The sequence below is a fragment of the Mesorhizobium marinum genome, from assembly GCF_040813675.1.
GTDB lineage: Bacteria > Pseudomonadota > Alphaproteobacteria > Rhizobiales > Rhizobiaceae > Mesorhizobium_K > Mesorhizobium_K marinum.
In genome coordinates, this window is the sequence record NZ_JBFOCI010000002.1 from 581,884 (window position 1) to 638,411 (window position 56,528).

Annotated in this window: 53 protein-coding genes and 1 pseudogene (2 of these 54 only partly in view); 30 read left to right on the forward strand and 24 right to left on the reverse strand. The window is 65.7% G+C overall.

Going from position 1 to position 56,528, the window contains the following annotated elements; translation table 11 throughout:
* On the forward strand, positions 1–523 hold the 3' portion of the coding sequence (phaR, locus tag ABUE31_RS08385; protein ID WP_367723074.1) for a polyhydroxyalkanoate synthesis repressor PhaR. Its footprint begins 83 nt before the window's first position; only the last 523 of its 606 coding nucleotides appear in the window; its start codon lies off the left edge, out of view; it ends in the stop codon at positions 521–523.
* A gap of 87 nt (positions 524–610) precedes the next feature.
* Here phaR and ABUE31_RS08390 read toward each other — a convergent pair whose 3' ends face one another.
* Positions 611–1,018: a hypothetical protein gene (locus tag ABUE31_RS08390; protein WP_367723075.1), complete on the reverse strand. Its 408-nt coding sequence runs from the start codon at positions 1,016–1,018 to the stop codon at positions 611–613.
* 235 nt (positions 1,019–1,253) lie between these two features.
* Here ABUE31_RS08390 and glmM point away from each other — a divergent pair, with 235 nt between their 5' ends.
* Entirely contained in the window at positions 1,254–2,606 is a 1,353-nt protein-coding gene (glmM, locus tag ABUE31_RS08395) for a phosphoglucosamine mutase (protein ID WP_367723076.1), read from the forward strand.
* A 78-nt stretch (positions 2,607–2,684) separates the two neighbouring features.
* A complete protein-coding gene (gene msrB, locus ABUE31_RS08400) occupies positions 2,685–3,086 on the forward strand; it encodes a peptide-methionine (R)-S-oxide reductase MsrB (RefSeq protein WP_367723077.1) in 402 nt (133 codons plus the stop codon).
* Positions 3,087–3,113: 27 nt separating this feature from the next.
* On the opposite strand, the gene ABUE31_RS08405 is transcribed toward msrB, so the two are convergent.
* A complete protein-coding gene (locus tag ABUE31_RS08405) occupies positions 3,114–4,133 on the reverse strand; it encodes a Gfo/Idh/MocA family protein (protein ID WP_367723078.1) in 1,020 nt (339 codons plus the stop codon).
* Between the two features lie 130 nt (positions 4,134–4,263).
* Between ABUE31_RS08405 and uxaC the strand changes: the two genes are divergently transcribed.
* The 10 genes from uxaC to uxuA all read left to right on the forward strand — a co-directional run bounded on the left by uxaC (position 4,264) and on the right by uxuA (position 14,052).
* Entirely contained in the window at positions 4,264–5,673 is a 1,410-nt protein-coding gene (gene uxaC / locus ABUE31_RS08410) for a glucuronate isomerase (protein ID WP_367723079.1), read from the forward strand.
* A 37-nt stretch (positions 5,674–5,710) separates the two neighbouring features.
* On the forward strand, positions 5,711–6,688 hold the full coding sequence (locus ABUE31_RS08415; protein ID WP_367723080.1) for a TRAP transporter substrate-binding protein: 978 nt from the start codon (positions 5,711–5,713) through the stop codon (positions 6,686–6,688).
* Positions 6,689–6,819: 131 nt separating this feature from the next.
* Positions 6,820–7,344, forward strand: coding sequence for a TRAP transporter small permease (locus tag ABUE31_RS08420; protein ID WP_367723598.1), 525 nt, complete (start codon positions 6,820–6,822; stop codon positions 7,342–7,344).
* Between the two features lie 3 nt (positions 7,345–7,347).
* Entirely contained in the window at positions 7,348–8,628 is a 1,281-nt protein-coding gene (locus ABUE31_RS08425) for a TRAP transporter large permease (protein ID WP_367723081.1), read from the forward strand.
* Between the two features lie 8 nt (positions 8,629–8,636).
* Positions 8,637–9,410: a FadR/GntR family transcriptional regulator gene (locus ABUE31_RS08430; protein ID WP_367723082.1), complete on the forward strand. Its 774-nt coding sequence runs from the start codon at positions 8,637–8,639 to the stop codon at positions 9,408–9,410.
* A gap of 26 nt (positions 9,411–9,436) precedes the next feature.
* Positions 9,437–10,282, forward strand: a complete 846-nt coding sequence (kduI, locus tag ABUE31_RS08435; protein WP_367723084.1) for a 5-dehydro-4-deoxy-D-glucuronate isomerase — start codon at positions 9,437–9,439, stop codon at positions 10,280–10,282.
* A complete protein-coding gene (gene kduD / locus ABUE31_RS08440) occupies positions 10,279–11,043 on the forward strand; it encodes a 2-dehydro-3-deoxy-D-gluconate 5-dehydrogenase KduD (RefSeq protein ID WP_367723085.1) in 765 nt (254 codons plus the stop codon). Before kduI ends, kduD begins: the two co-directional genes overlap by 4 nt.
* Positions 11,044–11,051: 8 nt before the next feature.
* Positions 11,052–11,387, forward strand: a complete 336-nt coding sequence (locus ABUE31_RS08445) for a cupin domain-containing protein (RefSeq protein ID WP_367723086.1) — start codon at positions 11,052–11,054, stop codon at positions 11,385–11,387.
* Between the two features lie 11 nt (positions 11,388–11,398).
* Positions 11,399–12,877 (forward strand): mannitol dehydrogenase family protein, encoded by a 1,479-nt coding sequence (locus ABUE31_RS08450; protein WP_367723087.1) that lies wholly within the window; start codon positions 11,399–11,401, stop codon positions 12,875–12,877.
* A complete protein-coding gene (gene uxuA / locus ABUE31_RS08455) occupies positions 12,874–14,052 on the forward strand; it encodes a mannonate dehydratase (protein ID WP_367723088.1) in 1,179 nt (392 codons plus the stop codon). The genes ABUE31_RS08450 and uxuA overlap by 4 nt, the downstream gene beginning before the upstream one ends.
* 47 nt (positions 14,053–14,099) lie before the next feature.
* Here uxuA and ABUE31_RS08460 read toward each other — a convergent pair whose 3' ends face one another.
* The 8 genes from ABUE31_RS08460 to ABUE31_RS08495 all read right to left on the reverse strand — a co-directional run bounded on the left by ABUE31_RS08460 (position 14,100) and on the right by ABUE31_RS08495 (position 24,341).
* A complete protein-coding gene (locus ABUE31_RS08460; protein WP_367723089.1) occupies positions 14,100–15,032 on the reverse strand; it encodes an ABC transporter permease in 933 nt (310 codons plus the stop codon).
* Positions 15,033–15,041: 9 nt separating this feature from the next.
* The gene (locus ABUE31_RS08465) at positions 15,042–16,136 is read right to left on the reverse strand and encodes an ABC transporter permease (protein ID WP_367723090.1); all 1,095 of its coding nucleotides are present in this window, start codon (positions 16,134–16,136) and stop codon (positions 15,042–15,044) included.
* The gene (locus ABUE31_RS08470; protein WP_367723091.1) at positions 16,129–17,688 is read right to left on the reverse strand and encodes an ABC transporter ATP-binding protein; all 1,560 of its coding nucleotides are present in this window, start codon (positions 17,686–17,688) and stop codon (positions 16,129–16,131) included. The genes ABUE31_RS08465 and ABUE31_RS08470 overlap by 8 nt, the downstream gene beginning before the upstream one ends.
* Positions 17,685–18,761 (reverse strand): BMP family ABC transporter substrate-binding protein, encoded by a 1,077-nt coding sequence (locus ABUE31_RS08475; RefSeq protein WP_367723092.1) that lies wholly within the window; start codon positions 18,759–18,761, stop codon positions 17,685–17,687. Before ABUE31_RS08475 ends, ABUE31_RS08470 begins: the two co-directional genes overlap by 4 nt.
* A 97-nt stretch (positions 18,762–18,858) precedes the next feature.
* Positions 18,859–21,246: an aerobic carbon-monoxide dehydrogenase large subunit gene (cutA, locus tag ABUE31_RS08480; protein ID WP_367723093.1), complete on the reverse strand. Its 2,388-nt coding sequence runs from the start codon at positions 21,244–21,246 to the stop codon at positions 18,859–18,861.
* Positions 21,247–21,257: 11 nt separating this feature from the next.
* On the reverse strand, positions 21,258–21,791 hold the full coding sequence (locus ABUE31_RS08485; RefSeq protein ID WP_367723094.1) for a (2Fe-2S)-binding protein: 534 nt from the start codon (positions 21,789–21,791) through the stop codon (positions 21,258–21,260).
* Between the two features lie 5 nt (positions 21,792–21,796).
* Positions 21,797–22,666 carry an FAD binding domain-containing protein gene (locus ABUE31_RS08490; RefSeq protein ID WP_367723095.1) on the reverse strand — a complete coding sequence of 290 codons (870 nt, stop codon included), beginning with the start codon at positions 22,664–22,666 and terminating at the stop codon, positions 21,797–21,799.
* Positions 22,667–22,922: 256 nt separating this feature from the next.
* A complete protein-coding gene (locus tag ABUE31_RS08495; RefSeq protein ID WP_367723096.1) occupies positions 22,923–24,341 on the reverse strand; it encodes an amidase in 1,419 nt (472 codons plus the stop codon).
* Between the two features lie 155 nt (positions 24,342–24,496).
* Between ABUE31_RS08495 and ABUE31_RS08500 the strand changes: the two genes are divergently transcribed.
* Positions 24,497–25,291: an IclR family transcriptional regulator gene (locus ABUE31_RS08500; RefSeq protein ID WP_367723097.1), complete on the forward strand. Its 795-nt coding sequence runs from the start codon at positions 24,497–24,499 to the stop codon at positions 25,289–25,291.
* Between the two features lie 5 nt (positions 25,292–25,296).
* On the opposite strand, the gene ABUE31_RS08505 is transcribed toward ABUE31_RS08500, so the two are convergent.
* The 6 genes from ABUE31_RS08505 to ABUE31_RS08530 form a co-directional block, all read right to left on the reverse strand.
* A complete protein-coding gene (locus ABUE31_RS08505) occupies positions 25,297–26,079 on the reverse strand; it encodes a creatininase family protein (protein ID WP_367723098.1) in 783 nt (260 codons plus the stop codon).
* A 41-nt stretch (positions 26,080–26,120) separates the two neighbouring features.
* Complete coding sequence (locus ABUE31_RS08510) at positions 26,121–26,666, reverse strand: SRPBCC family protein (protein WP_367723099.1); 546 nt, start codon at positions 26,664–26,666, stop codon at positions 26,121–26,123.
* Between the two features lie 26 nt (positions 26,667–26,692).
* Positions 26,693–28,609, reverse strand: a complete 1,917-nt coding sequence (locus ABUE31_RS08515; protein ID WP_367723100.1) for a hydantoinase B/oxoprolinase family protein — start codon at positions 28,607–28,609, stop codon at positions 26,693–26,695.
* The gene (locus tag ABUE31_RS08520; RefSeq protein ID WP_367723101.1) at positions 28,606–30,666 is read right to left on the reverse strand and encodes a hydantoinase/oxoprolinase family protein; all 2,061 of its coding nucleotides are present in this window, start codon (positions 30,664–30,666) and stop codon (positions 28,606–28,608) included. Before ABUE31_RS08520 ends, ABUE31_RS08515 begins: the two co-directional genes overlap by 4 nt.
* A 279-nt stretch (positions 30,667–30,945) precedes the next feature.
* Positions 30,946–32,460, reverse strand: a complete 1,515-nt coding sequence (locus ABUE31_RS08525; protein ID WP_367723102.1) for a malonate--CoA ligase — start codon at positions 32,458–32,460, stop codon at positions 30,946–30,948.
* Positions 32,457–33,794, reverse strand: coding sequence for a malonyl-CoA decarboxylase (locus ABUE31_RS08530; RefSeq protein WP_367723103.1), 1,338 nt, complete (start codon positions 33,792–33,794; stop codon positions 32,457–32,459). Before ABUE31_RS08530 ends, ABUE31_RS08525 begins: the two co-directional genes overlap by 4 nt.
* Before the next feature lie 176 nt (positions 33,795–33,970).
* Here ABUE31_RS08530 and ABUE31_RS08535 point away from each other — a divergent pair, with 176 nt between their 5' ends.
* A complete protein-coding gene (locus tag ABUE31_RS08535) occupies positions 33,971–34,873 on the forward strand; it encodes a DMT family transporter (protein WP_367723104.1) in 903 nt (300 codons plus the stop codon).
* Positions 34,874–34,982: 109 nt separating this feature from the next.
* Here ABUE31_RS08535 and ABUE31_RS08540 read toward each other — a convergent pair whose 3' ends face one another.
* Positions 34,983–35,573, reverse strand: a complete 591-nt coding sequence (locus ABUE31_RS08540) for a L,D-transpeptidase (RefSeq protein WP_367723105.1) — start codon at positions 35,571–35,573, stop codon at positions 34,983–34,985.
* A gap of 233 nt (positions 35,574–35,806) precedes the next feature.
* Here ABUE31_RS08540 and ABUE31_RS08545 point away from each other — a divergent pair, with 233 nt between their 5' ends.
* Both ABUE31_RS08545 and ABUE31_RS08550 read left to right on the forward strand, forming a co-directional pair.
* Positions 35,807–36,193 (forward strand): hypothetical protein, encoded by a 387-nt coding sequence (locus tag ABUE31_RS08545; protein ID WP_367723106.1) that lies wholly within the window; start codon positions 35,807–35,809, stop codon positions 36,191–36,193.
* Positions 36,194–36,399: 206 nt separating this feature from the next.
* Positions 36,400–36,555: pseudogene (locus ABUE31_RS08550) on the forward strand (IS481 family transposase); the annotation flags it as partial.
* Position 36,556: 1 nt separating this feature from the next.
* Here the strand turns inward: ABUE31_RS08550 and gnd are convergent.
* Positions 36,557–37,555, reverse strand: a complete 999-nt coding sequence (gene gnd / locus ABUE31_RS08555; protein WP_367723107.1) for a phosphogluconate dehydrogenase (NAD(+)-dependent, decarboxylating) — start codon at positions 37,553–37,555, stop codon at positions 36,557–36,559.
* Between the two features lie 159 nt (positions 37,556–37,714).
* Between gnd and ABUE31_RS08560 the strand changes: the two genes are divergently transcribed.
* The gene (locus tag ABUE31_RS08560; protein ID WP_367723108.1) at positions 37,715–38,092 is read left to right on the forward strand and encodes an ArsR/SmtB family transcription factor; all 378 of its coding nucleotides are present in this window, start codon (positions 37,715–37,717) and stop codon (positions 38,090–38,092) included.
* Positions 38,093–38,167: 75 nt separating this feature from the next.
* Here the strand turns inward: ABUE31_RS08560 and ABUE31_RS08565 are convergent, their stop codons facing one another.
* The 3 genes from ABUE31_RS08565 to ABUE31_RS08575 form a co-directional block, all read right to left on the reverse strand.
* Positions 38,168–39,244, reverse strand: coding sequence for an extracellular solute-binding protein (locus ABUE31_RS08565; RefSeq protein ID WP_367723109.1), 1,077 nt, complete (start codon positions 39,242–39,244; stop codon positions 38,168–38,170).
* 40 nt (positions 39,245–39,284) lie between these two features.
* A complete protein-coding gene (gene betI / locus ABUE31_RS08570; RefSeq protein ID WP_367723110.1) occupies positions 39,285–39,962 on the reverse strand; it encodes a transcriptional regulator BetI in 678 nt (225 codons plus the stop codon).
* A gap of 91 nt (positions 39,963–40,053) precedes the next feature.
* The gene (locus ABUE31_RS08575) at positions 40,054–40,854 is read right to left on the reverse strand and encodes a methyltransferase domain-containing protein (RefSeq protein WP_367723111.1); all 801 of its coding nucleotides are present in this window, start codon (positions 40,852–40,854) and stop codon (positions 40,054–40,056) included.
* A 164-nt stretch (positions 40,855–41,018) separates the two neighbouring features.
* Between ABUE31_RS08575 and ABUE31_RS08580 the strand changes: the two genes are divergently transcribed.
* The 4 genes from ABUE31_RS08580 to ABUE31_RS08595 are packed head-to-tail and all read left to right on the forward strand — an operon-like array spanning position 41,019 to position 45,685.
* Positions 41,019–42,638, forward strand: coding sequence for a phytoene desaturase family protein (locus ABUE31_RS08580; protein ID WP_367723599.1), 1,620 nt, complete (start codon positions 41,019–41,021; stop codon positions 42,636–42,638).
* Positions 42,625–44,193 carry a phytoene desaturase family protein gene (locus ABUE31_RS08585; protein ID WP_367723112.1) on the forward strand — a complete coding sequence of 523 codons (1,569 nt, stop codon included), beginning with the start codon at positions 42,625–42,627 and terminating at the stop codon, positions 44,191–44,193. Before ABUE31_RS08580 ends, ABUE31_RS08585 begins: the two co-directional genes overlap by 14 nt.
* Positions 44,194–44,196: 3 nt before the next feature.
* Positions 44,197–45,438, forward strand: coding sequence for an aminomethyl transferase family protein (locus ABUE31_RS08590; protein ID WP_367723113.1), 1,242 nt, complete (start codon positions 44,197–44,199; stop codon positions 45,436–45,438).
* A gap of 1 nt (position 45,439) precedes the next feature.
* The gene (locus ABUE31_RS08595; RefSeq protein ID WP_367723114.1) at positions 45,440–45,685 is read left to right on the forward strand and encodes a hypothetical protein; all 246 of its coding nucleotides are present in this window, start codon (positions 45,440–45,442) and stop codon (positions 45,683–45,685) included.
* Positions 45,686–45,691: 6 nt separating this feature from the next.
* On the opposite strand, the gene ABUE31_RS08600 is transcribed toward ABUE31_RS08595, so the two are convergent.
* Positions 45,692–47,494, reverse strand: coding sequence for an ABC transporter transmembrane domain-containing protein (locus ABUE31_RS08600; RefSeq protein ID WP_367723115.1), 1,803 nt, complete (start codon positions 47,492–47,494; stop codon positions 45,692–45,694).
* A gap of 184 nt (positions 47,495–47,678) precedes the next feature.
* Between ABUE31_RS08600 and rpmE the strand changes: the two genes are divergently transcribed.
* The gene (gene rpmE / locus ABUE31_RS08605; RefSeq protein WP_367723116.1) at positions 47,679–47,900 is read left to right on the forward strand and encodes a 50S ribosomal protein L31; all 222 of its coding nucleotides are present in this window, start codon (positions 47,679–47,681) and stop codon (positions 47,898–47,900) included.
* A gap of 114 nt (positions 47,901–48,014) precedes the next feature.
* Here the strand turns inward: rpmE and ABUE31_RS08610 are convergent, their stop codons facing one another.
* The gene (locus ABUE31_RS08610) at positions 48,015–49,376 is read right to left on the reverse strand and encodes a chloride channel protein (protein ID WP_367723117.1); all 1,362 of its coding nucleotides are present in this window, start codon (positions 49,374–49,376) and stop codon (positions 48,015–48,017) included.
* A gap of 119 nt (positions 49,377–49,495) precedes the next feature.
* On the opposite strand from ABUE31_RS08610, the gene rlmN reads away from it, so the two are divergent.
* Entirely contained in the window at positions 49,496–50,728 is a 1,233-nt protein-coding gene (rlmN, locus tag ABUE31_RS08615) for a dual-specificity RNA methyltransferase RlmN (RefSeq protein WP_367723118.1), read from the forward strand.
* A gap of 40 nt (positions 50,729–50,768) precedes the next feature.
* Positions 50,769–51,242, forward strand: coding sequence for a hypothetical protein (locus tag ABUE31_RS08620; RefSeq protein ID WP_367723119.1), 474 nt, complete (start codon positions 50,769–50,771; stop codon positions 51,240–51,242).
* Here the strand turns inward: ABUE31_RS08620 and ABUE31_RS08625 are convergent.
* Positions 51,223–51,864 (reverse strand): LysE family translocator, encoded by a 642-nt coding sequence (locus ABUE31_RS08625; RefSeq protein WP_367723120.1) that lies wholly within the window; start codon positions 51,862–51,864, stop codon positions 51,223–51,225. The two genes, ABUE31_RS08620 and ABUE31_RS08625, sit on opposite strands and share 20 nt — an antisense overlap.
* 367 nt (positions 51,865–52,231) lie before the next feature.
* On the opposite strand from ABUE31_RS08625, the gene ABUE31_RS08630 reads away from it, so the two are divergent.
* The 5 genes from ABUE31_RS08630 to ABUE31_RS08650 form a co-directional block, all read left to right on the forward strand.
* Positions 52,232–53,353, forward strand: a complete 1,122-nt coding sequence (locus ABUE31_RS08630; RefSeq protein ID WP_367723121.1) for a TRAP transporter substrate-binding protein — start codon at positions 52,232–52,234, stop codon at positions 53,351–53,353.
* Between the two features lie 77 nt (positions 53,354–53,430).
* Positions 53,431–54,048, forward strand: a complete 618-nt coding sequence (locus tag ABUE31_RS08635; protein WP_367723122.1) for a TRAP transporter small permease subunit — start codon at positions 53,431–53,433, stop codon at positions 54,046–54,048.
* Complete coding sequence (locus ABUE31_RS08640) at positions 54,045–55,397, forward strand: TRAP transporter large permease (protein ID WP_367723123.1); 1,353 nt, start codon at positions 54,045–54,047, stop codon at positions 55,395–55,397. Before ABUE31_RS08635 ends, ABUE31_RS08640 begins: the two co-directional genes overlap by 4 nt.
* 12 nt (positions 55,398–55,409) lie before the next feature.
* Entirely contained in the window at positions 55,410–55,580 is a 171-nt protein-coding gene (locus tag ABUE31_RS08645; protein WP_367723124.1) for a hypothetical protein, read from the forward strand.
* Between the two features lie 139 nt (positions 55,581–55,719).
* On the forward strand, positions 55,720–56,528 hold the 5' portion of the coding sequence (locus ABUE31_RS08650; protein ID WP_367723125.1) for an argininosuccinate synthase. The gene runs 418 nt beyond the window's last position; the window shows 809 of its 1,227 coding nt (coding positions 1–809); its start codon is at positions 55,720–55,722; its stop codon lies off the right edge, out of view.

Genomic DNA, 56,528 nt, shown 5'->3' on the forward strand with positions numbered 1-56,528 from the left:
GCTCGAGGATCTCGCCGAGATGGTGAAGAAGGGCGAGGATTTCACGGTGCAGGACGCAAAGTCCGGCGAAGACATAACCCACCCCGTGCTTACGCAGATCATCTTCGAGCTGGAGCACAAGGACGGGCAGAACATGCTGCCGATCCCGTTCCTGCGCCAGCTGATATCGTTCTACGGCGACCAGATGCAGATGGTTGTGCCGAGCTTCCTGGAGCAGTCGATGATCGCCTTCGCCAAGGAGCAGGAACGCTTCCGCGAACAGATGAATTCCGCCATGGGCAAGGGTCCGATGGAGATGATGAAGATGGCCACTCCGATGAAGGCCATCGAGGAGCAGACGCGCCGCAACATCGAACTCTTCCAGAATGCGATGCGCCTGTTCGCGCCGTTCCCGCCGGGCGCCTCGGGCGACAGACCGGGAGAGCGCGCCGAGGCGGACCCCGCCGAAGGCGACGACCTCAAGGAGTTGCGCGACCAGATCGCGGCGATGCAGCGCAAGCTCGATACGATGGGCCGGCAGTAGGCGCAGCCTCGTCCCAAGAACCGTTGACCCGAACACGCGCGGGTCGAGGGGCCGGCCCGAGAGCCGGCCTTTCCTGTTTCAGTAGCGTCAGTTCAGGCTGATGTCGCGCCCCGCCGCCCGCAGCGAGACGGAGAAACCGGCGAGCACGTCGATCAGCGCGATCATCATCAGCACGAAGAAGACGGGGTGGGCCGCGCCACGCACCAGCAGGAACTCGACCAGGAACGCGACGAAGACGAAAGTCGACAGCAGATGGTCGATCACCGACGCGTTGGACGTGCGCGTGGCCTTCACAATCTCGACGAAGAAGAGCAGCAGCGCAATCACGATCATCAGGATGCCTGACGTCATCGAGAAGTCGCCGCCCGACATCATCCGGAACGAGAACAGTTCGATCTGCCAGGGATCGCCGTTGGGGCCTGTGCCGAACAGGCCGGCCAGCCCGAGATTGTACAGGATGAAGGAAACGACAAGCAGCGGCACGCTGGACAACATGGCTTTCTCCCCGGGGAACTTCCTGCCGACCTGTAGAAAGGGCGATTGCGACCACGTCAAGGTGGCATGCGAGGCGGCGCCGATCCTGGGTGTTCGGCGAGGTTCCGGTCGACAATCATTTTGAAGGTTTCGTAATATAAGCTCACCAAATGTGATCGGGGGCGGGCCCGGTTCTGTGGCAGAAATCGCCGCCGCAGCCGCAGGCAGGCGCAAGAGCTTTCGAGGGCGAACAAAGATGGCCGGCAAATATTTCGGCACGGACGGCATCCGTGGCAAGGCGAACACGTTTCCGATGACCGCGGAAGTGGCGATGAAGGTCGGCATGGCCGCCGGGCTTTCCTTCCAGCGCGGCAGCCACCGTCATCGCGTCGTGCTCGGCAAGGATACGCGGCTTTCCGGCTACATGATCGAAAATGCCATGGTGGCGGGGCTTACTGCTGCCGGCATGGACGTGTTCCTGCTCGGGCCGATCCCGACACCGGCCGTGGCGATGCTCGCCCGCTCGCTGCGCGCCGACATGGGCGTGATGATCTCGGCTTCGCACAATCCCTATTTCGACAACGGCATCAAGCTGTTCGGGCCGGACGGCTACAAGCTCTCCGACGCCATCGAAGGCAACATCGAGGCGATGCTGGAGGAAAGCGTCGAGATGACGCTTGCCGAGTCCGATGCGCTCGGGCGCGCCAAGCGCATCGACGGCGTGCACGACCGCTATATCGAGTTCGCCAAGCGCACCCTGCCGAAGTCGATGTCGCTCTCCGGGCTGAGGGTGGTCGTCGATTGCGCCAACGGCGCGGCATACAAGGTGGCGCCGGAAGCACTCTGGGAACTGGGCGCCGAAGTGTTCCCGATCAACGTCGAGCCCAACGGCTTCAACATCAACCAGGAGTGCGGCTCAACCCACCCGGCCGGCCTGTCGAAGAAGGTGCACGAGGTGCGCGCCGACATCGGCATCGCGCTCGACGGCGACGCGGACCGCGTCGTCATCGTGGACGAGAACGGCGAGGTCATCGATGGCGACCAGATCATGGCGCTGGTGGCGGAATCCTGGCTCCAGTCCGGGCGGCTTGCGGGCGGCGGCGTCGTAGCCACCGTGATGTCGAACCTCGGCCTCGAGCGCTTCCTGTCGGGCCTCGACCTCGAGCTTCACCGCACCAAGGTCGGTGACCGCTACGTCGTCGAGCACATGCGGGCGCATGGGCTGAACGTCGGCGGCGAGCAGTCGGGCCACATCGTGCTTTCGGACTTTTCCACGACCGGCGACGGGCTGGTCTCGGCTTTGCAGGTGCTGGCCTGCGTGAAGCGGCAGGGCAAGCCGGTGAGCGAGGTGGCGAAGAAGTTCGAGCCGGTGCCGCAGTTGCTGAAGAACGTCCGCTTCTCCGGCGGCAAGCCGCTCGACCAGGCGCCCGTCAAGGCCGCCATCGAGGAAGCGCGCGATCGCCTGGGCAAGTCGGGCCGGCTGGTGATCCGTCCGTCAGGCACCGAACCTCTGATCCGGGTCATGGCCGAGGGCGACGACCCGGGCCTCGTCAGGCAGGTGGTCGACGACCTCGTCGACGTGATTTCCGAAGCGCGCAGCGCGGCCTGACGGCGCGCTGACTTTGCGCCGGGCGGGCAGCCGCCCTACATTGGGAACGGGCCCAACGCAGATCGCAAGGAAGCCGCCATGGATGCCAAGACCTATCCCGTGACCCGCACCGACGCCGAGTGGCGCGAGAAGCTCACCCCCGAGCAGTATCAGGTTATGCGCAACCATGGCACCGAACGGCCGGGGAGTTGCGCCCTGCTTCATGAAAAGCGGGCCGGGACCTTCAGTTGCGCCGGCTGCGACCAGCCGCTGTTCGCCTCCGGGCTCAAGTTCGAGAGCGGGACCGGCTGGCCGAGTTTCAACGACCCGGTCCCCGGGGCCGTCGAGACGACGGTCGACCGCGGATACGGCATGGTTCGCACCGAGGTCCACTGCTCGCGCTGCGGCAGCCATCTCGGACACGTCTTCGAGGACGGCCCGCCGCCGACCTATCTGCGCTATTGCATCAATGGCGTCGCCCTGAATTTCCAGCCTGGCTGAGCCGAGCGCCGGCTTTTCCGGCGAGGTTCAGACGGCCGCCCGCTCGCCGGTTTCCGCCGATCGCAGGATCGCGTCGATCAGGCGGTGAACCTTCAGCGCTTCGCTGCCGCTGACGGCCGGCGCGCGCGCCTCGTCGATCGCCTCGATGAAATCTTCAATGACAGCGCGATGGTGATGGTGGGGAAAGGCCATCGGGTCCGCGCCGGCGCCGCCACCGATGGCGCCGTCGTCGATGGTTTCCTCACTGCCGTCGTGGAAATGCGCGATCATCCTGGAGCCTTCGATACGCGCCATGCCGTTGGTGCCGATGATGTCGACCGCATCGGGAATGCCTGGATAGGCCGAGGTGGTTGCGCTGATCGTCCCGATCGCGCCATTGGCGAATTTTGCGGCCGCCATGGCCATGTCCTCGGTCTCCATCCGGTGCACGGGGGTGGTCGCGGCATAGGCTGCGACTTCTTCCGGCAAGCCGGCCAGCGAGATCATCAGGTCCAGTGTGTGGATCGCCTGCGTGAGCAACACCCCGCCACCATCGCGCGCGCGGGTGCCGCGGCCTGGCTGGTCGTAGTAGCTTTGCGGCCGCCAGTTGTAGAGCCGCGCCGATGCGCTGACGATGGCGCCAAGCCGACCCTCGCGGATCAACTTGCGCAGCGCGATGCTGACCGGCCGGAACCGGTGCTGCAGGACAATGCCGAGCCGGATATTTGCCCGCTCCGCCACGTCGACGAGTTCAACGGCCCGCTCGAAGCTCACCTCCAGCGGCTTTTCGAGCAGCACATGCTTGCCGGTAGCGGCGGCCCGGCGGACGAGGTCGAGATGCGTGCTGGGGGGCGTCAGTAGCAGGACGGCGGTGATCGCCGGATCGTCGAACACGGCGTCCAGGCTGTCGACGACTGGAAATCCGTAGGTCGCGGCGAATGCCTGCCGGCGCTCGATGCTCGGGCTGAATGCGGCTGCGACCTCGACCGTGCCATCCAGATCCCGGAGGCTTTTCGCATGCGGACCGGCTGCCATGCCGAGGCCGACGATCCCGATCCTGGTTGTCATTCTGGTCCTCCCATGAACTCAGGATAGCGAGCCACAAGTCATCATACAACATCACGATTTTTGTATGTTGACATCGGGGCAGGCCGCCTCCTACGGTTGTGCATCCGGGCGAGGGAGGAAGGCTGGAAGCATGGGTGCGCTGATCGCGGAGGACCTTTTGTTCCCTGCCGATGCTGGCACGCGCGCCATTGCGCGCGACCTCCATGCTGCCGTCAGGGACCTGCCGATCGTCAGCCCGCATGGCCACACCGATCCGCGCTGGTATGCGCTGGACGAGCCCTTTCCCGATCCGGCCGGGCTCCTGATCGTGCCGGACCACTACATCTTTCGCATGCTGTTCAGCCAGGGCGTCCGACTGGAGGATCTCGGCGTGCCCACGCTCGACGGTTCGCCTGTCGAGACCGACGGCCGCGCCATCTGGCGGCGCTTTGCCGAGCGCTATTTCCTTTTTCGCGGCACACCGACGCGACTGTGGTTCGACTATACGCTGCAGAACCTGTTCGGACTGCACGAGCCTCTCTCGGCGGCGACCGCGGACGCGCACTACGACGCCATCGCGGCCATGCTTGCTACGGACGCCTTTCGGCCGCGCGCTCTGTTCAAGCGCTTCAACATCGAGGTGATCGCCACCACGGAGGGAGCGCTTGACGACCTGAAGTGGCACGAGGCGATCCGCCAGAGCGGCTGGGACGGACGCGTCGTCACCGCCTACCGGCCGGATGCGGTGATCGACCCGGACTTCGAGGGGTTCGACGCCAACCTCGACACGCTCGGCGAAATTACCGGTTGCGACACGGGACAGTGGGCGGGGTATCTCGATGCGCATCGCAAGCGGCGCGCCTATTTCAGGTCGTTCGGCGCCACTTCAAGCGATCACGGACACCCGACGGCGGAGACGGCGAACCTGGCGAACGGCGAGGCGGCGACGCTTTTCGACCGCATCCGGCGCGGCGCCGGGGACCCCGGCGACCATCGCCTGTTCCGCGCGCAGATGCTGACGGAAATGGCCAGGATGAGCCTCGACGACGGGCTGGTCCTGCAGGTTCATCCGGGCTCTTGGCGCAATCATTCGCCGGCCGTGATGCAGCGTTTCGGACGCGACAAGGGTTTCGACATACCGACGCGGACGGACTATGTGGCGGCGCTGAAGCCGCTGCTCGACGCGGTCGGCGTCGAGCCATCGCTTTCCGTCATCGTCTTCACGCTGGACGAGACCAGCTACGCGCGCGAACTGGCCCCGCTCGCCGGCGTCTATCCGGCGCTGAAGCTCGGCCCGGCCTGGTGGTTCCACGACAGCCCGGAAGGCATGCGGCGCTTCCGCGAGATGACGACCGAAACCGCCGGCTTCTACAACACCGTCGGGTTCAACGACGACACACGTGCCTTTCCATCCATACCGGCTCGCCACGACGTGGCGCGCCGGGTCGATTGCGCATTTCTCGCAGGCCTCGTCGCCCAGCACCGATTGCGGGAGGACGAGGCGCACGAGCTTGCGCATGAACTGGCCTATACGCTGGCGAAGAAGGCGTACCGGCTCTAGTGGGCGATAGCGCCCGACATGCAAACGGGAGGTGATCATGCTGCATTTCAAGAAACTGGCGGGGGCAACGCTCGCCGTCGCGGCGTTGCTGGTCGGGACGGCGCACGCCCAGACGGTGTTGCGTTCATCCGACACGCATCCCGACGGTTATCCGACCGTCGAGGCCGTGAAGTACTTCGGCGACCTGGTGAAGGAGCGCACCAACGGCCGCTATGAGGTCGAGGTCTATTTCGGCGCCCAGCTTGGCCAGGAGGCTGACACGGTGGAGCAGGTCCGCGCCGGCGTGATCGACCTAAACCGCACCTCGCTCGGCCCCTGGAACGGCCTGATTCCGGAAACCAAGGTACCGTCGCTGCCCTACATCTTCCGCTCGGTCGACCATGCCCGCAAGGTCATGAACGGGCCGATCGGCGACGAGATCCTGGCCGCGTTCGAGCCGTTCGGCGTGGTCGGCCTCGCCTTCTACGACGGCGGTGCGCGGTCCTTCTACAATTCCAAGAAGGAGATCAACTCGAAGGACGATCTCAGCGGCATGAAGTTCCGCGTCATGCAGTCGGACATCTTCGTCGACATGGTGGCCGCCCTCGGCGCGAGCGCAACGCCGATGCCCTACGGCGAAGTCTATTCCGGCATCGAAACGGGCGTCATCGACGGCGCCGAGAACAACTTCCCGAGCTACGACACGGCCAAGCATGCCGAGGTGGCAAAGAACTACGTGATGGACGAGCACCTGATCGTTCCGGAAGTCTTCGTGATGTCCAAGGTTGCCTGGGACAAGCTGACGCCCGAGGACCAGGCGATCTTCAGGCAGGCCGCCAAGGACAGCGTCGCCAAGCAGTACGAACTGTGGGACGCCAAGGTGCAGGAATCCCGCGACAAGGTCGTCGCGTCGGGATCGAAGATCACCGAGGTCGACAAGCAGCCCTTCATCGACGCGATGAAGCCCGTCTACGAGAAGCATGTGACGGACGCCAAGCTGCAGGACCTGGTGAAGCGTATTCAGGAAACGCAGTGACCACTGGCGGACCGGGGCCACGCCGGCCCCGGTCCGCGACGACCGATCTTCGAAAACGGACCTGAACCGATATGGCCGAGCCCGACACAACCGGCAATGCACGCGACGCGGCCGCCCCGCCGCGTGGACCGATGGTACGGTTCCTGACCCTGCTCTGCGACTGGGCGCTCTACATCGCCGGCGCGGGCCTCGTGGTGATGACCGTCATCGTCTTCTGGCAGGTCTTCGTCCGGTACATCCTCAACTGGACCAACACCTGGACCGAAGTCACGGCGGTCATGCTGATGAGCTGGTTCATCTTTCTCGGAGCCGCGGTCGGCGTGCGCGAGAACTATCACCTCGGGTTCGACGTCCTGCTCTATGCGTTGCCGAAGGGTGGCAAGAAGTATCTGCGATCCGTTTCCGACATCGTCGTCCTCGGCTTCTCGATCGGCATGATCTACTACGGAACGCAGCTCGTCAGGCTGTCATGGGCGGCGACCATGCCGGCGCTCGGCATCCCCGAGGGCCTGCGCTACGTGCCGCTCGTCTGCGGCGGCTTCCTCGTCGCGCTTTTCTCGCTGGAACGTCTGGCCCTGCGCTTTGCGGGCCACGATGTCGACGTCGATCCGCATCTCGACGAGGCGCTCGACCTCGACCAGCCGAAGGAGGTCTGAGCCGTGGCCGCCCTCGTCCTCTTCGGCGTGTTCACCCTGCTGATGCTGATCGGCACGCCGATCGCGTTCTGTCTCGGGGCCGCCAGCTTCGCAACGATCCTCTACATGGGGCTGCCGCCGCTGGTCATCTTCCAGCAGATGAACTCCGGCATGAGCGTGTTCACGCTGCTCGCCATCCCGTTCTTCATCTATGCCGGCGACCTGATGGTGCGCGGCGGCATCGCCCAGCGGATCGTCGCCTTCGCGGGCTCGCTGGTCGGCCACCTGCGCGGCGGCCTGGGCCAGGTCAACATCGCGGCATCGACGCTGTTCGGGGGCATTTCCGGCTCGGCGGTCGCGGAGGCGGCCGCGGTCGGCGGGCTGATGATCCCGCAGATGAAGATGCGCGGCTACGGCGCCGACTATGCGGTCAACGTCACCTCGATGGCCGCTCTGATCGCGCTTCTGCTGCCGCCGTCGCACAACATGATTATCTACTCCATTTCGGCTGGCGGAAAGATCTCCATCGCCGACCTCTTCACGGCCGGCATCATACCCGGTCTGCTGCTCGCGGCCTCGCTGATGGTGGCTGCCTACTTCGTCGCGCGGAGCCGCGGCTATCCGACCGAGGCGTTTCCGGGTTTCGCGACGGTAGGCAGTTATCTTCTGATCTCGCTGCCCGGCCTGCTGCTGATCGGCATCATTTTCGGCGGGGTGCGTTCCGGCGTCTTCACGGCCACCGAAAGCTCGTGCATCGCGGTGTTCTACGCGATCCTCGTCACCCTGTTCGTCTACCGGTCGCTCGGATGGCGCAACTTCGTCCGCGCCACGCTTGGCGCGGTGCGCACGACGGCGATGGTCCTTCTGATCATCGGCACGGCGGCCTCCTTCGCCTGGCTGATGGCCTACCTGCGCATACCGGCGCAGCTCATCGCCTGGATGGGCGCCGTCTCGGAGAACCCGATCGTCATCCTCCTCCTCATCAACGTGATCCTGCTGTTGCTCGGCACCTTCATGGACATGGGGCCGACGATCATCATCGCGACGCCGATCTTCCTCCCTGTCGCCATGCACTATGGCGTCGATCCCGTGCATTTCGGCGTGATCCTGATCCTCAATCTGGGTATAGGCCTCAACACGCCGCCGGTCGGCGCGGTGCAGTTCGTCGCCTGCGCCGTCGGCAGGATAACCGTCTGGGAAGCGATGCGGTCGATCTGGCCCTTCTACGGGGCCGGCCTCGCTGTGCTGGGACTTGTCACCTATGTCCCCGCGCTGTCGCTCTGGCTCCCGGAACTGTTCAGGTAGGAATGGATATGTCCGGACCAATCGCGGATCCCCGCACCGAACGCCGGCCGAAGCTCTCCGAACGCGTCGTGGCGGCGCTCAGGAGCCAGGTTCTGTCCGGCGAGATCGCGCCCGGCCGCAAGCTTCCGACCGAGAACCAGCTGACCGAGACATTCGGCGTCAGCCGCACGGTCATCCGCGAGGCCATGGCGACCCTCGCCGCCGACGGCCTCGTCGAGCCGCGGCAGGGTGCAGGCGTGTTCGTGCGCGATCACCCGACGCTGGCTTTCGGATCGATCAGCCTCGAAGTCGGCAACAAGCTGTCGCAGGCGATCAACGTTCTCGAGGTCCGCATGGGCATCGAGATCGAAAGCGCCGGGCTTGCCGCGCTCAGGCGCAACAGCGCCCAGGAAGCGGAGATCCAGGAGGCGTTCTTCGATTTCGAGCGGCTGCTGGCGCTCGAGGAGGCAACCGGAAAGACCGACTTCGCGTTCCATCGGGCGATCGCCGCAGCGACCAACAACCCCTTCTATGTCGAGGTGCTCGACGCCTTGGGCGCGCGCACCATCCCCTGCGACATCACATCGCCATGGGGCACCGACAGCGTGCTGACCCGCGACTATCAGGAAGGGCTGCAGCGCGAACACCTCGTCATCCTCAACGCCATCTCGGCCAGCGACCCCGAGGCCGCGCGCGACGCGATGCGGGCGCATCTCTCCGCCAGCCAGGAGCGCTATCGCCGCCGCCTGCGCGGACAGCAGGCCGACTACCTGGCCAGTGCCGGCAAGACGCGCGCCGGCTGAACGCTCGAAGGACGGAACGCCACACCATGAGCCATCTCGACTATACGTCACGCTACGCCATCGACCCACAGGCCGCCGCAGCCATGGCCACCGACGAGCTGCGCAGCCACTTCCACATCGGCGGCCTGTTCCAGCCGGGACGGATCAGCCTGACCTACACGCATTATGACCGAATGATCGTGGGCGGCGCGATGCCGGTTGGCGACAGGCTGGACCTTGCCGCGATAAAGCCGACGGGCACGGCAAACTTCCTCGACCGCCGCGAACTGGTCGCCGTCAACATCGGCGGGCCCGGAACGGTGCGCGTCGACGGCGCCGACCATGCGCTGGGCACGCGCGACATGATCTATGTCGGGATGGGAACGGAAACGGTCGGCTTCTCCTCGGCCGTCCCTGATTCCCCGGCCAGGTTCTACCTGCTCAGCGCTCCCGCGCATCACGCGCACCCGACCGGGGTCATCCGCATCGGCGATGCGAAGCGGCTCGAGCTCGGCGACAGGAAGACATCCAACGAACGCTCGATCTTCCAGTTCATCCACCCGGAGGGCGTCAAGACCTGCCAGCTGGTCGTCGGCATGACGCAGCTTGCCGAGGGGTCGGTGTGGAACACCATGCCGTGCCACGTGCACGACAGGCGCATGGAGGCCTACCTCTATTTCGACCTGCCCGAAACCGCGCGTGTCTTCCACTTTCTCGGGGAGCCCGACGAGACGCGGCACCTGGTGATGGCCAACGAGGAAGTCGCCCTTTCGCCTCCCTGGTCGATCCATTCCGGGGCCGGCACGTCCAACTATGCGTTCATCTGGGCAATGGCCGGCGACAATATCGACTACACCGACATGGACGCCGTGCCGCTGGACAGCCTGCGGTGACCGACCTGTCGGCATTCAGCCTCTCGGGCAAGCGCATCGTCGTCACCGGTGCCAACACCGGCATCGGCCAGGGCATCTGTGTCGCGGTCGCCCGCGCCGGCGGAGATGTGGTCGGTGTCGGACGCTCCTCGATGGAGGACACGGCGGCGCTGGTTGCGGCGCAGGGCGCGACCTTCTTGCCGGTCATATGCGATCTCGGCGATCCCCACGCGGCCACGGCAATGTTCGATACCGTATGGGACATGTCAGGAACGATTGACGGGCTGGTCAACAACGCCGGCATCATACGCCGCGCCGACGCCGTCGAGTTCTCGCAAGAGGACTGGGACGACGTCATGGACGTCAACCTGAGGTCGCTCTTCTTCCTGTGCCAGTCATTCGCCCGCAGGGCGCTTGCGGCGGGCCGGGAGGGACGAATCGTCAACATAGCCTCGGTGCTGTCGTTTCAGGGTGGTATCCGCGTCGCGTCCTACACGGCGTCCAAGCATGGCGCGCTCGGCGTGACCCGGGCGCTCGCCTGCGAATGGGCTGCCAAGGGCGTCAACGTCAACGCCATCGCTCCCGGCTACGTGGTCACCAACAACACGGAGGCGCTGCGCAACGATCCCGACCGCAGCGCCGCGATTCTTGGCCGCATTCCCGCCGGGCGCTGGGGCAGGCCGGAGGACATCGGCGACGTCGCTGTCTTCCTCCTGGCGCCGGCGTCCGCCTACATGCACGGAGCCGTTGTGCCGGTCGACGGCGGATGGCTGGCGCGATAGGAAGACGCATGACCGACGAAAAGCTCTTCTCGCAGCCGGACGCAAAGCAGTGGACGCCGACGCCCGACGGCAACCGTCGGCGCGTGGTGCTGCATACCGAAGAACTGATGATGGTCGAGTTCGGTTTCGAGAAGGGCGGGATCGGCGCCGCTCATTCGCACCCGCATGTCCAGTCGAGCTATGTCGCGGAAGGGCGGTTCGAGGTGACGATCGACGGCAGGACCGCCATCGTCGAGGCCGGCGGCGCATTTATCGTGCCCTCCGGTCTCGTTCATGGCGTCAAGGCTCTGGAGGCCGGCCGGCTGGTCGACACATTCACGCCCTGCCGCGCCGATTTCCTGTAGTATCCGCCAGCATGTCCAAACGCCTGTCCGACAAAACACTGGCTGCACTGCCGTCGTCGGTGGCGGTGCCGTGCTACGACCGCGCCGCCGTGACTCCCGGCATCGTGCATCTCGGCGTGGGCGCGTTCCATCGCGCGCACCAGGCCGTCTATGTCGACGATTGCCTTGCCGCGGGCGAGCGCGAATGGGGTATCGTCGGAGCCTCGCTCCAGAGTGCGTCCACGCATGATGCGCTTGGCCCGCAGGACGGCCTCTATACCCTGGCCACACGCGGCGGCGACCGCGAAACGCTGCGCGTCGTAGGCTCTATCGGTTCGGTGCTGGTGGCGCCGCGCAGCCCGTCGGGACTGCTGGACGTGCTGGGCGATCCACGCACCCGCATCGTCACGCTGACGATCACGGAGAAGGCCTATCTGCGCAATGCGGCTGGCGGCCTTGACACGGGGCATGCCGCGATCGTCGCCGACATCGACACCCCGGAAAACCCGCGGACGGCACACGGCTACCTGGTCGAGGCGCTGGCCCGGCGCCGCGCCGCCGGTATCGCTCCGTTCACGGTTCTCTCCTGCGACAACCTGCCGGCCAACGGCGCGACACTGCACCGGCTGCTCGGGGAATTCGCTGCCCTGCGTGACCCGGAACTGGCGAAGCATGTCGCCGAGATCTCCTGTCCGTCGAGCATGGTCGACCGCATCGTGCCGGCGACCACCGACGCGGACCGTGCGCGCATTTCGCTGGAACTCGGCGTCGAGGACGCTTGGCCGGTGCTGACCGAACCCTTTTCGCAATGGGTCATCGAGGACGACTTCTCCTCCGGCCGGCCCGGCTGGGAAGCGTTCGGGGTCGAGATGGTGCGTGACGTCGGTCCCTTCGAGGACATGAAGCTGAGGCTGCTCAACGGCGCTCATTCGGCGATCGCCTATCTTGGCCTGCTTTCGGGCCACGAGACGGTCGCGAAATCGTTCGGCGATCCGGCGATCCGCAGCTTCGTCAAAGGGCAATGGGCCGAGGCCGCGCCGACACTGCCGACCGCCTCCGGGCTCGATCCGAAGCGCTATGTCGAAGCACTGACCACCCGGTTCGACAACACGGCGCTCGCCCACCGAACCGCCCAGATCGCCAATGACGGCAGCCAGAAGCTGCCGCAGCGCATCGTGGCCACGGCGCTCGACCGGATGAACGCCGGCGCCGGCGCGGATCACCTGATGATGACCGTCGCCGCCTGGATGCGGGCCTGCGAACTGCGCGTATCTGGCCTCGCCGCCCAGCACTTCACCGATCCTCTCGACGACGCACTCGTCCGCATCGCCAAGCGAAACCTGCCTGCGGCGGAGGCCGTCGGTGCCGTGTTCGACCTCGCCGGCTTTGCCGGCGCCAGCAAGTGGCGGCCGGCGCTGGAGGCGCTCGCCGCCGACAACCTGGCGATGCTGCGCACAGACGGCGTCGCAGCTGCCCTCTCCCAACTCGATACCGGAGGACAATCCGCTTGAAACAGACCTGGCGCTGGTTCGGTCCGAACGATTCCGTCTCGCTTTCCCATGTGCGCCAGGCCGGCGCGACCGGCGTGGTCACAGCCTTGCACGAACTCAATGACGGCCGGGCCTGGCCGGCCGATGCGATCGCTGTCCGCAAGGCCGAGATCGAAGCGGCCGGGCTGACATGGTCGGTGGTGGAAAGCGTCGTCGTGCATGAGGACGTGAAGACGCGGAGCGGCCGCTACCGCGAACTGCTCGACAACTACAAGGCGTCGATCCGCGCCCTGTCGAAGGCCGGCGTCAAGACGATCTGCTACAATTTCATGGCGATCACCGACTGGACGCGAACCGATCTCGACTATCCGATGTGGCACGGCGGCACAGCGTTGCGTTTCGACGTGGTCGACTTTTGCGCCTACGACGTGCTGGTGCTCAAGCGGGATGGCGCCGAGGCGGACCATCCGGCCGAGCGCATCGCGGCAGCCACGGCGCGTCTCGCTGCTATGAGCGAAAGCGACTTGGCGCGCCTCGAGACCAATCTCATAGGCTGGGTTCCGGCGCGCGAGTTCATCTTCGACCGTGACAGCTTTCGCCGCGCTCTCGATCTTTATCGCGACGTCTCCGCCGACGGTTTTCGCGAGAACCTGTTCGCCTTCCTGCGCGAAATCGTTCCGGTTGCCGAGGAGGAAGGGGTCAGGATGGCGATCCACCCCGACGATCCGCCGTTCCCGCTGTTCGGCCTGCCCCGCGTGGTCAAGGACGCCGACGACGTCCAGGCGCTGCTGGCGGCTGCGCCGTCGCCGTCCAACGGGCTGACCCTCTGCGCGGGCTCCTATGGCGCGAACCCGCGCAACGACCTGCCGGCAATGGCGAGGCGTTTCGGTCCCCACGTCCATTTCGCGCATCTGCGCAACGTCACCAAGGAAGCCGACGGCTCCTTCCACGAGGCGGAGCATCTGGAGGGTGACACCGACATGGTCGCGCTGGTCGATGCCCTGCTTGCCGAGGAGAAGCGGCGCAGAAACGAGGGCAGGGCGGATTGGGAAATCCCGATGCGGCCCGACCACGGACACGCGATCGTCGACGACATCGGCAAGAAGGTGAACCCCGGCTATTCCTGCATCGGCCGCCTGAAGGGCCTGGCCGAACTGCGCGGCATCATGCGGACCATCGAGACGCTGAAAGCCTGAAGCCGACGCACGCCCGGCGTTTTGCCGGGCCCGTCGCCAGCCGGATGTCAGTGGCGTTCCTCGCGGACGAAGGGTTGGCCGAGCGCTCCCGGCTGGCCGCTGCGGCGGCCGGCGGAAAGGCTGCTCCAGACCATGACGCCCAGCGTGACGATGTAGGGCAGCATCAGTACAAAATACTGCGGCAGCTGCAGGCCGATCGCGGCCATGCGGGGTATCAGCGCCTCGATGCAGCCGAAGAGGAACGCGCCGGCGAGTGCCGGCCAGGGCTGCCATCTTGCGAAGATGACCAGCGCGATGGCGATCCAGCCCCGCCCCCCCGACATGCCGTCGACCCAGATCTTGGAGACGGCTACGGTCAGGTAGCCGCCGGCGAGCCCGATCAGCATGCAGCCGACGACAACGGCGCCGAAGCGGTACCAGCCGACAGGGATCCCGGCAGCGTCGGCGGCTTCGGGATTTTCGCCGACCGCGCGCAGGCGCATGCCGATGTGCGTCGCATAGAGCACGTGCACGGTCACGGCGAAGATGACGATCGTCAGGTATACGACGAGGTCCTGCTGGAACAGGATGCGTCCCACGAAGGGCAGGGAGGACAGCGGCCCGAAGTTCAGGTCGCCGAGTCCGGAGAAAGCGCGGTTGGTCCAGCCGTTGCTGGTGGCAAGCATGGCCGTCAATCCCTGCGCGAAGAAGACGATGACCAGGCCCGATATCACCTGGTTGACGCGAAGCGCGATCACCAGCAGCGCAAAGAGCAGCGAAAGGGTGCCGGCTGCGAGGGCCGCGATGACGAGCGCCAGCAGGGGGTGGACCTGCAGCGACAGCATGGCGCCGGCCCCGGCCATTGCCCCCACCAGCATGTAGCCTTCCGCGCCGAGATTGAGCACGCCCGACTTCTCGCAGATGATGAGGCCGAGTGCGGCAAGCGCAAAGGGAACGGCGAAGCCGGGAACGTTGGCGAGCCAGTTGACGACGAAATCCATGGGGCGCGCCTACTCCAGCAGCCTGAGCCGGTAGTGGATGAAAAACTCCGACGCGGCGACGCAGATGACGATGATCGCCTGGATGAGTTGAACCATCGCGAAGGGGACCTGGTAGAAGACCTGCAGGCTCTGGCCAGCGACCATCAGGACCGAGATCAGGAGCGCGAAGAAGGCGACGGCGAACGGATTGTTGCGCGCCAGGAAGGCGATCAGGATGCCTGAGAAGCCGTATCCCACGAAGAACGACTGGGTGAGGCGGCTTTCGATTCCGGTGCTGATGATGAAGCCGCCAAAGCCGGACAGGGCGCCTGACGCCAGCGCGAAAAGCAGGGTCAGGCCGACGATCTTGACGCCGAGCGCGCGCGCCATGCGCGCGTTGGCGTAGACGAAGTTGAGCAGGAAGCCGTAGCGGCTGACGCCGAGCAGCCACCCGGCGAGGAGGACGAGGACCACCGCGATCGGCAGCGACAGGTTCAGGTTCTGCCAGCCGATCGCCATCAGGCGCTCGACGTCCTCGAACAGTTTCGAGTTGGGGAAGGCGCTCTGCGGGTCCTTCCACGGACCGTACAGGAGATGCAGCAGCAGGTTGAACGCGATGTAGTTCATCAGAAGCGTGCTGATGATCTCGTTGACGTGAAGCCTGATCTTCAGGAACAGCGGCAGCGCGATCCAGAGCATGCCGGCGCCGATGGCCGCAAGCGCCATCAGGACGAGGCGAAGGGAAGGCGGGCCGATATCGTAGTTGGCGACCAGCGTCGCGCCGATGGCGCCGAATATGACCTGCCCCTCGATGCCAATGTTCCAGAAGCGGGCCTTGAAAGCGAGGGCGGCGGAAAGGCCGACGATCGTCAGGGGCGCTGCGTAGGCGAGCACCGAGGCGATGTTGCGCTGGCTGCCGAAGATGGCGACGACGAACTCGTTCAGCAGGCCCGACGGCTTGACGCCATAGGCCATCAGCAGCAATGCAGAGAGGAGAAGGCCGAGCAGGATGCCCGCGGATACGACGAGCATCTGCTGGCCCATGGGCATGTGGCCGCGCACTTCCAGATTGAACCGGCCGAACAAGCTGCGGCGCGTCGGCGCCGAAATGGACGCGTCAGCCATGGCCCACCATCGCCTTTCCGATGGCCTGGCGGTCGGCGGGTGTCTCGAACTCGGCGACAATGCTGCCGCGGCTCATCACGCCGATCCGGTCCGACAGCAGCATAATCTCGTCCAGGTCCTCGCTGATCAGGATCACGCCGGCGCCGCGGTCGCGCGCGGCCCGCAAATGATCGTGCACGGCCGCGGACGCCCGTATGTCGAGGCCGCGGCTGGGAGAATGCGCCAGGATCAGCGAGGGAGTGCCCGAAAACTCGCGGGCGATGACAAGCTTCTGTGCGTTGCCGCCGGAAAGCAGACCGGCCTTCTGGTGCGAGCCGCGAACGCCCATCACCTCGAAGCGGCGGACTGCGTCCTGCGTGTCGGCGTCGATGCGCCGGCGGTCGACCCTGAGGACGGAACCGTAGCGTCCTTCCAAGACACCGTTGATCGCATAGTTGTCGGCGACGGGAAGGTCACCCGCAATTGCATCGGACTGGCGGTCGGAGGGAATGCACGCAATGCCGCAGCGGCGCATACGTTCTGAAGGCTGGTTGGTGACGTCGTCATGGCCGTCCAGCCAGATGTTGCCTGAATCAACCTGGGAAAGCCCTGTCACGATCTCGACCAGCGCGCTCTGGCCATTGCCGCCGACGCCGGCGATCCCGTAAATCTCCCCCGACCGGACCTCGAACGACAGGTTGCGCAGACCCGGACCCCGGTCGTCGCGGCGCTCCACGGCGCGAAGCTTGAGCACGGACTTGCCGGCGTTGCCGCTACGCCGCTCGCGTTCATCGATCGTGCTGCCGACGATGAGCGCCGTGAGTTCGGCCTCGCCGACCTCGGACGGCAGCACGCTGCGCACCACCTGGCCGCCCCGCATCACGGTGATGCGGTCCGCGTAGGTCAGCGCCTCGGCGAGCTTGTGCGTGACCAGCACGACCGAATGACCTTCGCGCGCGAGGTTGCGGATGGCCGTGAACAGGCGGACGGCCTCGTCGTCGGTCAGAACGGCGGTCGGCTCGTCGAGGATGATGACCTTCGCGCCGGCGACCAGGACCTTGAGGATTTCGATGCGCTGCTGCTCCGACACCGACAGGCTTTCGACGGGACGGTTAAGATCGACGTCGAAGCCGATGCCGTCGAGCGCGTCCTTGGTCATCGCCTGCAGGCGCTTGCGGGCCTGCCTGTACGACCCCTCGGGATGGGCCATCAGGATGTTTTCCAGGCCGGTAAACGGTTTCACCAGCTTGTAGTGCTGGTGGACCATGCCGACGCCGAGTTGCTGCGCGTCGGAAGGCCCGCGTATCGCGACCGGCCTTCCATGAACGGATACCGTGCCGCTGTCCGGCGTGTAGATGCCGGCGACGACGTTCATCAGGGTGGACTTGCCGGCTCCGTTTTCGCCGAGAAGCGCGTGGATTTCGCCCGGCTTCAGGTCGAAATCCACGCCTTTCAGCGCCGAAAAGTCGCCGAACGTCTTGGAGATGGCCGCCAGCGCGAGGGCTGGCGGAACATCGGCGCCATCCGGGCCATGTCGGGCGGTCTCCCGCATATGGCCCGTGATCGCGTTCATTGCTGGCTGATCACGCCCTTGACGTACCAGTCCATCGCCCACAGGTCGCCATCCGACAGGACTTCGCCTGCCTTGACGCGCTCCTTGCCATCGCGGTCGGCCAGTGGCCCGGCATAGACCTGCTTGCCGTCGATGATGGCCTGGCGCTCGTCCATGATCTGCTTCTTGGCCTCTTCGGAAACGGCGTCGCCGCAGCAGGCGATATCCGTACCACCTTCCTTGATGCTCAGGAATGCGCCGTAGGGGCCGGGTTCCCACTCGCCGGCGGCGATCTTCTGGATGGTGGGCGTCAGGTACTTGTCCCACACCCAGACGGAGGAGCACTGCGTGGCGGTGCTGAACTCGCTGAGATCGCGGTGGTGGCCGGTGCCGTAGATGCCCTTCTCCTGCGCCACGATCTGCGGAGTCGGCGAATCCACGTGCTGGCCGATGACGTCGATGCCCTGCTCGATGAGAGCCTCGGCTGCGGCGCGTTCCTTGACAGGATCGTTCCAGGCGCCGGTAAAGACGACGGTCACGGTGGCGTCCGGGTTCATCTTCTGCGCACCGAGCGCATAGGCGTTGACGGTCCAGTTCACCAGGCCGAACGGATTGGCCGCGACGAAGCCGAGCTTGCCGGTCTTGGAGATGGCGCCCGCCGCCATTCCGCACAGATACTGGCTCTCATAGGTGCGGCCATAGATCGACTGCAGGTTGGCGGCGTTGGTGGTGCCTGCCGGATTGATGAAGGCGACGTTGGGATGCTGGTTGGCGAGTTCGAGGAAGGTGTCGGAATAGCCGAACGCCGATCCCAGGATGATGTTGGCGCCGCGGTCGATGAAAAGTTCGACGGCCGGTCGGATCGCGGTGGCGTTCTCCGGCACGTTCTCGACCACCGGAATGGTGATGCCGAGTTCCTTTTCGACCTTGGCGCGCGCCTCGTCGAGCGACTGCGACCAGCCGCCGTCATTCTTCTGCGAGAAGATGATCAGCGCGGGGCTCGGATCACCTTCCAGCTTGAACGGCTCGGCGTGGATAGCCGCCGGAACAATCGATAGCGCCAGCCCCCACGCCAGCGTTGAGATTCGAGTCATGCCCATTTCATGCTCCTTCGAGTTTGCTCTTGTTTTCGTTCCCGTAGCCAACCCGTCTTGTTGTCGGTTCCGATGGCCACTCGAATCGGAACCTCGTTCATGCGTTTGACATCGCGGCGAAGATCATGCTCGGCGTGATCGGCGTCTGATGGAACTTGGCGCCGCCGAACGGCTTCAGCGCGTCCTCGATGCCGGAGGCCAGGGTCGCTCCAACAGCGATGCAACCGGCCTCGCCAACGCCCTTCACGCCGAGCGGATTGAGCGGCGACGGCGTCTCGAGGTGGGCGATCTCGATGTTTGGTACTTCGGTGGCGTAGGGGATCAGGAAGTCGACGAAGTTGGCGTTCGTCGGATTGCCTTCGCGGTCGTACTCGATGCGTTCGTAGAGTGCGCCGCCGATGCCCTGGGCGAAACCGCCCATCACCTGGCCGTCGACGATGACGGGATTGATCATGTTGCCGCAGTCGTGGATGCAGACGTACTTCTTCACCTCGACGCTGCAGGTGTCGCGGTCGACCTCGACGATGGCCGCGTGGACGCCATAGGCCCAGGTCGCGCACTCCGGGCTGAAGTAGTCGGTCGCCTCGAGCCCGGGATGCTGCCCATCGATCAGCGGTGGCCCGTCGTGCCGGCTGGCCGGGGCGAATTGCGTTGCCGCCTGCGCCGCGGAGTTGAAGGCGTAGCGCAGCGGGTTGGTGGCCGTGGCGATCGCTGCCAGCGACACCTTGCGGTCGGTGCCGGCAATGACGGCATGTCCGTCCCTGAGTTCGATGTCGGCGGGGTCGGCCTCCAGCATGTTGGCCGCCGCCTTGATGGTCTGCTCGCGCACCTTCATCGCGGTCTTGTGGATGGCGTTGCCGGACACGACGGCAGCACGGCTGGCGAAGGTCGCGACGCCCCATTCGAAGGTGCCGGTGTCGCCTTCGACGACGATCACGTCCTCGACCGCGACGCCGAGCTGGTCGGAAACGATCTGTGCGAAGACGGTGTCGTGGCCCTGACCCTGCGAGGTCAGGCCGGTGTTGACGTAGACCTTGCCGGTGATCGGATGGATCTTGACGTGGCCGCCTTCATAGGGACCTAGCCCGGTGCCTTCGACATAGTAGGCCAGGCCGAGACCGAGCGCCTTGCCGTCCTTCAGGGCTGCCGCCTGGTCGGCGGCGAACGCGTCCCAACCGATCGCTTCGCGGGCCATATCGAGCGCCTTGTGATACTGTCCGCTGTCGAGCTTGACGCGCAGGCCGTCGGCGAACAGCAGCCCCTCGCGGGTATAGGGGAAGTCCTCATCGCGGATCAGGTTGCGCCGGCGGACCTCGAAACGATCGAGGCCGAGTTCCTCGGCAAGCTGGTCCATCGCGCGCTCGATGGCGAAGCAGGATTGCGGCCGGCCGCAGCCGCGATAGGGCGTGACCGGGACCGTCGGCGTGTACACCGCACGGAAGCGGACGTGGATGTTGGGAATGCGATAGGGACCGGCGATCGATGTCGAAGCCACCTGCGCCACCGCGATGCCGTAGGGAATGAAGGCGCCGGTATCGTGGAGGAAGTTGTCGCGCAGGGCGATCACTTCGCCGTTCTTCCTGGCGAACAGCTCGATCTCGTGGATCTGGGTGCGCTCCTGGTTGGAGCCGATGAAGTTCTCGCGCCGATCCTCGATATACTTGACCGGCCGGCCGAGCTGGATCGCGGCGTGCGGGACCAGCAGTTCGTCGGGATAGGGGAACATGACCTTCTGGCCGAAGCCGCCGCCGACGTCCGGTGCGATGACCCGGACCTTGTCCTCGTCGAAGCCGAAGATCGACGCCAGGCCACCGCGCACGCCGAGCGGCGCCTGCGTGCCGTCCCAGACGGTGAGTTCGCCCCGTACGGAATCGTAGCGCGCCGCGACGGTGCGGCATTCCATGGCGGCGGCGGTCGAGCGGTCGACCTGGATCTTGATGCGCGTGACGTGCTCGGCCTCGGCGAACGCCGCCTCGGGATTTCCGCAGACCTGCGTGAAGTCGGCCGCGATGTTGTTGGGATGCGTCGGATGAACGAGCGGCGCGGCGTCGCCGACCGCGCTTTCTAGGTCGAGTTCGACTTCGAGCGGTTCGTAGTCGACGTCGATCAGGTTGACCGCGTCTTCGGCGACGTACCGGTCGACGGCGACGACCATCGCGACGGTCTGCCCGACATAGTAGACGTCGTCGCGCGCCAGCGGGCGTTGCGTGCGCGCGTCGGTCATCGACGGATGCGGGATGAGCAGAGGCAGCTCGATATCCAGGTGGCCGATGTTGTCGCAGGTATAGACCGCCACCACGCCGGCCGCCTGTTCGGCCGCGCTGACGTCGATGCCCTTGATCCTGGCGCGGGCGAAGGGACTGCGCAGGAAGGCGGCATGCAGCGCGCCGGGCAGGTTGATGTCGTCGGTGAAAGCGCCCTTTCCGGTCAGCAGCCGGGGATCGATGTTGCGCTTGATGGGTGCTCCGAACTTACGCGTCGACATCACTCGCTCCTTCAGGCTCGGCCGGCCAGCTCGGCGGCGCGGCGAACTGCCTTCACGATGTTGGCGTAGCCGGTGCAGCGGCAGAGGTTGCCGGAGATGAGTTCGCGGATGCCGGCGTCGGAAAGGTCCAGGGGCTCGCCGGAATCGAAATGCGAGCGGATGTTCATGATCATGCCCGGCGTGCAGTAGCCGCATTGCAAGCCGTGGCATTCCTGGAATGCCTGCTGAAGCGCACTGAGCGATCCGTCGTCGTTGGCTTCGCTCTCGATCGTGCGGACGTCGGCGCCATCGGCCTGCACCGCGAGCGTGAGGCAGGAGCGCGCCGACCGTCCATCGATCATGACCGTGCAGGCGCCGCAAACGCCATGCTCGCAGCCGACATGCGTGCCGGTCAGGCGCAGGCCATGGCGCAGGAAGTCCGACAGCAGCATGCGGGTGCTGACTTCCCGCGTCACGGCGTGGCCGTTGACCGTCAGCGACACCTCGGCCCTAGGGTCGGCCGAAGTGTCGGGAAGGGCGCGGTCCAGATGCTCGTGGCTACTCATCGGAATCAGCCTTCCCGTGTCATGTCGGCCGCCTCGCGAACCACGCGGCGGGTGAGCGAGGCGAGCAGGTGCTTGCGGTATGCCGTGGTCGCGTTGTTATCGTCGGGCGCCGTCACGGCTTCCTTCGCGCGCTCGCCGGCGAGCGCCACGTCGGCGTCCGAGAGCGCCGTTCCGACGATCGCCGCCTCGACGTCGGGCAGCCGGACCGGCCGCGAGGCGATGCCGCAGGCGGCGAGCCGCGCCGCCGAGACCTTGCCGTCCGCGCCGCGCTCGATGATCGCGCCGACCGCGGCGATTGCATAGTCCCCCTTGCGCCTGGCGAACTCGGCGAACGCGTGGCCGGCTCCGGCCGGCAGGGCGGGGAAGGTGGCGCTGACGATCATCTCGTCTTCGCCCCGGGAGGTTGTCATGTGGAATTCGAAGAACTCGTCGGCGGCGATCTCGCGCCGGCCGCTCGGCCCGGCTGCCGTCACCCAGCCGCCGCTGAGCAGCAGGATCATGGGCATCTCGGCGGCGGCGTCGGCGTGGCAAAGGCTGCCGACCGTCGTGCCGCGATTGCGGATCGGCACGTGGGCGACGTGGTGGAGCGCCGCGCGCAGCAGCGGGTTGGCTGCGAAAGCCGCGTCGCTCTGCTCGAGATCGCGGTGCCGGACGGCGGCGCCGACCCGCACATTGCCATCGATGATGTCGATGCTGCTGAGGTCGGGGATGCGGTTGATGTCGATGAGCGTCGCTGGCGACGCCAGCCGGAAGTTCATCGCCGGAATGAGGCTCTGGCCGCCCGCTAGGATCATCGCGCCGGGATGTTCGGAGAGAAGGCGAACCGCCTCATCCGACGACCGCGCGACAAGATAGTCGAAGAGCGGTGGTTTCACCCATTTTCCCCCGTCTCGGGGCATCGCCGGACGCATTTGTTGCGGGATATTCGACGCCTGGGCGCCTTTATCTCCCGCAGTCTGCCGTGCCCGACAAGCCTGCTCAGTTCCCCGTCGCCTTATCCTGATAGTGGATATTATATCGACTTTTTGACTATAAGTTTCAGCCGCGCGGGGTGTCAACCGGGTTTTTGCGGCGCAGCGACGAGGGACAACCCTGGCACCGCTTCGCGCCTTTCCGCATGGCGCCCGCCGCTCACGGGCCGGTCATTTCCTTCGGATCGATCGGACGGGCCATCCGGCGTCCGAGGACCGTTTCGCACCAGGCGGCAACGGACAGAAGGCGGGCCTCGGAACAGGGCTTGCCGATGATCTGCAGCCCCACCGGCAAGCCCGATCGCGTGAAGCCGCACGGAATTGAGATCGCGGGACATCCGGTGACGGTGATCGCGTAGCCGAGAATCAGCCAGTCGAGATAGGTTGCGAGATCGCGGCCGGCGATGCGCGACACATAGCGTTCCTCCGCCGGGTAGGGCGGCACGGGCGCCGTCGCGCTGACCAGGAATTCTTCGCGATCGAGGAAGGCGAGCAGATTGGCGCGGCAGCGCGCCTGCTCGCGCGTCGCCCGGGAAATCTCGGCGCTGGTCAGCGCCAGGCCCTGCTCGATATTCCAGATCACTTCGGGCTTGATCAGGTCGCGCTCCGGCCCGGCGAGCAGTTCGCCGCGCGCTGCCGCGAACTGGTGCGCCCGCAGCGTGCGGAACGCATTGTCGGCTGCGGAGAGGTCGGGCGCCTCGTTCGTCACCGTGGCGCCGGCGCGGGCAAGCCTCGCCGCCGCGTCGGCGACGACGTCGCGGATCTCGGGTTCGAGTTCGGCGAGCCCCAGATCGGCGGAGAATGCCATGCGCGCCGGCTGGAACGGCTGTCGGGCGGCGACCGCGAAGTCAATCTCCGGCAGCGGGCGCGAGAGCGGGTCGCGTGCGTCGAACCGGGCCATTGCCGCCAGACCCAGTCCGGCATCAGCGACGCTGCGCGCAAGCGGACCGATGACCGACAGCGTCTGGCCATGAACCCCTCCGGGACCTTGCGGTATCAGCCCCGGGGTCGGCCGCAATCCGACGACGCCGCAGAACGCCGCCGGAAAGCGCAGCGAGCACGCGAAATCCGATCCCTGGGCGATGGCGGCCATGCCGGTGGCGACCGCGACCGCCGAGCCGCCCGAGGAGCCGGCGGGCGACAGCCGGGTATCCCAGGGATTGAGCGTGCGACCGAACACATCGTTGAAGGTGTTCGCACCCGCTTCGAACTCCGGCGTGTTCGACTTGGCGAAGACGACGCCTCCGGAAGCTTCAAGCGCCTCGACCATGAAATCGGAGCGATCGGCAACGTTGTCCCGGTAGACGCGCGACCCATAGGTCGTGCGGACGCCGGCGACCGGGTAGGAATCCTTGATCGGGACGGGCAGCCCGGCAAGCATGGTTCCGGACCAGTCCGGCCGTTGCGCAAGTCGGTCGCTGGCCCTGTCAAAGCAAAGCGTGGGCAATGCGTTGACAAGGGGATCGATCGCCCGGACGCGCTGCTCGGTGGCGTCAAGCATCTCTTGCGGGCTGATCGTGCGTGTGCGTAGAAGGTCTACGACGGTGACGGCATCCTGCGACCACAGCGGTTCGCTCATCCTACGCTCTCCCGTCCTGTGCCCGCCGAGGCTGGCAAATCATCGAAATAGTGGATACGGTATCTGAATAACGAGCAAACATCAGACGATTTGCCATGAGGAAACCGACGAGGACGGTGCGCCGGACCCCTGATCCGGCCACGGAGGAATCCGGCTTGCAGAAGCCGACCGCGCTGGATGCGCGGTCGACCGAGGCCAAGCAGGGATTGGAGCGGTCGTTCGCCGTGCTCGACCTGATCGCGGCCAGGCCGTGCCGCGTGGTCGACGTGATGCGCGACATGGGACTGCCTTGGGCGACCGCGCACCGGACGGTGAAGAAGCTGGAGAAGGCCCAGTTTCTGATGCTGAACACGGAGACCTCGCACTACGAGATCGGCCCGCGCATGTGGCATCTCGGCTCCGCATACCTCGCCAACAACAAGATGCTGTCGACGGCGATCTCCTATCTCGCCCGCGACCGCGACATACGCGGCGTCGACGTCCAGGTCGTCGAGCGGATCGGCGACTTCTCCGTGGTGATCCACGCCGAAAAGCGGCAGGTTCAGGAGATTTCGAAGGCGCAGTACGGCTACCACATTCCGCTGCATGCGGGATCGAAGGGACTGGTTCTGCTTGCCTATGAATCGCCAGAGTTCGTGTCCGCCTATTGCTCGAAGCCGCTCGAACAGCTGACGCCGCTGACGATTGCGGACCCGGACGCGTTGCGCGAACGGTTGGCGCAGGTACGCTCGGAAGGTTTTGCGCAGACCGAGGGCGACGTGCAGACCTTCACCGGCTCGATCGCCGCCCCGGTCTTCGGCGCCAAGGGCGCCTTGGTCGGCTGCGTCTGCTTCGTCTACCTCAAGAAGGTTGCCCGAGATCATGCGCTGATGGACGAGCTCAAGGAAGCGCTGCTGCTGATGACCCATACGCTTTCGGTGTCGCTGGGCTGGCATCCCGGCCAGGTCTGACCGGGTCAGCGCGCTGCCTTGCCCGGTCGGTCCTGATAGGATCCCTGCAGGTTGGTGAACGTCTCCTCCAGCACGTCGACGATGATCTCGATCGACTTGTGGCCCATCTCGGCGCTGGCGACCGTCGGGTCGCCGAAGATGGCCGCATGGCCGGCTTCCGGACGCGGTCGCCGCGCATAGGTCCGGGTCGGATTCGTCGGCGCGACGAGATCCCAGCCGACGGGACCGTATTTGGCGCCCTTCAGCTTCTCCATCTTCACCAGCTCCGGACGGATCGCCAGCTGGAACGACGCCTCGAGCTCGCAGCCATGGCCCATGCCGCCAACGACGGACTTCCGCATCGCATGGATCCTGTCGGCCGCCGGCTCCCAGTAGCTCACGGCGGATACCTTGAAGTCGTGCTCTGTATCAAGCTGGTCGACCATGTGTCGCGCGACCTGATCGTTGGCCGTGCCGCTCGGGCGGTTGCCGTTGAGCAGGATGACGTGCCTGAAGCCCTGCTTGACCAGCGCTGCGCCGATCTCGAACAGCATCAGCTGATAGGTCGGGATGGACAGCGATATCGTCCCGGGGAAATGTTCGAAGGTCATCGACACGCCGTAGGCGACGGGCGGGGCGACGAGCGCGCCGATCCGCTCGGCCAGCCTGATGGCGATGTGCTCGGCCTGATGGGTGTCGGTGTCGACCGGCATATGCGGGCCGTGCGCCTCGGTGGCGCCGGTAGGGACGATCACGGGACGCCCTGCGGCGATCGCGTCGGCGATCTCCATCTGCGTCATGTATGACATGCGGTTTTCCAAGGTCGCCTCCTGAGCCGGTAAAGTGGGTGTCAGCTTTCCTTGCCGAGCCAGCGCTTGACCGAGGCGCCGACCACCTGGCCGCCGAGTTTCAATGCACTGAGTTCCTTCACCGATGCCGGCGCGGCATCATCGCCGCCGAGCTTCGCTTCGATGTTGGCTACGAACTGCTGGATGAGAAGCTTCGCGGTCTCGGTCACAACGCCCGGCCGCCCGAACTGCGCGACCGGGCCGCTGAGCTGGATGTCCGCGTCGAGCGCAAGGTCGGTCGCTTCGCCCTTGTCGGCGAGCGCATAGGTCATTGTCATGCGCGAACGGCTGCCGCCCTTCTTGTCGACGCCCCGCCCCTCGGCCTTGCCGGAGAAGGTAGCTGGGTCCGGTTCATGTGTGACCTCGCCTTCGAAGGCCGCCTTGAAAGGCCCGAGCTTGATGGAGACCGTGCCTGCATAGGCACCGTCTCCGTCGTCGCGGGTAAGCGCCGCGCCGGGCATGCAGCCGGCGATGGCGGGGATATCCTGGAACAGAAGCCAGACTTCCTCGCGCGGGCGGTTGATGAGAACGGATTGCTTGATCTGCATGTCGCTCGTTCTCCTCGTATGCCCTGCTATTCCGCCGCCTGCGACAAGGATGCCCCCTCGCCAACCGCGTGCCAACCCTCGTCGGGATCGGTCCAGTTGTCGGGCAGACGCACCATGCCCTTTGCCTTCATGGCGCGGAAAGCGTCGCCGCGGTCGAACATCGGCGGCGTTCCGCGTTCCTTGCGCAGGCGCTCGCGCAACGCCTGGGTCTGCCTCGCGTCATGCGCCCACTTGCGGCCGGCGAGCGATACCGCCACGCCGTAGTCGTCGCGCGCGCTTGCCTCCGAGATGAGGCCGCACTGCAGGTCATAGACAACCTTGTCGGCTTCGCGCGCCAGCGGGTCGCCCCAGCCCCCGCCGCCGGTGGTGATCACGCGCACCGACGTGCCGGGCTTGACGACGACCGTGTCGGACATTCCCGGATAGACCTTCTCGCCATTGTCGGGTTCGATGACAGAGACCTGGTAGTTCTGTCCGGTCTTGCCGCCGTTGACGCCATAGCACCCGAGGATCGACCGGTCGGCGTTGGAGATCAGGCGGCACTCGTCGAGCGCACGGATGCGCTTGTCGTAGCCGAAGCCGCCGCGCCTGAAGCCGGCGCCGCCGGAATCTGTCTTCAGCGCCAGCTGTTCGACCATGATCGGGTAGCGCGTCTCGGAGAATTCCGCCGGCAGGTTGCGCGAGTTCGGAACGATGTGGACGACGTCCGATCCGTCGGCCCATGGCCGTCCCGGGCCGCCGCCGCCGAGCACCTCGCGGAAGAGGAAGAAGTCGTCGCGGTTGCGTCCGCCGGTAAGACCCCAGATGCGGATGGTCTCGTGGTCGGCCGGCATGCGGCCGTCCGTCGCCTTGGAGAGGCATGCGGCGAAGACGCCAAGAGAGCGCAGCATCAGGAAGAAGCGCATGCCGGTCGGCTTGCCGAATGTCGGCGTGATCAGCGTGCCCTTCGCGGGGAAGATCACGTCGATGACGTCGAGCACGCCTTCGTTCGAATCGATTTCGGCGGCCCGTTCGGGCGATGCCGCGAGCGAACGCAGGACAGGCGCCAGCCACTTGCGGAAATAGCGTCCCTCGACCTCGTCGAGCGCCCAGTTGATGGGACCCTTGGCCTCCGGATCGGTGCCATTGAAGTCGAGCACGATCTTGTCCGGCGTCTTGGTCATGGTCACGCGCAGCGCGTGCAGCTTGCCGTCCTCGACGCCGTCGGCCTCGATGTAGTCCTCGTAGTGATAAACGCCGTCCTTGATCTTCGGCAGGATCTCGCGCCGGAAAATCTCGGCCGCGTTCTTGAGTATCTGCTCGAAGGCCGCCTCCAGAGTCTCGACGCCGTAGCGCTCGGCGAGCGACACGATGCGGCGCGAGCCGAGCTTGCAGGCGCCGATCTCGGCGTCGAGATCGCCGGCGAGGTGGTCTTCGAGGCGCGAGTTGCGCGTAATGATGCGGAACGCCGCCTCGTTGAGGACGCCGCGGTCGTAAAGCTTGATCGGCGGAACGAGCACGCCTTCCATCCAGCTGTCCGTCGCATGCACCGGCAAGCTGCCCGGCACGGCGCCGCCGACGTCGTCATGGTGGCCGAATACCTGGCTGAAACCGATCAGCCTGTCGCCATGGAAGATCGGAACCGTCGTGCACAGATCGGGCACGTGGCCGATGGCGCCGCAGGAATTGTAGGGATCGTTCCAGAAGAACACGTCGCCCGGGAAGATGTTGTCGGCGCCGAAATACTCGAACACCGGCTCGACGATCGCCGAATAGGAACGTCCGGTCAGCTTGCGCCCCTTGGCGTCGAACAGCGCGACGCGATAGTCGTGCTGGTCGCGGATCATGGGCGACCGCGCGGTCCGCTCGACCGCCGCCTCGATCTCCAACTCCGCCGCCCGAATGGTGCCGTGGATGACTTCGAGCTCGATCGGGCCAAGCTTCACTTTCTTCTCGCTGCTCACGACTGCGTCTCCCTCGCGGTCAGGATAAGATTGCGGTAGCCGTCGGTGGTGCAGGACCAGCCGCCGGGCACCACGACGGTGGAGCCGTACTCCTGGATGATGGCGGGTCCCGGTACGACCTGGCCGGCGACCAGTTCGGTGCGCTCGTAGAGCGGGCTGTCGACCCAGCCGGTGCCTTTCCAGTAGACCTTGCGCGTTCCGAAGGGTTTAGCCGGTTCCGACGCCGTCTCCTTCGCTTCTATCCGCGGGCGGTTCTGGACGCCGACGGCGCGAACCCTCAGGTTCACCAGCTCGACGTCCTGCTCGCCTTCGTAGTGGAAGCCGAAGGACTCGTCGTGGACGCGGTGGAAGTCCTTCCACATATGCGCGACCGCCGCCTCGCCCGAAACGCCGTCGGGCGCCGTGACCTGCACCTCGTGGCCCTCCCCGAAGTAGCGGACGTCGGCCACATATTCGGTCTTGATGTCAGCGTCACCGATGCCTTCGGCGCGGATGTCGCGGCGACCTTCTTCGGCGAGCGCCGTCCACGCGGCGACGATCTCGGCGACGTCCGCAGTCGACTGGCGCCGTACCATGGTGCGGATGTAGTCGCGCCTGACGTCGGAGACATGCAGGCCGAGCGCACAGAGATTGCCGGGGTCGGGCGGCGAGATGACGGTCTTCATCCCGAGGAAGTCGGCAACTTCCGTGGCGAACAGACCGCCGGCGCCGCCGAAGGCGACCATCGCGTAGTTGCCAGGATCGCGGCCGCGCGATGTGGTGACCTTGCGGATGCCGAAGACCTGGTTGACGGCGGCGATCTCGAGCACGCCGGCCGCCACTTCCTCGGCGCTCATGCCGTGCTGCCTGCCAAGCTCCTCATAGGCTTTTCGCGCGGCGTCGAGATCGAGCTTGATCTCACCGCCGATGAGGGAGGTCGGGAGCCGGCCGAGAACGATCGCGGCGTCGGTGACGGTCGGACGCGTGCCGCCGCGGCCGTAGCAGATCGGTCCGGGGTCGGCGCCGGCGCTCTGCGGGCCGACCTTCAGGCTGCCATAGGGGTCGGTCCAGGCGATAGAGCCGCCGCCGGACCCAACGGTGACGATGTCCAGCATCGGCGTCTTCACCGGATAGTGCTCGATCATCGATTCCGACGTGTACATCGGGGTCTGCTTCTCGATGATGGCGATATCGGTCGACGTTCCGCCGACGTCCGACGTCAGGATGTTGTCGTAGCCGGCCAGCGTCGCCATGTGGATGGCGCCGAGGATGCCGGCCGCCGGGCCCGACAGCAGCATCGTCACCGGCTTGTCGCCTGCGGTGGCATGCTTCACCACGCCGCCGTTCGACTGCATGATGAGGAAAGGGATGTCGCCGGATTGCGCGCGCAGGCGGTCGGCCGCGCTCTGCAGGTAGGTCTTGCAGTATGGCTTGACCAGCACGTCCACCAGCGTGGTCATGGCGCGTTCGTACTCGCGGTACTCCGGCAGCACCACCGACGACAGCGAAACGAAGACGCCCGGGAAGTTTTTCTCGATCAGCTCGCCGATGCGGCGCTCGTGCTCGCCATTCGCATAGGAATGGATCAGGCAGACGCCGATGCAGGTGACGCCGTCCTCGACGAGTTCGCGCACCGCCTGGATCGTCGCCTCCTCGTCGATGGGCTCGAGTTCCGTGCCGTCGAATTTGAGCCGGCCGGGAACCTCGCGCACGAGGTGCAGGGGAACCAGCCTCGGCGGCTTCACCCAGAAGAACGAGTTTCCGTAGCCGTCCGGCACCGACTGGCGCGCGATCTCGATCATGTGGCGGAAGCCGCTGGTGACCAGCAGGCCGAGGCCGGCGAACTTGTGCTCCAGAACGGCGTTGGTAGCGACCGTCGAGCCGTGCAGCAGCATCGCGAGATCCTGCGGCTCGGCGCCCACCTTTTCGAGAACCTTGCGTACGCCGTCGAGCAACCCGACGCTCGGATCGCTGGGCGTCGACGGCGTCTTGATCGCCGTGATCGCTCCCGTTCGCTCGTCGATCGCGACAACGTCGGTGAACGTACCGCCGGTGTCGATGGCTACCCTGACATTCATCTGCACCCCTCCGAGTATCCACTATACGGATATTGCATTCATTTAGCGCACATTCTCAAATCAGTGGCAACCCCCTTTTTGAGCGGGCGGTCTGCCTGTGACTCCCAGGATGTCGCGTACGGCGTCCGCCCCGCGGCGGATTCGCGGCGAGGCGCGGCCTGACGGCGGGCGTGTTGACCATGGTTCATGGGTGGCCGCCCGGGCCGGCGCTCACATCGGCCGGGCGCGCTGGCGACAGCCGATGGATCGAGGGCCGGCCGAACTGTGGGGTCGTGCCGGTCAGTCCAGATAGAGCCGCGCAAGTTCCTCGCGCAGCGCGTTCTTCTGAACCTTGCCCATCGCGTTTCGCGGCAGGGCGGACCTGACGAGCACGCGTTTCGGAATCTTGAACTTGGCGAGTACGCCTTCCAGCGCGCCGCGAACCTCACCCTCTTCGACGATCTGCCCGTTTCGGGCGGTCACGACCGCGGTCACCGCTTCGCCGAAATCGGCATGCGGCAGGCCTATGACAGCGGACTCGCCGACCGACGGCAACGCGTCCAACGCGTTCTCGATCTCGGCCGGGTAGACGTTGAACCCGCCCGAGATGATGAGGTCCTTGGCGCGGCCGGAAATCGTGACGTAGCCGTCCGGGTCGATGTAGCCGAGATCGCCGGTAATGAACCAGCCGTCCGGCCTGAACTCCTGGGCGGTCTTTTCGGGCATGCGCCAGTACCCCTGGAACACGTTCGGGCCCTTGATCTCGATCACGCCGATACCGCCGTGCGGCAGCGGCTTCCCGGTGTCGGGCTCGGCGATGCGCAGGGAGACGCCGGGCAGGGCAAACCCGACCGCGCCCGGGCGTCGCTCGCCGTCATAGGGATTGGATGTGATCATGTTGGTTTCGGTCATGCCGTAGCGTTCGAGGATCGCGTGGCCGGTGCGTGCCGTGAAGGCGCGGTGGGTTTCGGCCGAGAGCGGCGCCGAGCCGGAGACGAAGAGGCGCATGTGGCTGGCCGCGCCGCGATCGAAGCGCGTGTCGCCAAGCAGCCTGGTGTAGAAGGTCGGTACGCCCATCATCGCCGTCGCCCGCGGAAGAGCCGACATCACAGCGTCGTTATCGAATTTGGGCAGGAAGATCATCGACGACCCGGACAGCATCACGGTGTTGATGGCCACGAACAGGCCGTGCGTGTGGAAGATCGGCAATGCGTGGAGCAGGACGTCGTCTGCGCCGAACTGCCAGATGTCGACAAGCGACAGCGCGTTCGAACGCAGGTTCTCATGCGTGATCATCGCGCCCTTGGAGCGGCCGGTGGTTCCGGATGTGTAGAGGATTGCGGCCAGGTCGTCGGGCTTCGCCTCAACCGTATCGAATTCAAGCGGCATCGTATCCGCGAGTTTCTGAAGCGAGCCGCCGTCCGACCCGTCCAGTGTTTCGATCCGCACACTTGCTTTCCCGAGCCCCGAGGCCAGCGTGTTGCGCGCGCTGCCTTCGCAGACGATCAGCGCCGGTTCGGCATCCGAAGTAAAATAGGCGACTTCGACCGGGGTGTAGGCCGGATTGAGCGGCAGGTAGACCGCGCCGACGCGCAGGCAGGCCAAATAGAGCCAGACGCTGTCGACATGCTTGCCGGTCTGCACCGCAACGCGGTCGCCCGCCTTCACGCCCAGCGAGACAAGCGCGTTGGCATAGCGTGCGGAAGCGGCCAGCATGTCGCCGTAGGTGAACGATCGCCCGTCCTCTCCCGTCAGGAACGGCCGTGACGGATCGGCGATGCGGCCTTCGATGGTGGCGAAGAGATTGCCGTTCATGATGTTCCCCCGTTGGTGTCGGCGACTTCTAGCAGGCGCGCGCCGGTCGCGGCGAGGCGGCGCACCGGCGCGGACGCTGCGACGGCCTGCCCGGAAGCATAGGTTTCGTGGTTCCGCTCTATGTCGCCCAGCCTGTAGAGATAGTTGACCATGATGCCGTGCGAGGACGCCATGCCCGCCGCGCCCGTGTTCGCCAGCCAGTTGATGCGTTCGAGGCGCGCGCCGTTGCCCAGATGAAACCGGGCGACCGGGTCGAGCAGGCGGCCCGCCGCGCTTCGCGGGCCGGTGAGATACCACGCGGCGGAAGCCGTGAGGGACTGTTCGATCGACGCTGCCTTCCTGGCGTCCCGCCACCAATCGGCGTCCTGCAGCGCCTCGCCGATGTCCGGCGGCATGTTTTGCGCCAGCCAGCGTGCGAACAGGGGCGCCGGCGAGAGCGTCACAAACCGCTTGAGCTGCGGAAGGTCCGCCCGCAGTTCCTCGACGACCTGCTTGATCAGGAAGTTGCCGAAGGAAATGCCGCGCAGGCCCGGCTGGCAATCGGAGATCGAATAGAAGACGGCAGTGTCGGCCTCGTGCGCGTCCAGCACCTTCCGTTCGGGGCTTAGGATGAAGTCGATGGAGCCTGCCATCTCGCGCGCCAGGGCCACCTCGACGAAGATCAGCGGCTCGTCGCGCAGGCGGGGATGGAAGAAGGCGTAGAGCCTGCGGTCCGGCGGATCGATGCGGCGGCGCAGGTCGTCCCAGTCCTTGATCTCGTGTACCGCTTCGTAGCGGATGATGCGTTCGAGGATCGCGGCCGGAGTATCCCAGTCTATGCGGCGCAGTTCGAGGAAGCCGCGATTGAACCATGAGCGGAACAGATGCTGGAAATCCTTGTCGACGGGCTCGAGCTCCGGATGGTCAGGCAGGACGTCCAGCAGGTCGGCCCGCATGCGGATGAGCTCGGCCGTACCGTGCGCCGACTGGTTCAGCATGCGAAACAAATCCTGCCGACGCGGCTCGGACAGACGATGAAGCGCTTCGGCGGCGCGCTCGTCGGGCGACGTCGAGAAGGCGCGGGCCGCCGCCACCAGCGGCTCCATGTCCGGGCCGAACTCGTCGAGCAGCATGCGGAAGAACCCGATGCGCTGGGCGCGGTCCTGTTTGCGGTATCGCCTCAGGATCTCGGCCGCGGTCGCGAGCGCTATGGCCTCTCCGCGCGACCTCAGGAGGTTGTGGCACAGAGCGGCCGTCTGTTCGGCGGGCGTGGTCGCCTGAGGCAGCGCCGTGAAGTCGGTCAGCGACCGCCCCCGTTCGGTGATGGCCGCCAGCATGTCGCCTAGGAAAGACATCTTGTCTCCGTTACCACTCGCTGCGCATCTTGGGGCGGCAGTCCGGCGGCGGTCCGAAATCCAGCTTGCTGCATATATCCATATAGTGGATTGTATGTCCAAATGGTGACGATCTGCAAGCAGGACGGGCAGCGCATGTTCAAGATCGAAGGCTAGGCGCGGAGGGCGAGGGGGAGATGACCGAAGGCCGGCCGGGGGCGCCGCGTACGGCGATGATCGCGCGTCTCGCCATGCTGGCCTACGCGCTGATCATCGCCGGCTCGTTTTCGTTCGGCGCGCTGGCGGCGCCGCACGTGCCTTCCTCGGTGCTGAACCTCGTCCGGTTCCTGGCGGCGTTCCTGCTGATGGCGGCGCTGTTGCGCATCGTGCGGGGTCCGCTGAAAGTTCCCGTGGCGCCGTGGCGCTTCCTGCTCCTCGGCGGTTTGATGGGCGCCTACTTCGTCCTGATGTTCATCGCGCTGCAACTCACCGACCCGGTGTCGACCAGCGCGGTGTTCACGCTCATTCCGTTCATGGCCGCTGGCTTCGGCTTCCTGCTGCTCGGACAGAGGACGCACCCGGTCGTGCTGGCAGGCCTGATGATCGCAGCCGCCGGTGCGCTCTGGGTCATCTTCAGGGGAGAGATCGCGCGCCTGAGCGCGTTTCACGTCAGCACCGGCGGGGTCATCTTCTTCATCGGGTGCGCATGCCAGGCGCTATACGCGCCTTTGGTGAGGCTGCTCAGCCGCGGCGAGAGCGTCTTCGAATTCACGGTGTGGACGCTCTTAGGCTGCACGCTCTGCCTGTTGCCCTTCGCGATCCCGCAACTGGCCGAAACGGACTGGGCCGGCCTCAACTGGGTCGTCTGGGGCGCCATCGCTTATCTGGTCATCTTCGCGACGGCGATCTCCTTCTTCCTTCTCCAATACGCGTCGATGCACCTGCCGAGCGCCAAGGTCTTTCCCTACGCCTATCTCACGCCAAGCTTCGTCATCGTCCTGGAGGCCGGACTTGGCCACGGCCTTCCGTCGTTGGCGATCGTGGCGGGCGCGGCCCTGACGGTGCTGGGCCTGTTAGTGATCCTGCTGGGACGCGACTGAGGCGTGTGCCCGCTTCAGGCGGCTATACAGCCTTCTACCCCTGCCCGTCGGCGACGTCGCGCCAAGTGACCGGCCCTGTCGGGAAAGAAGGAGCGGCGCGCGGCGGCAGTCAGATGATCAGCACGGTGGTTCCCATGGGAACGCGCTGATAGAGGTCGACAATGTCCTCGTTGGTCAGGCGGACGCATCCGTTCGATACGGCCGTGCCAATCGACCAAGGCTCGTTGGTGCCATGCAGCCGGTACATCGTGTCGCGCCCGTCACGGTAGAGATAGAGCGCTCGCGCACCCAGCGGATTGGCAGGCCCGCCAGGAACCCCATTAGCATACTGCAGCAAGCGGGGCTTGCGTTGCATCATGCTGGGGGTTGGCGTCCAGCCGGGCCATTCCACCTTGTTCCCGACCGTCGCCTTTCCTTTGAGCGTCAGGCCCTGTTCGCCGACGGCCACGCCGTAGCGCGTCGCCCAGCCACCCTCCTCGACGTGGTAGAGAAAACGTTCCGTCGTATTGACGACGACTGTTCCGGGCGGCTCGCTTCCTTCGTACTGCACATGCGCGCGCGCGAAGGCGGGGTTAAGGCCGCGTTCCGGCTTGGGCTCTGGAGGAGTCGGCTCCACTTCCGGATCCACCGACGTGCATCCAGAGATCGCCAGGGCGAGAATTCCGAGGATGCTTCGTCGCGTTAATTCGCCAGTCTTCATTTTTGGCTCGCTAGTGCCCGCTCTGCCGTCCCCCTCCAAACTATCAATAGCATATCGGCGGTTACGAGTCGGTAACAGAGTGATGCCTATCGAACTCACCCAGCGTCCTCCCGGCTTCAACGGCGGCTAGTTCGCACCACCATCCCGCATTCCGCAGGGTTGGCTGCTTGGCGGGCTCTCCGGATTTGGGTACCTTGGTGTCGGGCTGGAACCGGCCTGACGGAAGATAGACCATGGCAGATGACCGCCAGTCTCGGGGTGAACTGCAGCGACATCGTCGCCGAACCAAATTGCGATTTGGCCGCCTTGCCCACAACAAATCGAAGCCGGGAATAGGGTTTCTCAGGCTTGTCGGTGCGACCGCCATTCTTGCTGCGTTTGTCGCCGGGATGGTCTTTTACGGCCCGGCGCGGGGAAAACACGGGATTTTCCACGATTGGTTCGTGCAACGACGTGACGCCCAAAGGCAAAGAGAGGTCGAAGCCGACTTGCAGCGCGCGCTAAAGGTCAAGCGAGACGCGGAGCAACTGCAACGGAAGGCGAAAGCCGAGAGCGAAGCGGCGTTGAAGCAATTGAACGAGAGCCTGGAATTTCGGCAGCAACCAGCGCCGAAGCAATAGCGGACGAGTTACACCGGCATCGTCCTGAAGCCTGGGCTGGATTCGCTCACTGCCCGCTCCCGGCAAGTCCCGGCTGCCCCATGCACGTCTGATCCAACCGGGGATCGTCGAACATCACGGCATCAGCGTCGATACCAACTGAGCCGTTTCAGACATTGGCTGCACGCCCCTCGGCCGCGCGGTCGAGTGGGCTGATGCCCGCGCCCTACAACAGCTCTCACGAGCGAACAACCGAGCTTCCGCGATGGCTACATCGCTACAATTGGCACAGGCCGCACGGCAGCTTACAATCGAAACTACCCATCGGTCGCCTCGGGCTAGGCAGAGGAAACCTATTGAGGCTCCACCCTTTGGAAACTTGAACTACCCCTTTTTCTCGACATGTCCGCCGAAGGCATAGCGCATCGCGGACAGCAGCTTGTCGGCGAACTCCGATTCGCCGCGTGAGGAGAATCGGTCGAACAGCGCAGTCGACAGCACCGGCGCCGGCACGCCGGTGTCGATCGCGGCCTTCAGAGTCCAACGGCCTTCGCCGGAGTCCGATACGCGCCCGCCGAAAGTCTTGAGATCGGGATCGTCCTTCAGCGCGCCGGCCGTCAGGTCGAGAAGCCAGGAACCGATCACCGAACCGTGCCGCCAGACCTCGGCGACCGCCGCGAGGTCGATGTCGAACTGGTAGTATTGCGGCTCGGCGAGCGGAGTTGTCTCGGCGTCGGCGGCGCGCGCCTTGGTCCCGGCATCGGCTGCCTGCAGGATGTTGAAGCCCTCGGCATAGGCCGCCATGAGCCCGTATTCGATGCCGTTGTGCACCATCTTGACGAAGTGGCCGGCCCCGCTCGGCCCGCAGTGCAGATAGCCGCGAGACGCAGTATCCCCGGGCACCTCGGGCGCCGTACCGGCGCCGGGCGCCAGCGATGCGAGAATAGGGTCGAGGCGTTGCACCGCATCCTTCGGCCCGCCGATCATCAGGCAGTAGCCGCGCTCCAGCCCCCACACGCCGCCGGACGTGCCCACGTCGACGAAACTGATGCCGCGCGTCGCCAGTTCGGCCCCGAGATCGACGCCATCGCGGTAGTTTGAATTGCCGCCGTCGATGACGATGTCGCCTTCTTCCAGCAATGCCGCCACCTGGCGCACGACCTTGCCGGTGATCGCCGCCGGAAGCATCAGCCAGACAGCCCGCGGCTTTTCCAGCCTGGATACGAAATCTTGCAACGAACCTGCACCCGTCGCGCCATCGCCGGCGAGGTCGGCCACCGCAGCCGCGTTGATGTCGTAGACGACGCAATCGTGCCCGTCGCGCATCAACCGACGCACCATGTTGGCGCCCATCCTGCCCAGTCCCATCATGCCAAGCTGCATTGTTCCCGTGCCTCTCGCCGAATTGTGTCTGCTCCAGCAGACGCGGACGGCTATTGCTTTGCAAGTGGCTCCGTCGCCGGCACGTTGTTGGCCTGCTTGCCTGGCATTTATTCAACCATTAGGTTGACAATTGTGAGTGGCGTTCGTAATGTCCCTGCCATGCCAGACAACCACCTTCTCGACGATGTTTTCCACGCCCTTTCCGACCCGACGCGGCGCGCGATGCTGCAGAGCCTGTCCGGATCACGCATGACGGTCGGTGAACTCGCCGGGCCCTTTTCGATATCGCTCGCCGCCGCCTCCAAGCACATCAAGGTGCTGGAGCGCGCCGGACTGGTCCGCCGCCGCGTGGACGGTCGCACGCATATCTGCAGCCTGGACGCCGCGCCGCTGCATGCCGGCATGGAATGGATACGCCACTACGAGAAATTCTGGAACCAGCGCCTCGACATGCTCTCCAGCCTGCTCGCGGCCGACGCGGCAGCCGATCGCAAGGCCCGCGCGTCAGAAACGGGCTCTGGCGGACAGGAGACCTGACCGGTGTGCCTGACGACGCATTGAGACGAAAAAGGCGACGCACACGGCGCCGCCTCCATCATGCGCAGAAGCGGATCAGTAGCCGGCTTTGATCTTCTCGAACTCTTCGATCATCTTCTGCTTCAGCCGGGGCAGCGGCGACTGGAAAAGCGTCTTTGCCATGAACTTGTCGACGTCCGCATAGCCCTGGGCCTCCACGACGGCCGGGTCGATCGTCGCCATAGACTTGGAATTGGCGTGGCCGTAACCCCAGTCGCCTAGCAGGTAGGCCGCCACCTCCGGCGCGTTGACCGCGTTGAGGAAGTCATAGGCCTTCTGCTCGCTGCCCGGCGCATCCTTCAGCCGGACGAAGCCGCACACCCAGGCCGATTGTCCCTCGACGGTGTCGCGCGTCGACTTGATCGGCGCGCCTGCCGCCGCCGCCTGCACGGCAGCGTCGTTCCATGCCCAGGCGATGTCCACCTCGCCGCCGGTCAGCGCCTGAACGATTTCGGTGGTGTCCGTCCAGTAGAGGCGAACGTTCTTGTGCACTTCACGCAGGAAGTCCGAAGCCTGCTGGAACTGCTCGTCGGTGAGGGTGGTCCAGTCCCTGACGCCGAGCGACAGTGCGGCCAGGGCGTAGGCGTCGTCGACATTGTCGCCGATCGAGACGCGATCCTTGAACTTGGGGTCTGCCAGCACCTTGACCGACTTGATGTCGTCCTCCGACACCTTCTCGCTGTTGTAGGTAAGCAGCGTGTTGCCCCAGTCCCAGGGCATGAACCAGGCCGTGCCGTCTTCCGTCGTGGCCAGGTCCTTCATCGCCATGATGCCGGGATTGAGATCCTTCCAGCCCTCGATCTTCGAGGTATCTAGCGGCTGCAGCAGTCCGGCCTCCCGCCACTTCACGACGCTTTGCGAGCAGGGATGCGCGAGGTCTGTCTTGAAGCCTGCGCGCAGCTTCTCGAAAGCCTCGTCCTCGTCGCCGAAGAAGGTGAAGGTCGGTGAATCGCCGTGCTTGGCAACGTAGCCGGGATGGAAGGCCGGGTCCTCGTATCCGGACCACTCGAAGATGATGAGTTCGCTGTCCGCGGCTTTGGCGACTGACGCTGCCGAGCCAAGCAGGGCGGCGGTGGCCGCCAGTTTGATCGCAAGACGGATTCTTGTTTTCATGTTCGTTCCCCTGTCTCTGTTTATCGTCTGGTCGTTCCGGTCACCCGGTGGCTTGCGCGCGCCCCCCGCCGCGAGAAAAATGTCGAGGGAACGTCGAGGCGAGGTGTTCGCAGGCCGCCTGGTAGGCCGTCTCGCGCGTCACGTCCTCGGTTCCCATCATCAGCCTGAGCCACAAGCCTTCCAGCATTGCTGCAAGCGCAAGCGCCGCGGCGACCGGCTCGTAGGCGTAGCCGCCGTCTTCCTTCAGCTTTCGGCAGAGATCGACGATCACGTTCTGGTACACCTGGTCGCGCGCGCCGCAGAGCGCCTGGTAGGTCGGGCGCGATTTCGCCTCGCCCCAGAAGGCGCACCAGGCCGCCAGCTTCCTGCGGTTGCAGATCGAGCGGTCGAAGTCCGCGGCGACGATCACGCCGAGTTGCCTGGCCGGATCGTCGCCGGCCTTCTGCAGCGCAGCGCGCCAATGCGCGGCATACTCATCGGCCATGAACTGCAGCGTCGCGACGAGCAGCTTCTCCTTGCTTTCGAAATGGAAGTTCACGATGCCGCGCGAAAGACCGGCGCCATCGGCGACGTCAGCCATCGTCGTCTCCGAATAGCCGCGCTTGGCGAGCGAATCGATCGTCGCCTCGATCAACTGCTGGCGGCGCATCTCCTTGGACGCCTTGCGCCCGCGCCTTTCCGGCTCGGCCGCCGGCGGATTGAGCGTGTCGACGGTCACGGCATGCCTCCAGGCGCCACGACCGCCCGGCTGGCGGAAACCGTGGCCGGCAGGCTGGAGGATGATGACGTATGGGATTGGGCGTGCATGTTCATGGACCGTGCGAAGGTTTCCAGCCGCGAAGATGAGTCGGACGGTGCTCGCCCGAGTCAAGCACCTTCTGCATCGCTTCCCATGTCACGATGTTCTTGTCGACATAAGCCGCGCCGACGGCTGCGGCGACCTTGTCGTAGAGCGGGCCTTTCAGGCTTTCGAGTTCCCGGCGCGCGACCTCGCGGTACCACGGGTTGCGGTCGCGCGTGACGACGTCCTCGAACCCTGCCTTGCGCATCGCCGCCGCGTAGCGCGCCGGCGACGCCATCGAGAAGGAGAGCCCCTCGGCGGCGACATAGGCCTTCATTTCGGGCGAAGGCTCGCCGTCATGCGAGATCATCCAGTTCGACGCGGCAAAGACGCCGCCGGGCTTCAGAACCCGGAATATCTCGGCAAACAGCGCTTCCTTGTCGGGCACATGCAGCAGCGCGTCCTTCGAGAAGACCAGATCGAACGTCGCGTCGGCGAACGGCAGCGGTCCGGGTGGCGCCTGCACGAAACGCGCCCGCTCCGAGAGACCGCGAGCCGCGGCACGGCGTTGGGCTGCTTCCACGACCGGCAGTTCGACGTCGAAGCCGGTCGCCCGCCCCGCGCCGTGCTTCTCGAGCAGGTGCAGGGTGATGCCGCCGGAGCCACAGCCAATGTCGAGGATGGACTTGCCCTGCAGCGAAAGGCCTTCGAGCACGCGATCGACCTCTTCGGGTCCGCCCGGCGACAGGTAGCCGTCGCCCCACAGCGCCTCCAGGAACCGGATCGCCTGGTCGTCATACTCGGGCGCGATAGCATGCGTTTCGTTCATCGATCCTCCCCAAACGTTGACGCGCCTGTGGCCGGAAATCTCGGCAAAGCCTAACGCGCCATGAAGAAATTGCAACTGCGTTTGTTGAACATTCATTCAATATCTGGACAAGCTCGGGGGCGACGTGGCAGGTTTTCCGGAAAAGAGACGTGGGGACCCATCGTTTGAAAACCTGGGACGCGATCGTCATAGGCGGCGGCCACAACGGCCTGGTCAACGCATGCTACCTGCAGCGGGCCGGGCTCGACGTCCTGGTCGTCGAGAAGAACGACTGGGTCGGCGGCGCGGCGGTCAGCCGCGAACTCACGCCTGGCTTCCTTTACTCGAACTGCTCCTACGTCTGCTCGCTTTTCCGGCCCGAGATCATGCGCGACCTCGAACTGCCGCGCTTCGGCCTGCAGGTCATCGCCTATGAAGGCGGTGCGGTGTTCACGCGCGACGGCGACTACCTCGCCAACTACCGCGACCATGACGCCCACCGCCGCGAGTTTGCCCGCTTCTCGAAGCGCGACGCCGAGGCCTACGACCGCTATGCGCGCGACGTCACGAGGCAATGTCGCTTCATCCAGCCGCTGCTGATGCGCACGGCGCCTGACCCGACGAGCCTGAAGCCGCGCGACATCGGCGAACTGATGTATCTGGCAAAGAAGTTCTGGGGCCTCGGCCCCGACCAGATGGCCGCGACCCTGCGTTTCTGGACAATGTCGATCTCCGACTTCCTCGACGAGTATTTCGAGACCGACGTCATCAAGGCCAACTTTTCGATCTCCGGCATCATCGGCACCGCGCTGGGCCCGATGTCGCCCGGCACCGCCTATGTGCTGCTGCACCACTACATGGGAGAGGTCGACGGCTCGGTCGGCGCCTGGGGTTATGCGCGCGGCGGCATGGGCGCCATCACCAAAGCCCTGTCGGCGAGCTTCCAGGCGTCGGGCGGCACGATCCGCACCGGCGCCGAGGTCGACCATGTCGTGGTCAGGGACGGCAAGGCCACCGGCATCGTTCTGGCCGGCGGCGAGGAGATTTCGGGAAAACTCGTCGTTTCCAATGCCGACGTGAAGCGCACCTTCCTGAAGCTCGTCGCAGAGAAGGAATTGCCGGACGTTTTCCTGCGCCGGGTCAGGAACTTCAAGATCCGGGGCTCGTCCGGCAAGGTCAACATCGCACTCGACTCGCTACCCGAGTTCCCCGCCCTGCCAAAGGACTCGCCCTGCTATCGCGGCGACCTTCATTTCACCGATTCCGTCGAGCGCATGGAGCGCGCCTATGACGACTGGAAGGCCGGGCGCTGGTCGGCCGATCCCTTTCTCGACATGATGATCCCGACGACGCTCGACCCGACGATGACGCCGCCCGGCAAGCACTTCATGAGCTGCTTCGTGCAATATTGCCCGCCCAAGGTGGAAGGGCGCGACTGGACCGACACCGACCGCGACGCCTTCGCCGAAACGGTCATTGCGCAGATCGCCGACTATTCGCCGGGCTTCCGCGACCGCATCGTGCACATGGAGGTGCGCACGCCGCGCGAGCTGGAAGCCGAGGTCGGCCTCACCGAGGGCAACATCTTCCAGGGCGAACTCACCTTCGACCAGCTTCTCTTCAATCGGCCGGTGCCCGGCTACGCGCAATACCGCTCGCCGATCGGAGGCCTCTATATCTGCGGGTCGTCGACCCATCCGGGCGGCGGCGTCATGGGAGCACCCGGCCGCAACGCCGCCGCCGAGATCCTCCGCGACCTCTCCACACCCAACCGCCACATGAGCCCGGCCCATGACGTCATCTGATGCCATCGTCATCGGCGGCGGGCACAACGGCCTCGTCTGCGCGGCCGTTCTGGCGAAGTCAGGCCGCAAGGTGCTGCTGCTCGAGGCAGCGTCCGAACTCGGCGGCGCCGCGCGCACCGAGGAGTTCGCGCCCGGCTTCCGGGTATCGAGCGTCGCGCACCTGCTCAATCGCCTCCATCCGGAGGTGGTGAAGCTGCTCGATCTCGCCAAGCACGGCCTTGTCCTTCAGCCGGAGCAATCCGTGCCGTCGCTATCCTTGTCGACCAGGGATGGCCCGCTGACGCTGGCGGGCGCCTACGGTGACGACCTCGTCGGAGCCCAGGCGTCCGAGCAGGCCGCATGGAGGAGCCTGCGGGCGCAGCTGTTTCGCTATGCAGGCGTCCTGAAGCCGTTTCTCTCCCGCCGCCCGCCGGACCTGCGCGGCGGCAACTCGCTCGCCGAGACGTTCTCCCTCGGCCAGGCCGGCTGGGCGCTGAAGAAGCTCGGCAAGGAGGACATGCGCGATTTCCTTCGCGTCATCCTGATGAACGTGGCCGACCTGCTCGACGAACAACTGACCGACGATCGCTTGAAAGGGCTGCTGGCCTTCGACGCCGTGCTCGGCAGTCATCTCGGGCCGCGCTCGCCGACCTCGCTGCTCGGCCTCTACTATCGCCTTGCCGGAGACGTTGGCGGCGTGCCGGGGGCGCAATTCGCGCCCAAGGGCGGCATGGGCGCGGTAGTCTCTGCTATCGCCGGTTCGGCCGCCGCCGCCGGCGTCACCGTGCGCACCGAAGCGGTCGTCAGGACTATCCGCATCGAGAACGGTCGTGCGACCGGCGTCATCCTGGCAGATGGGGAAGAACTGTCGGCGGCGACCGTCGTGTCGGCCGCCGATCCCGCGGCGACGTTCCTGGAACTGGTCGGCCCGCGCGAACTCGATACCGGCTTCGTGCGCAAGATGCGCAATATCAGAAATCGCGGCGACGCCGCGAAGCTGCATCTCGCCCTCGACAGGCCGCCGGAATTCGCCGGCGTCGATTCTGCCGGCCACCGCGGCCGGCTCGTCATCGCGCCATCGGTCGATCATGTCGAGCGCGCCTTCAACCCCTGCAAATACGGGGAGTTTTCGCCCGCACCCGTAATGGAGGTTACGCTTCCCTCGCTTTCGGATCCGTCGCTTGCGCCAGACGGCGCCTGCGTCCTGTCCGCCGTGATCCAGTATGCGCCCTACCGGTTGCGCGAGGGCTGGCAGTCCGGCAAGGCGAAGTTCCTCGCCGCCATCATGGCGAAACTGGAGGAGCACGCACCGGGCATTGGCAAGCGGGTGCGTCATGCCGACCTCCTGACGCCCGCTGACCTCGAGCAGCGCTACCGCATGCCGGGCGGCCACTGGCACCATGGCGAACTGCAGGCGGACCAGATGCTGGTGTCGCGGCCTGTATTCGGCGCGGAAGGCTATGACACGCCGATCGGCGGGCTGTTCCTTTGCGGGGCAGGCTCGCATCCGGGTGGCGGCGTCTCCGGCACGCCTGGCCTGAACGCCGCCCGCCGCATCCTGGCCATGGAGCGCTAGACGATGGGAACGACAGCGAAAAAGGCCAGCACGCCCTACGCGGCCCGCATCGCCGCGCGCGGACATTTCCGGACACTTCGTCTCGACACGCCGTTCCAGCCAAGGATCGACGCGCTGATGAAGCGTAACGACTGGTACTCATGGGGCGGCTATCGCGCGCCGAATTCCCTTTGGGACGAAGAACTCGAATATTTCGCGATCCGCAGCCAGGCGTCGCTGTTCGACATCTCGCCGATGGTCAAGTACCGCATCGAGGGTCCTGACGCCGAAGCTTTCCTCAACCGGATCACGCTGCGCGACGTCGCAAAGTTGCGGTCCGGGCGGGTCCACTACACCGCCTGGTGCGACGACGAAGGCCACGTGCTCGATGACGGCACGCTGTTCCGGCTCGCTGACAACCGGTTCAGGCTCTGCTGCCAGGAGCGGCACCTGCCCTGGCTCCACGACAGCGCGTTCGGCTACGACGTGGCGGTGGTCGAGGAGACCGAGGCGATCGCTGGGCTCTCCCTGCAGGGTCCGACCGCATTCGCGATCCTGCGCGAGGCCGGGTTTGCGGGCATAGAGCGGCTCAAGGTGTTCGATCTCGCCTATTTCCAGCATCAGAACGGTACCGTTACGATATCGCGGACCGGGTTCACGGGCGACCTCGGCTATGAACTGTTCGTTCCGGCAGAACTCGCTCTGTCACTGTGGGATCGGTTGATGGACGCCGGCCAGGCGCGCGGCATCCGCGCCATCGGCTACACCGCCCTCAACCGCGCCCGGCTGGAAGCCGGCCTGATCGTCGCCAATGCCGACTTTGCGACGGCCGAACATGCGCTGAGGCAAGATCGCGTCCGCATGCCCGACGAAATCGGCCTTGGCTTCATGGTCGATCTCGAGAAGGGCCATTTCAACGGCCGACGCGCCATCGCGCGAGCGCGCGAGAACAAGACGCTGCGCCACATCCTGGTCGGGCTGGAGATCGAGGGCAATATTCCCGCCGAGCATGCCATCGTCTACCATCGCAGGACCAGGGAGGTCGGACTGGTCAGCGCCGCCGCGTGGTCGCCGCTCGCCAAGCGCAACATCGCGATCGCCAGCCTCGCCCGGCCGTTCGGCGACACCGTCACCGACGATCTCTGGGTCGAGATCTATGCGATGCGGGAGCTCAGATACGAGAAGCTCATGAAACGCGCGAAGATCGTTCCGAGACCCTTCATGAAGCTCGATCGCCGCACCGCCACGCCGCCGGCGGACTTCTGACATGGCCGGTTCCGACGCCGAAGACCGCGAACAGTGGGAACTGGTCAACGCCCCGCTCGGCGAAGCGTGGTCGGGCCGCGCCCGCTACGCCGCAGCGATGTACTTCTACAAGCGCGGCGACCTTTCCGCCGAAGTGCTCGAGGTCTACCGCCTCTGCTCGCGCCTGGACAGCCAGGACCCGCTCGCCATCGTCCGCGACCGCGGCGTCGGCATGGAATGGCTGAAGCGCATGGGCGCCGAACCGTAACCCTCGTTACTCGGCCGCGCCGCGGAAGGCGCTGGCGCCGGTCTCGAACTGCAGCTTGGCGAGCCCGGCATAGACGCCGTCCTTCGACACCAGGCTCTCGTGCGTGCCTTCCTCGACGATGCGGCCGCCATCCATGACCAGGATCCGGTCGGCCTTCAGCACCGTCGCCAGCCGGTGGGCGATCACGATGGTCGTCCGATGCTCCATTAGCCGGGCCAGCGCGGTCTGGACCAGCGTCTCGCTGCCCGCGTCTAGCGCCGATGTTGCCTCGTCGAGCAGCAGGATGGGCGCATCGCGAAGGATCGCGCGCGCGATGGCGATGCGCTGGCGCTGGCCGCCTGAAAGCGTAACGCCCCGTTCGCCGACCTCGGTGTCGAGGCCGTTCTCCAACCGGTCGATGAACTCATCGGCCAGCGCGTCCTTCGCTGCCAGGGCGATCTCGGCGCCGGACGCGCCGGGCCGCCCGAACGCGATGTTGTCGCGCACGCTTGCAGCGAAGATCGTCACGTCCTGAGGCACGATGGCGATCCGCGCGCGCAACGCTGCCGGATCGGCGTCGCTCGCATCGACGCCGTCGATGAGCACCTTGCCTGCCTCGGGATCGTAGAAGCGCAGGATCAACGAGAAGACGGTGCTCTTTCCGGCGCCCGAGGGGCCGACGATCGCTACCGTCTCGCCAGGCTTCACGGAAAAGCTGACATCGTGAAGCGCCGGAAGGTCGGGACGCGCCGGATAGGCGAAGGTCACGCGCTCGAAGGCGATCGCACCCTTGCCCGTTGCCGGCAGGGGCTTCGGGCTCGCCGGCGCGGAGATGGCCGGCTTCTCGGCGAGGATTTCGGTCAGCCGCTCGGCGGCACCCGCAGCCTGCGAAAGCTCGCCCCAGACTTCGGACAAAGCGCCGAGCGCGCCGGCGGCGAACACCGAATAGATGAGGAACTGGCCGAGCGCGCCGGGCGACATCGCGCCGGTCAGGACGTCGTGGGAGCCGAACCAGAGCACCATGACCACGGAGGCGAAGATGGTGAAGATCGCGAAGAAGGTCAGGACGGCCCGCGCCAGGACCGAGGCGCGCGCCGCATCGAAGGCTGCCTCGACGGCGCGCGAAAACCGCCCGGTGACGAGTCCCTCGTTGGTGAAGGATTGCAGCGTGCGCACGGACGATATCTGCTCGCTGGCGTAGGCGGTGGCGCCGGCCAGCGTGTCCTGCGCCTGGCGCGCCTTGCGCCGCACGGCGCGACCGAACGCGACCAGGGGAAGGACCACCAGCGGGATCGCGGCGAGCACGAGGCCGGACAATTTCGGGCTCGTCACCACCATCATGCCGACGGCGCCGAGCCCAAGGATCACGTTGCGCAGCGCGACCGAGGCGGTGGCGCCGACTGCCGCCTTGATCTGGGTCGTGTCGGCCGACAGCCGGGAGACGATCTCGCCCGACAGCGCCGCATCGAAAAAGGCCGGCGACAGTGTCGTGACATGCGAAAACACGTCGCGGCGAAGATCGGCCACGACCCGCTCGCCGAGCGTGATGACGAAATAGTAGCGGCTGGCCGAGGCGAGCGCGAGCAACCCGGCAATGCCGATCAGCAGGAAGAAGTAGTTGGCGACGAAGGTCGTGTCGGCGCTGGTGAAGCCGTTGTCGATCATCTGCCGGACGGCAAGCGGCAGCGTCAGCGTGGTGCCCGCCGCGACCGTCAGCGCAATGAGCGCCGCGGCGACGAGGCCCGGGTAGCGCAGCACATACGGCGCGACGCTCCGCAGCGGCCGCAACCGAGCCGTCCGCTCCTCGTACCGAGCCGTCGTCCGAGCCATTTGGACTGCGCTTCCTCCTGGTTCCGGGGCGCCTGCGCCGCGGCCTTGTGATTCAATTTCGGCTGATGTATAGGCTCGCCAACCGTTTTAGAAGCCGCGGCTGGCTAATAGCTGCGGCTTGACGCTTTTCAAAAGGGGCGCATCGACGCAGGCCCGCCGATCGCGCCGGCAAAGGACGAGACCGATGAAAGAGAAGATTCATCCCGACTACCACACCATCACCGTCGTCATGACCGATGGCTCCAGCTACGAAACCCGTTCGACCTACGGCGCGGCGGGCGACACGCTGAACCTCGACATCGACCCGAACACGCATCCGGCCTGGACCGGCGGCCAGCAGAACCTGCTCGACCGCGGTGGCCGCCTGTCGAAGTTCAAGAACCGCTACGCCGGCCTGTCGATCTGACATTTCTGGCGAGTGGCTGACGGAATGGGCTCCGGCGTGCCGGGGCCCTTTTTCTGTCTGATGCGACAGCTTGCCCTAGCCCCGCCCGGAACTGAACCTTCCTGAATTCTGCCATCAGCCGGTCTCCTGCGCGTCGCCCTCCGGTGACCGCGACCGCTTGCGCCTCAGCGCGTCGGCGATGATCAGCCGCGACATCGCGTGGTAGAGCGGCTCGCGCGATATCATGCGCGACGTGCCGTAGCCGAGCATGGCCGACGCCATCAGCGGTATGACGTTGTCGTGGTTCCCGGTCATCTCGAGGATGATGACGAAGGCCGTCATCGGCGCCTGCACGACCCCAGCAAAATAGCCCGCCATGCCGAGCAGCGCGGCAAGCGCGATGTCCGTGCCCAGCAGCAGCCCGATCGTGCTGCCGACCCCGGCGCCGACCGACAGTGACGGCGCGAAGATGCCGCCCGGTATGCCGGAGATCATCGAAAGCAGTCCCGCCGCGAGCTTTTCGACGAAGAAGAACGCCGGAAGCGCATTGCCCTCGATGGCTGAGCGCGCCTGCTCGTAGCCGGTGCCGAAGGTCTGGCCGCCAGAGGCCAGGCCGATCAGCGCCACGCCGAGGCCGCATGCGCCGGCAAGCGCGATCGTGCGCCGCAGCGGGTCAGGCTGCACCCAGCGGCGGATCCGTCGCATCGCGCGCAGCGCCGACCAGCTGAAGCCGGATCCGAGCAGGCCGCCGGCGACACCGCAGGCTGCCACCATCGCCCAGTCGGCATGCGAGGACATGCGCGCGTCGGTCACCCCGAAATAGGAGTAGTTGCCGACGAGGGCGATCGAGGCCAGGCCGGCAAGGATGACGGCCGACAGGACCAAGCCGTTGGTCCGCGCCTGATAGCTCCGCCCCATTTCCTCGATGGCGAAGACGATGCCGGCGAGCGGCGTGTTGAAGGCGGCCGCAATGCCGGCGGCCGAGCCCGCCAGGATCAGGCCGCGCGCCTGCGCCATGCCGCCCCAGCGCGCGGCCTGCAGCATCAGCGACGCGCCGACCTGGATCGTCGGGCCTTCGCGCCCGATCGATGCGCCGGACAACAGGCCCATCACCGTCAGCAGGATCTTCCCCGCCACGTGGCGCAGCGACAGGATCTGGCGCCGGTCCTCGTCGTCGCGCAGATAGCGCGCCGCGATCGCCTGCGGAATGCCGCTGCCCTGGGTACCGGGAAACCAGGCATAGGCCATCCAGGCGCACAGCATGAAGCCCGCGGGCGTGATCGCCAGGGGCAATGCCGCTCTCCACCCGCCTGCACCTGTCGCCGAGTGGAACAGGTGCTGCGCGAGGTCGGCCAGTTGGGCGAAGACCACGCTGATAACGCCGATGCAGATCGCTCCGACCCAGAACACCAGGCGCGGCAGCCAGACGCGCCTCGACGTCCACATCGCGCGGGAGCGGCGGACAACCGGGAACCTGTTCGTCTTGCGAGCAGCCATCGTCAGGACTTCGGGGGTTTCGACACCCCCTGTCAACAGCGCGGCGTGACGCAAGCCGGCGAGCATGCTATGTGCCCCGGGTGTCGCAACGGCGGCAACCGTCACCCATATAGCCCGGCATGACCGTATCGCTCGATCTCAACACCCGTCCGACGCGCGCAGCATCCGCAGCGCGCGCACCCGCATCCGACATGCAGCCGATGATCGGGCTGACCCGCGGCGAGATGGCCGAAGCCCTCGTCGCAGCCGGCCTCGTTCCCGAGCGGCAGGCAAAGATGCGCGCCCAGCAGCTCTGGCACTGGCTCTACGTGCGCGGCGTCTCCGACTTCGCCGACATGTTCAACATCTCGAAGGATCTGCGCGCCGAACTGGCGAAGCATTTCTCGATCGCCAGGCCGGAGATTGTCGAGGAACAGATCTCGTCGGACGGAACCCGCAAGTGGCTGTTCCGCTTTCCGCCGCGCGGCGCCGGCCGTCCGGTGGAGATCGAGACCGTCTACATCCCCGAGGAAGGCCGCGGCACGCTATGCATCTCCAGCCAGGTCGGCTGCACGCTGACCTGCTCGTTCTGCCACACCGGCACGCAGAAGCTGGTGCGCAACCTGACGGCGGAAGAGATTCTGGCGCAGCTGATGACGGCGCGCGACCGGCTCGGCGACTTCCCGGACCGCGATACGCCGGCCGGCGCCATCGTGCCGGCCGAAGGCCGCAAGGTGTCCAACATCGTGATGATGGGCATGGGCGAGCCGCTCTACAACTTCGAGGCGGTGAAGAAGGCGCTGCTGATCGCCTCCGACGGCGACGGGCTGGCGCTGTCGAAGCGCCGCATCACCCTGTCGACCTCCGGCGTCGTGCCGGAAATCACCCGTACCGGCGAGGAGATCGGCGTCATGCTGGCGATCTCGCTGCACGCCACCAACGACGATCTGCGCGACCTCCTGGTACCGATCAACAAGAAGTACCCGCTGAAGGACCTGATCGAGGCCTGCCGCAACTATCCGGGCCTCTCCAACGCCCGGCGCATCACCTTCGAATATGTGATGCTGAAGGACGTCAATGACAGCCTCGACGACGCCCGGGCGCTGGTCAAGTTGCTCAGGGGTATCCCGGCCAAGATCAATCTCATCCCGTTCAACCCCTGGCCCGGCACCAACTACCAGTGCTCGGACTGGGAAACGATCGAGAAGTTCGCCGACTACATCAACAATGCCGGCTACGCCTCGCCGATCCGCACGCCGCGCGGCCGTGACATCCTGGCCGCCTGCGGCCAACTCAAGTCGGAATCGGAGCGCCTGAAGAAGTCCGAGCGGCTGGCGCTCGAAGCCATGATGATCGCGGGACACGGCGAATGACGACGGGCGGAAGGCTGGGCCGCGCCTGCAAGCGGGTCGCGTGAACGCCGTCTTCGCCTGCCTCTGGCGCTTCGCTGTCATCCTCGTCGGTTATGCCGTCGCATCGCTCGCCACGAGCGCGTTTCTCAACGTCGTGATGCTGGCCTGGTTCGGCCTGGCGCCTGAAGAGACGCGCGATGTCGCGGCCGGTTCGCTTGTCTTCACGATCCCGTTCGTCGCGCTCTTCGTGGCCTATTTCGGATTTCTGCCCGCACTACCGGCCATCGTGCTGGCCGAACTGCTCGGCAAGCGCGACTGGCTGTTCCACGCGCTGGCCGGCGGAGCGGTATCGGTCGTCGTCATCGCCTTCAGCCGGACGGCTGGCGAAACCGGCTATGCCGACGTGGCCGACCTGAACCTCGCTCTGGTCGTGGTCGGCGCAGGCATGTGCGGCGGCATCGGCTACTGGCTGGTCGCGGGACGGAGCGCGGGGCTCTGGCGCGCCGGCGCGGGCGTCACTTCGCCTGCGCCGTGATGATCTTCAGCGCAAACGCCGAGAAGACGCCAGCGAAAAGATAGTCCACGGCGCGCGTCACCCGCGGGCTCTTCTTCATCGCCGCGGCGAAACGGTCCGCCGCAAGCACCATCGGCGCGGTCACCGGGATCGAGATCAGCACGAACATCGCGCCGAGGAAGAACAGCTTTCCTGCCGCGTTCGGGTCGTGCGCCGAAACGAACTGCGGCAGGAAGGTCATGAAGAACAGGATGATCTTCGGGTTCATCAGGTTGACGCCGAGACCGATCGAGAAGCTGCGCGCCACCGAGATGCGCGGACCGGCCTTCGTCTCGGGCGAGAAGGCCGAACCGTAGCGGATCGCCTGCCAGGCGAGAAAGACGAGATAGCCCGCCCCGAAGATCTTGAGGCCGAGGAACGCTGTCGGCGACGCCACGATCAGTGCCGAGACGCCGACCACCACCAGCGTCGTATGCACGATGGTTCCCGCCAGTGCGCCGGCCATCGAGGCGAACCCGGCCGCTCGCCCCTGGCTGAGCGTCCGGCTCACGAACAGCGTCATGTCCGGCCCGGGTGTGATGGCGAGGATGATCGAGGCGATTGCAAACTGGAGGAGAACGGTCGTGTCGGGAATGAAGGGCATGTCGCAAGGCCGGTTGATGACGCGCCAGCCTAATGCCTTTCATCGGACGCGCGAAGGGGGTGCGGCGGCGACCGCTTGGGCCACGACGCCCCAAAGTGCTCGGCTTCACCCAGGCCGTCCGTTGCTAAACAGAACACCCAGCTGCGAGAATAGAGTATCGCCACGACACCAGAATTCGTGCGCGCCTGTTCAAGAATAGAACTAAAGTCGTACGACTTAAGTTTATGCCCGGATCCGGTTTCGGGCGGCAAATGCAGACAGGACTCGATCTGGTCCCCAAATCGTCTCCAATGTGCTTGCACAGGCGTCCCTCTTGCATATTCTGGCGAGGCAAAACAATGCACGAAGATGCAGTTGGGAGGAACGCATGACCACCGAGCAAATTTCTCGTCGCAGGTTTCTGAAAACGGCGGCCGTCGGCGGCACGGCTGCGGCCGGCGCCACACTCGCCGCTCCGGCCGTCCTTGCACAGGCCCCGATAGTCCTGAAGATGCAGTCGTCCTGGCCGGACTCCGACATCTTCCAGGATATGGCCAAGCAGTTCGTCGAACGCGTGCACGCGATGTCCGGCGATCGCCTCAAGATCGACCTGCTGCCCGCCGGCGCAGTCGTCGGCGCCTTCCAGGTGCAGGACGCATGCCATGACGGCGTCCTCGACGCCGCGCACACCGTGCCGGTCTACTGGTACGGCAAGAACAAGGCGGCATCGCTGTTCGGAACCGGGCCGGTGTTCGGCGGCGACGCGAACCAGATGCTGGCCTGGCTATACTATGGCGGCGGCCAGGAATTCTATCGCGAACTGACCCAGGACATCCTCGGCCTCAACGTCGTCGGTTTCCTGTCCTTCGGCATGCCGGCCCAGCCGCTCGGCTGGTTCAAGACGGAGATCACCGACGCCGCCCAGCTCCAGGGCCTGAAGTATCGCACCGTCGGCCTCGCCGCCGACCTGTTCCAGCAGATGGGCGCTTCGGTGGCGCAGCTTCCGGGCGGCGAAATCGTTCCGGCCATGGAGCGCGGTGTCATCGACGGGTTCGAGTTCAACAACCCGACGTCCGACATGCGCTTCGGCGCGCAGGATGTCGCCAAGAACTACATGCTGGCGTCCTACCATCAGGCCTCGGAATCGTTCGAGTACATCTTCAACAAGGACAAGTTCGAGGGCCTAGATCCCGACCTGCAGGCGATCCTCAAGCACGGCGTGGAGGCCGCCCACCTCGCAAACTTCGCGCTGGCGATGAACCAGTACTCGTCCGACCTGCAGAAGCTCGCGACCGAATCCGGCGTCAACGTCAAGCGCACGCCGGACTCGGTCCTGCAGGCGCAGCTGGATGCCTGGGACAAGATCCTGCCACCGCTGATGGAGGATGCGTTCTTCGCCAAGGTCGTCGACAGCCAGAAGGCCTGGTGCGAACGAGTGGTCTACTACAGCCTGCTCAACGCGCCTGATTACAAACTCGCCTACCAGCACTACTATCCCGGCAAGATGTAGCGACTGCCTGCTTGTTTGATGAACGGGGCGGCTGGTCCGCCCCGTTCGCCACGCCGGAAGCTGGGGAACGCGTCGGGATGCAAGCCTATATAAGATTTGCCGACAATCTGTCGGCCTGGTTCGGCAAGGTGTTCGCCTGGTGCGTCCTGGTGATGACCTTCGGCGTCGGCTACGAGGTCTTCGTCCGCTACGTCCTCAATTCGCCGACGCCATGGGCTTTCGACCTCAGCTACATGATGTACGGCACCATGTTCATGATGGCCGGCGCCTATACGCTCTCGCGCGACGGCCACGTGCGCGGCGATTTCGTCTACCGCCTGTGGCAGCCACGAACCCAGGCGAAGGTCGAGTTCGTGCTCTATTTCTTCTTCTTCTTCCCCGGGGTCATCGCCCTGGTGATCTCCGGATGGCGCTACGCGGGCCGTTCCTGGCGCTACCTGGAAGTGTCCAGCATGAGCCCGGCAGGCATCCCGATCTTCCAGTTCAAGACGGTGATCGTTCTGGCCGGTCTGCTCCTGGTGATCCAGGGCATCGCCCAGCTGTTCCGCTGCATCATCACCATGCGCACCAACGTCTGGCCGAGACCGGAGCAAGACGTCGAGGAGCTCGAGAAACTGCTCCAGGAGGAGGGCATGACCGCCCTCAAGGGCGAGGAGCCCGTCGATATCGTCCTTCCGAAAGGCTCCCGCGAATGACCGACCCGCAGATTGCGATCCTCATGCTGGGCATGTTCATCTTCGTGATCATGTTCGGGTTCCCGATTGCCTTCACGCTGATGGCGATGGGCATCGGCTTCGGCTATTACGCCTACTACGATGCCGACCGGATGCGGCACATCTTCGACAACCGCATCTTCGACCTGTTCGTCAACCAGACCTATTCGGTGATGGCGAACGACGTCCTGACGGCGATCCCGCTGTTCCTCTTCATGGGCTACATCGTCGAGCGGGCCAACATCGTCGACCGGCTGTTCGAGACGCTGAACATCACCACCAGACGCCTTCCCGGCTCGATGGCGGTGGCCGCGCTGATCACCTGCGCGCTGTTCGCCACAGCCACCGGCATCGTCGGCGCGGTCGTCACGCTGATGGGCCTGCTCGCCCTCCCGGCGATGCTCAAGGCCCGCTACGACGAGCGCTTTGCAACCGGCGTGATCTGCGCCGGCGGCACGCTCGGCATCCTGATCCCGCCGTCGATCATGCTGATCGTCTACGCCGCGTCGTCGGGAACCTCGATCGTCCGCCTCTATGCCGGCGCCCTCATTCCGGGCTTCATGCTCGCCGGGCTCTACCTCGTCTACATCGTCGGTCGGGCGATGCTCAATCCGAAGCTGGCCCCCCAGGCGGAGCGCTCGGCCGAGCCCATTCCCTACGGCACGCTCGTCTGGATGCTGCTGACCTCGTTCTTCCCGCTGGCGATCCTCATCCTTTCGGTCCTCGGCGCTATTCTGTTCGGCCTGGCGACGCCATCCGAAGCGGCCGCGATCGGCGCATTGGGCGGCCTCGTGCTCGCAGCAGCCTATCGGGCGCTGACATGGGACCGGCTGCGCGAGTCCGTCTACCTGACCGTCCGCACCACCGCCATGGTCTGCTGGCTCTTCGTCGGCTCGTGGACCTTCAGTTCGGTCTTCTCATACCTGGGCGGGGAACAGGTCGTCCGGGAGTTCGTCGTCGGCCTCGACATGACGCCGCTGCAGTTCCTGCTGCTGGCGCAACTCATCATCTTCCTGCTCGGCTGGCCGCTAGAATGGTCGGAGATCATCATCATCTTCGTGCCGATCTTCCTGCCTCTCCTGCCGCTGTTCGGGGTCGACCCGCTGTTCTTCGGCATCCTGATCGCGCTGAACCTGCAGACATCCTTCCTGACCCCGCCGATGGCCATGTCAGCCTACTACCTCAAGGGCATCGCGCCGCCGCACATACGCCTGACGCAGATATTCGCCGGCTCGCTGCCCTATGTCGGCATGGTGTTTCTCTCCATGGCGCTGATCTACACCTACCCACAGCTCGTCTACTGGCTGCCGCAACTGATGTACGGGCGCTGAGGAGCCGTTCGGATGAAACCCATCGACCGCCTGCTCGCGCTGATCGCATTCGCCGCTTTCGCCGGGTTCCTGGGGATCGTGGCCGTCAAGGTCGCGCGCGTCGATCTTTCGGTGATCATCGCCATCGGCATCGCGCTGGTCGCCTATGATCTGTGGAGCCAGCGCGCGCCGAAACGCCGCTAGACCCGCCTGGCCCGCGTCGCGCGGGACCGACCGCAAGACTCGACGCGCCTTGCGGCTTCCCACCCGGGCGGAAGCGCTCTAATAGTGCCGCGGGAAAACTGCGGCCCGCGGCCGCTTGCGAAAAAGGTTGCCTGGATCCATGCCGAAACTGCAAGACGTCAAAAAGGTCGTGCTCGCCTATTCGGGCGGGCTCGACACCTCGATCATCGCGAAATGGCTGCAGACCGAGCTCGGCGCCGAGGTGGTCACCTTCACCGCCGATCTCGGCCAGGGCGAATCCGATCTCGAGCCGGCCCGTCGCAAAGCCCAGGACATGGGCATCAAGGAGATCTTCATCCGCGACGTCCGCGAGGAGTTCGTCAAGGACTTCGTCTTTCCGATGTTCCGCGCCAACGCGCAGTATGAAGGGGTCTACCTGCTCGGCACCTCGATCGCGCGCCCGCTGATCTCCAAGCATCTCGTGGAGATCGCCCGCGAGACCGGCGCCGACGCCGTCGCCCACGGCGCCACGGGCAAGGGCAACGACCAGGTCCGCTTCGAGCTGTCGGCCTATGCGCTGAACCCCGACATCAAGGTGATCGCGCCGTGGCGCGACTGGACCTTCAAGTCGCGCACCGACCTCTTGAACTTCGCGCGCGACCACCAGATCCAGATCGCCAAGGACAAGCTCGGCGAAGCCCCCTTCTCGGTCGACGCCAACCTCCTGCACTCCTCCTCCGAGGGCAAGGTGCTCGAAGATCCGTGGGTCGAGGCGCCGGAATATGTGCATCAGCGCTCCGTCTCGCCGATGGACGCGCCCGACCAGGTCACCGAGATCGTCATTTCCTTCCGCAAGGGCGATCCCGTCGCGATCGACGGCAAGGAGATGTCGCCGGCAACCCTTCTGTCGGCCCTCAACGACCTTGGCCGCGACAACGGCATCGGCCGGCTCGACCTCGTCGAGAACCG

Excerpts from the sequence above, each read along its gene's own strand:
- ABUE31_RS08390 (WP_367723075.1), bottom strand. The coding sequence starts at position 1,018 with ATGTTGTCCAGCGTGCCGCTGCTTGTCGTTTCCTTCATCCTGTACAAT.
- glmM (WP_367723076.1), top strand. The coding sequence starts at position 1,254 with ATGGCCGGCAAATATTTCGGCACGGACGGCATCCGTGGCAAGGCGAAC.
- msrB (WP_367723077.1), top strand. The coding sequence starts at position 2,685 with ATGGATGCCAAGACCTATCCCGTGACCCGCACCGACGCCGAGTGGCGC.
- ABUE31_RS08405 (WP_367723078.1), bottom strand. The coding sequence starts at position 4,133 with ATGACAACCAGGATCGGGATCGTCGGCCTCGGCATGGCAGCCGGTCCG.
- uxaC (WP_367723079.1), top strand. The coding sequence starts at position 4,264 with ATGGGTGCGCTGATCGCGGAGGACCTTTTGTTCCCTGCCGATGCTGGC.
- ABUE31_RS08415 (WP_367723080.1), top strand. The coding sequence starts at position 5,711 with ATGCTGCATTTCAAGAAACTGGCGGGGGCAACGCTCGCCGTCGCGGCG.
- ABUE31_RS08420 (WP_367723598.1), top strand. The coding sequence starts at position 6,820 with ATGGTACGGTTCCTGACCCTGCTCTGCGACTGGGCGCTCTACATCGCC.
- ABUE31_RS08430 (WP_367723082.1), top strand. The coding sequence starts at position 8,637 with ATGTCCGGACCAATCGCGGATCCCCGCACCGAACGCCGGCCGAAGCTC.
- kduI (WP_367723084.1), top strand. The coding sequence starts at position 9,437 with ATGAGCCATCTCGACTATACGTCACGCTACGCCATCGACCCACAGGCC.
- ABUE31_RS08445 (WP_367723086.1), top strand. The coding sequence starts at position 11,052 with ATGACCGACGAAAAGCTCTTCTCGCAGCCGGACGCAAAGCAGTGGACG.
- ABUE31_RS08450 (WP_367723087.1), top strand. The coding sequence starts at position 11,399 with ATGTCCAAACGCCTGTCCGACAAAACACTGGCTGCACTGCCGTCGTCG.
- ABUE31_RS08460 (WP_367723089.1), bottom strand. The coding sequence starts at position 15,032 with ATGGATTTCGTCGTCAACTGGCTCGCCAACGTTCCCGGCTTCGCCGTT.
- ABUE31_RS08465 (WP_367723090.1), bottom strand. The coding sequence starts at position 16,136 with ATGGCTGACGCGTCCATTTCGGCGCCGACGCGCCGCAGCTTGTTCGGC.
- ABUE31_RS08470 (WP_367723091.1), bottom strand. The coding sequence starts at position 17,688 with ATGAACGCGATCACGGGCCATATGCGGGAGACCGCCCGACATGGCCCG.
- ABUE31_RS08475 (WP_367723092.1), bottom strand. The coding sequence starts at position 18,761 with ATGACTCGAATCTCAACGCTGGCGTGGGGGCTGGCGCTATCGATTGTT.
- cutA (WP_367723093.1), bottom strand. The coding sequence starts at position 21,246 with ATGTCGACGCGTAAGTTCGGAGCACCCATCAAGCGCAACATCGATCCC.
- ABUE31_RS08485 (WP_367723094.1), bottom strand. The coding sequence starts at position 21,791 with ATGAGTAGCCACGAGCATCTGGACCGCGCCCTTCCCGACACTTCGGCC.
- ABUE31_RS08495 (WP_367723096.1), bottom strand. The coding sequence starts at position 24,341 with ATGAGCGAACCGCTGTGGTCGCAGGATGCCGTCACCGTCGTAGACCTT.
- ABUE31_RS08505 (WP_367723098.1), bottom strand. The coding sequence starts at position 26,079 with ATGTCATACATGACGCAGATGGAGATCGCCGACGCGATCGCCGCAGGG.
- ABUE31_RS08510 (WP_367723099.1), bottom strand. The coding sequence starts at position 26,666 with ATGCAGATCAAGCAATCCGTTCTCATCAACCGCCCGCGCGAGGAAGTC.
- ABUE31_RS08520 (WP_367723101.1), bottom strand. The coding sequence starts at position 30,666 with ATGAATGTCAGGGTAGCCATCGACACCGGCGGTACGTTCACCGACGTT.
- ABUE31_RS08525 (WP_367723102.1), bottom strand. The coding sequence starts at position 32,460 with ATGAACGGCAATCTCTTCGCCACCATCGAAGGCCGCATCGCCGATCCG.
- ABUE31_RS08530 (WP_367723103.1), bottom strand. The coding sequence starts at position 33,794 with ATGTCTTTCCTAGGCGACATGCTGGCGGCCATCACCGAACGGGGGCGG.
- ABUE31_RS08535 (WP_367723104.1), top strand. The coding sequence starts at position 33,971 with ATGACCGAAGGCCGGCCGGGGGCGCCGCGTACGGCGATGATCGCGCGT.
- ABUE31_RS08540 (WP_367723105.1), bottom strand. The coding sequence starts at position 35,573 with ATGAAGACTGGCGAATTAACGCGACGAAGCATCCTCGGAATTCTCGCC.
- ABUE31_RS08545 (WP_367723106.1), top strand. The coding sequence starts at position 35,807 with ATGGCAGATGACCGCCAGTCTCGGGGTGAACTGCAGCGACATCGTCGC.
- gnd (WP_367723107.1), bottom strand. The coding sequence starts at position 37,555 with ATGCAGCTTGGCATGATGGGACTGGGCAGGATGGGCGCCAACATGGTG.
- ABUE31_RS08560 (WP_367723108.1), top strand. The coding sequence starts at position 37,715 with ATGCCAGACAACCACCTTCTCGACGATGTTTTCCACGCCCTTTCCGAC.
- ABUE31_RS08565 (WP_367723109.1), bottom strand. The coding sequence starts at position 39,244 with ATGAAAACAAGAATCCGTCTTGCGATCAAACTGGCGGCCACCGCCGCC.
- ABUE31_RS08575 (WP_367723111.1), bottom strand. The coding sequence starts at position 40,854 with ATGAACGAAACGCATGCTATCGCGCCCGAGTATGACGACCAGGCGATC.
- ABUE31_RS08585 (WP_367723112.1), top strand. The coding sequence starts at position 42,625 with ATGACGTCATCTGATGCCATCGTCATCGGCGGCGGGCACAACGGCCTC.
- ABUE31_RS08590 (WP_367723113.1), top strand. The coding sequence starts at position 44,197 with ATGGGAACGACAGCGAAAAAGGCCAGCACGCCCTACGCGGCCCGCATC.
- ABUE31_RS08595 (WP_367723114.1), top strand. The coding sequence starts at position 45,440 with ATGGCCGGTTCCGACGCCGAAGACCGCGAACAGTGGGAACTGGTCAAC.
- ABUE31_RS08600 (WP_367723115.1), bottom strand. The coding sequence starts at position 47,494 with ATGGCTCGGACGACGGCTCGGTACGAGGAGCGGACGGCTCGGTTGCGG.
- rpmE (WP_367723116.1), top strand. The coding sequence starts at position 47,679 with ATGAAAGAGAAGATTCATCCCGACTACCACACCATCACCGTCGTCATG.
- ABUE31_RS08610 (WP_367723117.1), bottom strand. The coding sequence starts at position 49,376 with ATGGCTGCTCGCAAGACGAACAGGTTCCCGGTTGTCCGCCGCTCCCGC.
- rlmN (WP_367723118.1), top strand. The coding sequence starts at position 49,496 with ATGACCGTATCGCTCGATCTCAACACCCGTCCGACGCGCGCAGCATCC.
- ABUE31_RS08625 (WP_367723120.1), bottom strand. The coding sequence starts at position 51,864 with ATGCCCTTCATTCCCGACACGACCGTTCTCCTCCAGTTTGCAATCGCC.
- ABUE31_RS08630 (WP_367723121.1), top strand. The coding sequence starts at position 52,232 with ATGACCACCGAGCAAATTTCTCGTCGCAGGTTTCTGAAAACGGCGGCC.
- ABUE31_RS08635 (WP_367723122.1), top strand. The coding sequence starts at position 53,431 with ATGCAAGCCTATATAAGATTTGCCGACAATCTGTCGGCCTGGTTCGGC.
- ABUE31_RS08640 (WP_367723123.1), top strand. The coding sequence starts at position 54,045 with ATGACCGACCCGCAGATTGCGATCCTCATGCTGGGCATGTTCATCTTC.
- ABUE31_RS08645 (WP_367723124.1), top strand. The coding sequence starts at position 55,410 with ATGAAACCCATCGACCGCCTGCTCGCGCTGATCGCATTCGCCGCTTTC.